The sequence below is a fragment of the Nonomuraea sp. CA-143628 genome, from assembly GCF_050942315.1.
Taxonomy (GTDB): Bacteria; Actinomycetota; Actinomycetes; order Streptosporangiales; family Streptosporangiaceae; genus Nonomuraea.
Window position 1 is genome coordinate 13,124,640 of sequence record NZ_CP192072.1, and the last position, 55,276, is coordinate 13,179,915.

General features: G+C 68.3%; 55 protein-coding genes (1 of these 55 running past the window's edge). 25 read left to right on the forward strand and 30 right to left on the reverse strand.

The window, feature by feature from the left end:
• On the reverse strand, positions 1-31 hold the 5' portion of the coding sequence (locus ACQP2T_RS59850; protein WP_433513531.1) for a GNAT family N-acetyltransferase. 620 nt of this gene lie to the left of the window's left edge; only the first 31 of its 651 coding nucleotides appear in the window; the start codon lies at positions 29-31; the stop codon falls past the left edge of the window.
• Positions 32-118: 87 nt separating this feature from the next.
• Between ACQP2T_RS59850 and ACQP2T_RS59855 the strand changes: the two genes are divergently transcribed.
• Positions 119-535, forward strand: coding sequence for a GNAT family N-acetyltransferase (locus ACQP2T_RS59855; protein WP_433513532.1), 417 nt, complete (start codon positions 119-121; stop codon positions 533-535).
• 149 nt (positions 536-684) lie between these two features.
• Positions 685-1,515 carry a glycerophosphodiester phosphodiesterase family protein gene (locus ACQP2T_RS59860; protein WP_433519990.1) on the forward strand — a complete coding sequence of 277 codons (831 nt, stop codon included), beginning with the start codon at positions 685-687 and terminating at the stop codon, positions 1,513-1,515.
• Between the two features lie 28 nt (positions 1,516-1,543).
• Here the strand turns inward: ACQP2T_RS59860 and corA are convergent, their stop codons facing one another.
• Complete coding sequence (gene corA / locus ACQP2T_RS59865) at positions 1,544-2,653, reverse strand: magnesium/cobalt transporter CorA (protein WP_433513533.1); 1,110 nt, start codon at positions 2,651-2,653, stop codon at positions 1,544-1,546.
• Between the two features lie 394 nt (positions 2,654-3,047).
• Here corA and purD point away from each other — a divergent pair, with 394 nt between their 5' ends.
• The 5 genes from purD to ACQP2T_RS59890 all read left to right on the forward strand — a co-directional run bounded on the left by purD (position 3,048) and on the right by ACQP2T_RS59890 (position 9,118).
• Positions 3,048-4,268 carry a phosphoribosylamine--glycine ligase gene (gene purD / locus ACQP2T_RS59870; protein WP_433513534.1) on the forward strand — a complete coding sequence of 407 codons (1,221 nt, stop codon included), beginning with the start codon at positions 3,048-3,050 and terminating at the stop codon, positions 4,266-4,268.
• A complete protein-coding gene (locus ACQP2T_RS59875; RefSeq protein WP_358550270.1) occupies positions 4,265-5,101 on the forward strand; it encodes a phosphoribosylaminoimidazolesuccinocarboxamide synthase in 837 nt (278 codons plus the stop codon). Before purD ends, ACQP2T_RS59875 begins: the two co-directional genes overlap by 4 nt.
• Positions 5,102-5,179: 78 nt before the next feature.
• A complete protein-coding gene (gene murA / locus ACQP2T_RS59880) occupies positions 5,180-6,445 on the forward strand; it encodes a UDP-N-acetylglucosamine 1-carboxyvinyltransferase (protein ID WP_357957507.1) in 1,266 nt (421 codons plus the stop codon).
• A 201-nt stretch (positions 6,446-6,646) separates the two neighbouring features.
• Positions 6,647-7,936: a GTP cyclohydrolase IIa gene (locus ACQP2T_RS59885; RefSeq protein WP_225300073.1), complete on the forward strand. Its 1,290-nt coding sequence runs from the start codon at positions 6,647-6,649 to the stop codon at positions 7,934-7,936.
• Between the two features lie 246 nt (positions 7,937-8,182).
• Positions 8,183-9,118 carry an EamA family transporter gene (locus ACQP2T_RS59890; RefSeq protein WP_433513535.1) on the forward strand — a complete coding sequence of 312 codons (936 nt, stop codon included), beginning with the start codon at positions 8,183-8,185 and terminating at the stop codon, positions 9,116-9,118.
• Between the two features lie 34 nt (positions 9,119-9,152).
• Here the strand turns inward: ACQP2T_RS59890 and ACQP2T_RS59895 are convergent, their stop codons facing one another.
• Together ACQP2T_RS59895 and hisC are read right to left on the reverse strand one after the other, a co-directional pair.
• Positions 9,153-9,989 (reverse strand): nitroreductase/quinone reductase family protein, encoded by an 837-nt coding sequence (locus ACQP2T_RS59895; RefSeq protein ID WP_433513536.1) that lies wholly within the window; start codon positions 9,987-9,989, stop codon positions 9,153-9,155.
• A gap of 375 nt (positions 9,990-10,364) precedes the next feature.
• Complete coding sequence (hisC, locus tag ACQP2T_RS59900) at positions 10,365-11,426, reverse strand: histidinol-phosphate transaminase (protein ID WP_433513537.1); 1,062 nt, start codon at positions 11,424-11,426, stop codon at positions 10,365-10,367.
• A 201-nt stretch (positions 11,427-11,627) separates the two neighbouring features.
• Here hisC and ACQP2T_RS59905 point away from each other — a divergent pair, with 201 nt between their 5' ends.
• Positions 11,628-12,542: a MerR family transcriptional regulator gene (locus ACQP2T_RS59905; protein ID WP_433513538.1), complete on the forward strand. Its 915-nt coding sequence runs from the start codon at positions 11,628-11,630 to the stop codon at positions 12,540-12,542.
• On the opposite strand, the gene ACQP2T_RS59910 is transcribed toward ACQP2T_RS59905, so the two are convergent.
• Both ACQP2T_RS59910 and ACQP2T_RS59915 read right to left on the reverse strand, forming a co-directional pair.
• Positions 12,543-13,994, reverse strand: a complete 1,452-nt coding sequence (locus tag ACQP2T_RS59910) for an SDR family oxidoreductase (RefSeq protein WP_433513539.1) — start codon at positions 13,992-13,994, stop codon at positions 12,543-12,545. It abuts the gene before it with no gap.
• On the reverse strand, positions 13,991-14,464 hold the full coding sequence (locus ACQP2T_RS59915; RefSeq protein ID WP_433513540.1) for a sigma-70 family RNA polymerase sigma factor: 474 nt from the start codon (positions 14,462-14,464) through the stop codon (positions 13,991-13,993). The genes ACQP2T_RS59910 and ACQP2T_RS59915 overlap by 4 nt, the downstream gene beginning before the upstream one ends.
• Positions 14,465-14,575: 111 nt before the next feature.
• Here ACQP2T_RS59915 and ACQP2T_RS59920 point away from each other — a divergent pair, with 111 nt between their 5' ends.
• Positions 14,576-15,832, forward strand: a complete 1,257-nt coding sequence (locus ACQP2T_RS59920) for a cryptochrome/photolyase family protein (protein WP_433513541.1) — start codon at positions 14,576-14,578, stop codon at positions 15,830-15,832.
• 44 nt (positions 15,833-15,876) lie between these two features.
• On the opposite strand, the gene ACQP2T_RS59925 is transcribed toward ACQP2T_RS59920, so the two are convergent.
• From ACQP2T_RS59925 to ACQP2T_RS59945, 5 genes are all read right to left on the reverse strand, one after another.
• Positions 15,877-16,542: an NUDIX hydrolase gene (locus ACQP2T_RS59925; protein WP_225300058.1), complete on the reverse strand. Its 666-nt coding sequence runs from the start codon at positions 16,540-16,542 to the stop codon at positions 15,877-15,879.
• Positions 16,543-16,595: 53 nt separating this feature from the next.
• Complete coding sequence (locus ACQP2T_RS59930; RefSeq protein ID WP_433513542.1) at positions 16,596-18,386, reverse strand: DUF4434 domain-containing protein; 1,791 nt, start codon at positions 18,384-18,386, stop codon at positions 16,596-16,598.
• 43 nt (positions 18,387-18,429) lie between these two features.
• Positions 18,430-19,518, reverse strand: a complete 1,089-nt coding sequence (locus ACQP2T_RS59935; RefSeq protein ID WP_433513543.1) for a glycosyltransferase — start codon at positions 19,516-19,518, stop codon at positions 18,430-18,432.
• Between the two features lie 19 nt (positions 19,519-19,537).
• Positions 19,538-20,800, reverse strand: coding sequence for a nucleotide sugar dehydrogenase (locus tag ACQP2T_RS59940; protein WP_433513544.1), 1,263 nt, complete (start codon positions 20,798-20,800; stop codon positions 19,538-19,540).
• Between the two features lie 115 nt (positions 20,801-20,915).
• Positions 20,916-22,502: a glycosyltransferase gene (locus ACQP2T_RS59945; protein WP_433513545.1), complete on the reverse strand. Its 1,587-nt coding sequence runs from the start codon at positions 22,500-22,502 to the stop codon at positions 20,916-20,918.
• Between the two features lie 155 nt (positions 22,503-22,657).
• On the opposite strand from ACQP2T_RS59945, the gene wecB reads away from it, so the two are divergent.
• On the forward strand, positions 22,658-23,788 hold the full coding sequence (wecB, locus tag ACQP2T_RS59950) for a non-hydrolyzing UDP-N-acetylglucosamine 2-epimerase (protein ID WP_433513546.1): 1,131 nt from the start codon (positions 22,658-22,660) through the stop codon (positions 23,786-23,788).
• A gap of 69 nt (positions 23,789-23,857) precedes the next feature.
• A complete protein-coding gene (locus tag ACQP2T_RS59955; RefSeq protein WP_433513547.1) occupies positions 23,858-25,894 on the forward strand; it encodes a glycosyltransferase family protein in 2,037 nt (678 codons plus the stop codon).
• A 199-nt stretch (positions 25,895-26,093) separates the two neighbouring features.
• On the opposite strand, the gene ACQP2T_RS59960 is transcribed toward ACQP2T_RS59955, so the two are convergent.
• From ACQP2T_RS59960 to ACQP2T_RS59975, 4 genes are all read right to left on the reverse strand, one after another.
• Entirely contained in the window at positions 26,094-26,783 is a 690-nt protein-coding gene (locus ACQP2T_RS59960; protein ID WP_433513548.1) for a hypothetical protein, read from the reverse strand.
• Between the two features lie 108 nt (positions 26,784-26,891).
• Positions 26,892-28,253, reverse strand: coding sequence for a flotillin family protein (locus ACQP2T_RS59965; protein ID WP_433513549.1), 1,362 nt, complete (start codon positions 28,251-28,253; stop codon positions 26,892-26,894).
• Positions 28,254-28,313: 60 nt separating this feature from the next.
• Positions 28,314-29,786: an SPFH domain-containing protein gene (locus ACQP2T_RS59970; RefSeq protein ID WP_433513550.1), complete on the reverse strand. Its 1,473-nt coding sequence runs from the start codon at positions 29,784-29,786 to the stop codon at positions 28,314-28,316.
• A gap of 11 nt (positions 29,787-29,797) precedes the next feature.
• Positions 29,798-29,998, reverse strand: coding sequence for a hypothetical protein (locus ACQP2T_RS59975; protein ID WP_225300038.1), 201 nt, complete (start codon positions 29,996-29,998; stop codon positions 29,798-29,800).
• A gap of 132 nt (positions 29,999-30,130) precedes the next feature.
• Here ACQP2T_RS59975 and ACQP2T_RS59980 point away from each other — a divergent pair, with 132 nt between their 5' ends.
• Complete coding sequence (locus ACQP2T_RS59980) at positions 30,131-32,086, forward strand: NAD(P)-binding protein (RefSeq protein WP_433513551.1); 1,956 nt, start codon at positions 30,131-30,133, stop codon at positions 32,084-32,086.
• Complete coding sequence (locus ACQP2T_RS59985; RefSeq protein ID WP_433513552.1) at positions 32,083-32,916, forward strand: PrsW family intramembrane metalloprotease; 834 nt, start codon at positions 32,083-32,085, stop codon at positions 32,914-32,916. The genes ACQP2T_RS59980 and ACQP2T_RS59985 overlap by 4 nt, the downstream gene beginning before the upstream one ends.
• A 36-nt stretch (positions 32,917-32,952) precedes the next feature.
• Here ACQP2T_RS59985 and ACQP2T_RS59990 read toward each other — a convergent pair whose 3' ends face one another.
• On the reverse strand, positions 32,953-33,729 hold the full coding sequence (locus tag ACQP2T_RS59990; RefSeq protein ID WP_433513553.1) for an SDR family NAD(P)-dependent oxidoreductase: 777 nt from the start codon (positions 33,727-33,729) through the stop codon (positions 32,953-32,955).
• 330 nt (positions 33,730-34,059) lie between these two features.
• On the opposite strand from ACQP2T_RS59990, the gene ACQP2T_RS59995 reads away from it, so the two are divergent.
• From ACQP2T_RS59995 to ACQP2T_RS60010, 4 genes are read left to right on the forward strand one after another with little or no spacing between them, the layout of a single operon-like run.
• Positions 34,060-35,997, forward strand: a complete 1,938-nt coding sequence (locus ACQP2T_RS59995; RefSeq protein WP_433513554.1) for a sensor histidine kinase — start codon at positions 34,060-34,062, stop codon at positions 35,995-35,997.
• Entirely contained in the window at positions 35,994-36,401 is a 408-nt protein-coding gene (locus tag ACQP2T_RS60000) for a roadblock/LC7 domain-containing protein (protein ID WP_433513555.1), read from the forward strand. Before ACQP2T_RS59995 ends, ACQP2T_RS60000 begins: the two co-directional genes overlap by 4 nt.
• Positions 36,398-36,763, forward strand: a complete 366-nt coding sequence (locus ACQP2T_RS60005) for a DUF742 domain-containing protein (protein ID WP_357653506.1) — start codon at positions 36,398-36,400, stop codon at positions 36,761-36,763. Before ACQP2T_RS60000 ends, ACQP2T_RS60005 begins: the two co-directional genes overlap by 4 nt.
• The gene (locus tag ACQP2T_RS60010; protein ID WP_225300026.1) at positions 36,744-37,316 is read left to right on the forward strand and encodes a GTP-binding protein; all 573 of its coding nucleotides are present in this window, start codon (positions 36,744-36,746) and stop codon (positions 37,314-37,316) included. Before ACQP2T_RS60005 ends, ACQP2T_RS60010 begins: the two co-directional genes overlap by 20 nt.
• A 32-nt stretch (positions 37,317-37,348) precedes the next feature.
• Here ACQP2T_RS60010 and ACQP2T_RS60015 read toward each other — a convergent pair whose 3' ends face one another.
• The 5 genes from ACQP2T_RS60015 to ACQP2T_RS60035 all read right to left on the reverse strand — a co-directional run bounded on the left by ACQP2T_RS60015 (position 37,349) and on the right by ACQP2T_RS60035 (position 41,784).
• Positions 37,349-37,726, reverse strand: coding sequence for a DUF742 domain-containing protein (locus ACQP2T_RS60015; protein WP_433513556.1), 378 nt, complete (start codon positions 37,724-37,726; stop codon positions 37,349-37,351).
• Entirely contained in the window at positions 37,726-39,975 is a 2,250-nt protein-coding gene (locus ACQP2T_RS60020) for a sensor histidine kinase (RefSeq protein ID WP_433513557.1), read from the reverse strand. The genes ACQP2T_RS60015 and ACQP2T_RS60020 overlap by 1 nt, the downstream gene beginning before the upstream one ends.
• Before the next feature lie 57 nt (positions 39,976-40,032).
• Positions 40,033-40,704, reverse strand: coding sequence for a DUF998 domain-containing protein (locus ACQP2T_RS60025; RefSeq protein ID WP_433513558.1), 672 nt, complete (start codon positions 40,702-40,704; stop codon positions 40,033-40,035).
• A gap of 350 nt (positions 40,705-41,054) precedes the next feature.
• On the reverse strand, positions 41,055-41,243 hold the full coding sequence (locus ACQP2T_RS60030; RefSeq protein ID WP_357957558.1) for a hypothetical protein: 189 nt from the start codon (positions 41,241-41,243) through the stop codon (positions 41,055-41,057).
• A 91-nt stretch (positions 41,244-41,334) separates the two neighbouring features.
• Positions 41,335-41,784: a MarR family winged helix-turn-helix transcriptional regulator gene (locus ACQP2T_RS60035; protein ID WP_433513559.1), complete on the reverse strand. Its 450-nt coding sequence runs from the start codon at positions 41,782-41,784 to the stop codon at positions 41,335-41,337.
• 61 nt (positions 41,785-41,845) lie between these two features.
• Between ACQP2T_RS60035 and ACQP2T_RS60040 the strand changes: the two genes are divergently transcribed.
• Entirely contained in the window at positions 41,846-42,355 is a 510-nt protein-coding gene (locus ACQP2T_RS60040) for a VOC family protein (protein WP_433513560.1), read from the forward strand.
• A 169-nt stretch (positions 42,356-42,524) separates the two neighbouring features.
• Positions 42,525-42,764: a hypothetical protein gene (locus ACQP2T_RS60045; RefSeq protein WP_357957564.1), complete on the forward strand. Its 240-nt coding sequence runs from the start codon at positions 42,525-42,527 to the stop codon at positions 42,762-42,764.
• Positions 42,765-42,830: 66 nt separating this feature from the next.
• On the opposite strand, the gene ACQP2T_RS60050 is transcribed toward ACQP2T_RS60045, so the two are convergent.
• Positions 42,831-43,406 carry an NADPH-dependent FMN reductase gene (locus tag ACQP2T_RS60050; protein ID WP_433513561.1) on the reverse strand — a complete coding sequence of 192 codons (576 nt, stop codon included), beginning with the start codon at positions 43,404-43,406 and terminating at the stop codon, positions 42,831-42,833.
• A 97-nt stretch (positions 43,407-43,503) separates the two neighbouring features.
• Between ACQP2T_RS60050 and ACQP2T_RS60055 the strand changes: the two genes are divergently transcribed.
• Entirely contained in the window at positions 43,504-43,836 is a 333-nt protein-coding gene (locus ACQP2T_RS60055) for a winged helix-turn-helix transcriptional regulator (protein ID WP_225300008.1), read from the forward strand.
• A gap of 13 nt (positions 43,837-43,849) precedes the next feature.
• Here ACQP2T_RS60055 and ACQP2T_RS60060 read toward each other — a convergent pair whose 3' ends face one another.
• On the reverse strand, positions 43,850-44,956 hold the full coding sequence (locus ACQP2T_RS60060; protein ID WP_433513562.1) for a hypothetical protein: 1,107 nt from the start codon (positions 44,954-44,956) through the stop codon (positions 43,850-43,852).
• A gap of 279 nt (positions 44,957-45,235) precedes the next feature.
• On the opposite strand from ACQP2T_RS60060, the gene ACQP2T_RS60065 reads away from it, so the two are divergent.
• Positions 45,236-46,171: a hypothetical protein gene (locus tag ACQP2T_RS60065; RefSeq protein ID WP_433513563.1), complete on the forward strand. Its 936-nt coding sequence runs from the start codon at positions 45,236-45,238 to the stop codon at positions 46,169-46,171.
• 7 nt (positions 46,172-46,178) lie between these two features.
• Here ACQP2T_RS60065 and ACQP2T_RS60070 read toward each other — a convergent pair whose 3' ends face one another.
• Positions 46,179-46,496, reverse strand: coding sequence for an SDR family oxidoreductase (locus tag ACQP2T_RS60070; protein WP_433513564.1), 318 nt, complete (start codon positions 46,494-46,496; stop codon positions 46,179-46,181).
• Between the two features lie 26 nt (positions 46,497-46,522).
• On the opposite strand from ACQP2T_RS60070, the gene ACQP2T_RS60075 reads away from it, so the two are divergent.
• Entirely contained in the window at positions 46,523-48,064 is a 1,542-nt protein-coding gene (locus tag ACQP2T_RS60075; RefSeq protein WP_433513565.1) for a recombinase family protein, read from the forward strand.
• A gap of 652 nt (positions 48,065-48,716) precedes the next feature.
• Here the strand turns inward: ACQP2T_RS60075 and ACQP2T_RS60080 are convergent.
• From ACQP2T_RS60080 to ACQP2T_RS60090, 3 genes are read right to left on the reverse strand one after another with little or no spacing between them, the layout of a single operon-like run.
• Positions 48,717-50,963 (reverse strand): cell division protein FtsK, encoded by a 2,247-nt coding sequence (locus ACQP2T_RS60080; RefSeq protein WP_433513566.1) that lies wholly within the window; start codon positions 50,961-50,963, stop codon positions 48,717-48,719.
• On the reverse strand, positions 50,960-51,325 hold the full coding sequence (locus ACQP2T_RS60085; protein WP_433513567.1) for a hypothetical protein: 366 nt from the start codon (positions 51,323-51,325) through the stop codon (positions 50,960-50,962). Before ACQP2T_RS60085 ends, ACQP2T_RS60080 begins: the two co-directional genes overlap by 4 nt.
• A 27-nt stretch (positions 51,326-51,352) precedes the next feature.
• On the reverse strand, positions 51,353-51,541 hold the full coding sequence (locus ACQP2T_RS60090) for a hypothetical protein (RefSeq protein ID WP_433513568.1): 189 nt from the start codon (positions 51,539-51,541) through the stop codon (positions 51,353-51,355).
• Between the two features lie 237 nt (positions 51,542-51,778).
• Here ACQP2T_RS60090 and ACQP2T_RS60095 point away from each other — a divergent pair, with 237 nt between their 5' ends.
• Positions 51,779-51,931, forward strand: coding sequence for a hypothetical protein (locus ACQP2T_RS60095; RefSeq protein ID WP_433513569.1), 153 nt, complete (start codon positions 51,779-51,781; stop codon positions 51,929-51,931).
• 18 nt (positions 51,932-51,949) lie between these two features.
• Here ACQP2T_RS60095 and ACQP2T_RS60100 read toward each other — a convergent pair whose 3' ends face one another.
• Positions 51,950-52,303 carry a hypothetical protein gene (locus ACQP2T_RS60100; protein WP_433513570.1) on the reverse strand — a complete coding sequence of 118 codons (354 nt, stop codon included), beginning with the start codon at positions 52,301-52,303 and terminating at the stop codon, positions 51,950-51,952.
• Between the two features lie 5 nt (positions 52,304-52,308).
• The gene (locus tag ACQP2T_RS60105) at positions 52,309-52,533 is read right to left on the reverse strand and encodes a hypothetical protein (RefSeq protein ID WP_433513571.1); all 225 of its coding nucleotides are present in this window, start codon (positions 52,531-52,533) and stop codon (positions 52,309-52,311) included.
• Positions 52,534-52,700: 167 nt separating this feature from the next.
• Between ACQP2T_RS60105 and ACQP2T_RS60110 the strand changes: the two genes are divergently transcribed.
• Both ACQP2T_RS60110 and ACQP2T_RS60115 read left to right on the forward strand, forming a co-directional pair.
• A complete protein-coding gene (locus ACQP2T_RS60110) occupies positions 52,701-53,009 on the forward strand; it encodes a hypothetical protein (protein ID WP_433513572.1) in 309 nt (102 codons plus the stop codon).
• A gap of 19 nt (positions 53,010-53,028) precedes the next feature.
• The gene (locus ACQP2T_RS60115) at positions 53,029-53,580 is read left to right on the forward strand and encodes a hypothetical protein (RefSeq protein ID WP_433513573.1); all 552 of its coding nucleotides are present in this window, start codon (positions 53,029-53,031) and stop codon (positions 53,578-53,580) included.
• 656 nt (positions 53,581-54,236) lie between these two features.
• Here ACQP2T_RS60115 and ACQP2T_RS60120 read toward each other — a convergent pair.
• The gene (locus tag ACQP2T_RS60120) at positions 54,237-55,010 is read right to left on the reverse strand and encodes a hypothetical protein (protein WP_433513574.1); all 774 of its coding nucleotides are present in this window, start codon (positions 55,008-55,010) and stop codon (positions 54,237-54,239) included.
• Positions 55,011-55,276 lie beyond the last annotated feature (266 nt).

Consider the following 55,276-nt stretch of genomic DNA (forward strand, 5'->3'; position numbering starts at 1 on the left):
CCGGCCGGACCGTTTCGAGCGCCTTCGTCATGACCGCCAGCTTATTGCCACAGAGTCGCATTTATCGACCTAATAAATGCCGTGCGTGGCGCGGCGACCTGCGCTTACTCTCCGGGGCATGGAGATCCGTCGTGCCACTGAGCCCGAGGTCGTCGAGACGGCCGGTCATCTCTTCGACTCCCCTCCCCTGCCGGAGGCCACCGCGAGGTTCCTGGCGGACGAGCGCCACCACCTGCTCATCGCCTATGTGGACGAGGCCCCGGCCGGGATGATCACCGGGGTCGAGACCACCCACCCCGACAAGGGGACCGAGATGTTCCTCTACGAGCTCGGCGTGGACGAGCCCTTCCGTGGCCGGGGCATCGCCAGGGCGCTGGTCGCGGCCCTGGAACGGCTCGCTCGCGAGCGCGGCTGCCACAGCATGTGGGTGGCGACGGACGAGGGCAACGAGGCGGCCCAGGCCACGTACAGCGGCGCGGGCGGGGTGCCTGAGAAGGACCAGGTGGTCTATGTGTGGACGTTCAGCCAGGAATAGTCATACTCACCACAAAAAGGGCGCGGCGTGGCACGTCGTGCTCGTGGCGCGCGGCAGGTAGTGTCCCCGGTGTGCGCGTTGAGATTCACGGTCATCGGGGAGCGAGGGGCCTCTGGCCCGAGAACACTCTTCCGGGGCTGAGCCGCACGATGGAGCTCGGGGTGCACGCGCTCGAGTTCGACGTCGCGCTCACCGCCGATCGTCGCCTCGTGTTGACCCACGACCTCACGGTCTCGGCCGTGACCAGTGCCGACACGCGGCCGATCGCGAAGGACGACCCCCACTTCCCCTATGTCGGCAAGCCGATCAACTCGCTCGGGCTGGCGCAGCTGCGCATGCTCGACGTGGGTGTGCGGCTGCCCCGGCACGCCGATGATCCCTTCGCGCTGACGCAGCGGCCGATGCCGGAGACCCGGATGCCCACGCTGGGCGCGGTGCTCGGGCTGGTCAACGCCTACGAGGCCGAGGACGTACGCCTGCACGTCGAGCTCAAGTCCGACCCGACCAGGCCGGAGCTGACGGCCGATCCCGAGCTGTTCACCGAGATGGTGCTCGAGGAGTTCGACCGGCACGGCAGGCTGGACAACGCGGCGATACTCAGCTTCGACTGGCGGATCATCGGCCACGCCGCCCGGCTGGCGCCGGGCACGCGGCGCTTCGCGCTGATCGAGCTCGACACCCTGCACTGGAACGGCCCGCTGGGCGACGACATCCCGGCCGCCGCCAGTGAGGCGGGGGCCACGACGCTGTCGCCCGAGCACGTGATGGTGAATGAGGACCTGATGGCCCAGGTGGCCGCGGCGGAGCTGGACGTGGCGGTCTGGACCGTCAACGACAAGGCGCTGGCGGCCCGGATGCTGGACCTGGGGGTGGCGGGGATCGTCACCGACTACCCCGACCGGATGCGCGAGCTGTGGCGGGAGCGCGGGCTGGAACTGCCCGCCCCTGTCGGACCGCTCAAGCGGCCCGTCGGAGTCTGACGCCCGCGCGACACCATCTAGAAGCCGTCTAGAGCCAGCCGTTGCGGCGGAAGCCGCGATGCAACAGGACGCAGGCCGTAATCATCACACCGAGGACCGCCGGATAGCCCCACACCTGGTTGGTCTCCGGCATGAAGTCGAAGTTCATGCCGTAGATCCCGGCGATCATCGTGGGCACGGCCAGGATGGCCACCCAGGACGAGATCTTGCGCATGTCCTCGTTGGCCAGCGCGTTCGAGCGGGCCAGCGCCGCCTGGAGGATCGAGCTGCACAGCTCGTTCGACGACTCGACCTGCTCGCACACGCGGGAGAGGTGGTCGCCGACGTCGCGGAAGTATTCGCGCATCTCCGACGGGATCACCCGGCGCTGCGGCAGCGCGGCCAGCGGGGCCTGGAGCGGCGTGACGGCCCGCTTCAGCTCCAGCATCTCCCGCTTGAGCTGGTAGATGCGGTTGATGTCGCGGGAGCTGACGTCGGCGAAGACGGTCGCCTCGACCTCTTCGAGTTCGAGCTGCATGAGGTCGGCGACCTGGAGGTAGCGGTCGACGACGTGGTCGGCTATGGCGTGCAGCACGCCCGCGGGCCCGCGGTTCATCAGCTCGGGCTTGTCCTCGAGCCGCTCGCGCACCTCGGTGAGGGGACAGTGCCGGCCGTGTCGTACGGTCACCACGAAGTCGACGCCGAGGAACACCATGATCTCGCCCGTGGCGATGATCTCGCTGGTGGCGGTCAGCTCATCGTGGTCGAGGTAGGCGATGGACTTGAGCACCATGAACAGGGAGTCGCCGTAGCGCTCGACCTTGGGGCGCTGGTGGGCCTTGACCGCGTCCTCGACGGACAGCGGGTGCAGGCCGAACACGCCGGCCAGCCACTCGACCTCGGGAGCGGCGGGCTCGTGCAGGCCGACCCAGACGAACGCCTTGGCGCCGTCGGAGCGGCTGTTGTGCTCGCGGACCAGCTCGAGCGACTCCTCGATGCCCGGGGCGACGACCTTCTCGCCCTTGATGTAGGCGCCGAACTCGACGAGGGAGTCAACGGGAGGCACGCAGACCTCACGCACCGGCTTGGTGAGCTGGCGCGAGACATGCGGCTGTGCGGGGTGACGGGTGGTGCGACGGAAAAGCGTAGACGTGCGCATGGCAGTCCCTTTCCGCCCGACCTGGCACGCTCCACGCGCGACGAAAAGTCACCTCAATCAACGAAAGTACGTGGAGGCACGATCAGGCTGCCGGATTGGAGTGGTCGGGGGCATACAGGGTGTACGTGGGTGAGCACGTACTGCTGGGATCACCAGGTTTCATCCCGGACCACCTCCAATCACAAGAGATGCCATAAAGCCGCCCTAAGTTACCACAGGCGGATGGACCCGACTGACGATACTCCCCGACGGGTCCTGACAGCAGGTAGAACTCCACAAAGATTCCCGCCTATTCCCTCACTTCGACTGCTTCGTTCCCGCATTTCGAGCGCCCACGCAGGTCAGTCGCGGGTGCGCCGGGTGCCCGGCCGGCCGGCCCTGTCACAATGGGGCGGTGCGCGTTCTAGTCATCGGCTCCGGCGGGCGTGAACACGCCCTGTGCCGCTCACTCATGCTCGATCCCCAGGTCACCGAGCTCCACAGCGCCCCCGGCAACGCGGGCATGGAGGAGATCTCGGCCCCGCATCCGGTCACGGCCACCGATCCCGCCCAGGTGACCGAGCTGGCCCTACGACTCGGCGCTGACCTGGTGGTGGTGGGCCCCGAGGCGCCCTTGGTGGCGGGCGTGGCCGACGCGGTGCGCGCCGCGGGCATCGCCTGCTTCGGCCCGTCGAGCCGGGCGGCGATGATCGAGGGCTCCAAGGCGTTCGCCAAGGAGGTCATGACGGCCGCCGATGTCCCCACGGCCAGGGCGCGGGCCTGCGTCACGCCCGAGGAGGCCGCTCAGGCCCTCGACGAGTTCGGCGCCCCGTACGTGGTCAAGGACGACGGGCTGGCCGCGGGCAAGGGCGTGGTCGTCACCGGCGACCGGGAGCAGGCGCTCGCGCACGCGGCGGCGTGCGAGCGGGTGGTGATCGAGGAGTTCCTCGACGGGCCCGAGGTCTCGCTGTTCGCGCTCTGCGACGGCAAGACGGCCGTGCCGCTGCAGCCCGCCCAGGACTTCAAGCGCGCCTATGACGGCGACGAAGGCCCCAACACCGGCGGCATGGGCTCCTACACACCGCTCACCTGGGCCCCCGAAGGGCTCACCGAGCAGGTCATGCGCGAGGTCGTCCAGCCGACGATCGACGAGCTGGCCCGGCGCGGCAGCCCGTTCCAGGGCGTCCTGTACGTGGGCCTGGCCCTGACCGCGAAGGGGCCGAAGGTGATCGAGTTCAACGCGCGCTTCGGCGACCCGGAGACCCAGGTGGTTCTCGACCGCCTGGAGACGCCGCTGGCCGGGCTGCTGGCGGCCTGCGCCACGGGGCGGCTTAGCGAGCATCCGGCGCCGGCGTTCCGTGCGGGCTCGGCCGTCGCCGTGGTCGTCGCGGCCGAGAACTACCCCGACGCCCCGGTCAAGGGCGACGTCATCGAGGGGCTCGACCCCATCGGCGGCGCCTACGTCCTCCACGCCGGCACGAAGCGGGTCGACGGCCAGGTGCTCTCCGACGGCGGGCGGGTGCTCAACGTGGTCGGCACCGGCCCCGACCAGGAGACGGCCCGCCGCAACGCCTATGAACTGGTCTCGCGCATACGGCTGCGCGGCTCGCACCACAGGACGGACATCGCCCGATGAAGCACCTGCACTCCGGCAAGATCCGCGATCTCTACCAGACCGACGACGGTCAGCTGCTGATGGTCGCCTCCGACCGGATCTCGGCCTTCGACTACGTGCTCGAGTCCGAGATCCCCGACAAGGGGGCCATCCTCACGCAGATGTCGCTGTGGTGGTTCGAGCAGCTGGCCGATCTGGTGCCCCATCACCTCATCGGGCCGGGGCCCGACTCCCGCAGCGTGCTGTGCCGACCGCTGTCGATGGTGCCCGTCGAGTGCGTGGCGCGCGGCTACCTGACCGGCTCTGGCCTGGTCGACTACCGGCGCGAAGGGGCGGTCTCGGGGATTGAGCTGCCGCCGGGCCTCGAAGACGGGTCCCGGCTGCCCGAGCCGATCTTCACGCCCTCGACGAAGGCCCCGGTCGGACAGCACGACGAGCCGATCTCCTTCGAGCGGGTCGTCGGCGACGTGGGTGCGGAGACGGCCGAGGAGCTGCGCCGGATCACGCTGGCCGTCTACACGCGCGGCGCCGAGATCGCCCGCGAGCGGGGCATCATCCTGGCCGACACCAAGATCGAGCTGGGTCGCGACGCCGACGGCGTGCTCACGTTGGGGGACGAGGTACTGACGCCTGACTCGTCACGATTCTGGCCGCTTGACCAGTGGCAGCCAGGACGCTCCCAACCGTCATTTGATAAGCAATATGTAAGGGATTGGTTGTTGTCGCCCGAATCGGGATGGGACAAAAGCTCCGGAACTCCCCCACCTCGCCTTCCCGACAAGGTAGTGGAACAGACCAGACAGCGTTATCTGGAAGCCTACGAGCGCATCACCGGAGCTCCCTTTAGGGGATGATTCGGCAGGGGCAGCAGTGGTTAGCGGCTACTCTTGGCCCGGTCTAGCTCAGACCGAGACCTCCGAGGAGCCGCACGAATGGTCCGTTACCGCGTGCGCGGTGGCAACCCACTGCGTGGAACCGCCTTCATCCAGGGCGCGAAGAACGCCGTGCTGCCCATGATCGGTGCGGCCCTGCTTGCCCCCAAAGGCCGCACTGTCCTGCGCAACGTACCGATCATCGAGGACGTGCGGCGGGCGGTGGAGCTGGCCGAGGCCATCGGCGCGTACGTCGAGCTGCACGAGGCCGAGCGCACCCTGGTGATCGACGCCTCCCGGCTGACCAGCGCGGTGCTGCCCGCGGACATCGCCAGGCGCTTCCGCGGTTCGGTCCTGTTCACGCCCGCCCTGCTGCACCGGCTGGGCGAGGCGATCGTGGAGGGGGTCGGCGGCTGCAATCTCGGCAGTCGCAACCTCGACTTCCACTACCTGGGCTACAAGCGGCTGGGCGCGGTCGTCGACGAGGGCGAGACGGTCATCCACGTCAAGGCGTCCGGCCTGACGGGCGCGACCCTCTACCTCGACACCCCCTCGCACACCGGCACCGAGAACCTCATCATGGCCGCCGCCCTGGCCAAGGGCACCACCGTGATCGAGAACGCGGCGCTGGAGCCCGAGGTGCTCGACGTCATCGACATGCTCACCAAGATGGGCGCGCGGATCAGCGGCGGCGGCACCGGCTTCATCACCGTCGAGGGCGTCGACGAACTGCAGGCCGTGGAGCACACCGTGATGCCGGACCGGCTCGACGCCGGTGTGTTCGCGATGGGCGCGGCGATCACCGGCGGCGACCTCAGCCTCGTGGGCACCGGCCTCGACCTGGGCGTCGTCCGCTACAAGCTGGAGCAGATGGGCGTCGACTTCGCCCGGCCCGGCGCGGTTCTTCACGTACGGTGCGAGCGGCCGCTGCGGCCGATCAACATCATCACCGACACCTACCCGGGCTTCGCCACCGACCTCCAGTCGCCGATGATGACGGTCGCCGCCCTGGCCGACGGCACCAGCTACATCCACGAGCGCATCTTCGACGGCCGCTTCGCGCTGGCCGGCGAGCTGAACAAGATGGGCGCCGACGTGGAGGTCGAGGGCAGCAGGGCCATCGTCAGGGGCGCCACCCCGCTGAAGGGCACCCGGGTGACGGCGCACGACCTGCGTTCCGGAATCGCGCTGGTGCTGGCCGGACTGGCCGCCGAAGGCGAGACCGTCATCGAGTCCGGATACCTCATCGACCGTGGGCACGCGCATCTCGCCGAGCGAATGCGGGCGCTGGGGGCGGACATTACACAAGAGATTTCCGACCGCTAAAAAGCGTTAGGAATACCTCGTTGAGCTGCTGATATACCTTCTCAGGCAGTCAAGCAGAACGACTTTCCGGAAAAGTCGGGCGTGACATTATGGTCCCCGCGAGCGATCGTTCCAAAAGAGAGCACTGCAACAGACAGCAGGATGGGACGAACATTGGTCGAGAGGGCCGAAGAAACTCCCCGAGTGTCACGCCCGGGTGCCATGACACCGGACCTCACCATTGGTGTGGTCGGACCCCACGATCTGGTCGAGCGGGTCATGTTGATGGGTCATGCCGCTGCGCCACTTCCGTGCCGTTTGGTGGCGGCCGCCTACCGCGATGAGCAAGAGGCGCCCGACAAGGTGACGCGGCTCGGTCCCGGCGTGGACGCATGCCTGTTCGCCAGCCCGGTCCCCTACGACCTGGCCAGGCGCTCGGGTGTGCTGACGATGCCCGCCACCTACGTGCAGCTCGGCGGAGCTGCGCTGGTCGCCGCGCTGGCCAAGGCGGCGTTGGATTCGCGCATCGACCCGCAGCGGGTGAGCATCGATGTGGTGGCCAGGGCGGACGTCGAGGAGGCGTACACAGACCTCGGGATTGCCGCAACGGATGTCCACAGCCGCGACGAGCCGGGCGCCACCGGCACGATCGCGGCTTACCACGAGCGCCTGGCCCGCCAGGGATCCACCACGGGCGCGCTCACATGCCTGCCGGCGGTCGCCGAACGCCTCCAGGCGTCCGGTGTCCCGGTCATCAGGATCAGGCCGACCTCCGCGGCCGTGCGCACCGCGCTGCACACCGCAGCGCTGCTCGGTGCGCACCACCGCCTGGAGGAGTCGCAGCTCACCGTGGTGTTGGTCGAGGTACCGACGTTACGCGAGCCGGTACGCCGCGCCGCGCCGCGTTACTGGCGCGACGAGCTCCGGTTGTCGCTGCACCGGCTGCTGGTCCAGGAGGCGAACCGCATCAACGCCACCGTCTGGCCGATCGACGATCACAGCTATCTGGTCACCGCGACCAGGGGCTCGATCGCCGCCGCGACCGACGGGTTCAGGGTGCTGCCGTTCGCCGCCAGGATCCGCGACGAGCTGGGACTGGCGGTCGAGGTCGGCGTGGGCATGGGACGCACAACCCATGACGCGGAGTCGCACGCACGGGCGGCTCTGGCGCGTACCCAGGCCGGTAAACAGGCCCAGGGCTTCGCCGTGGACCGTGAGGGCCGAGCGCTCATCCCGGCCCCCCGGATGCCCCCTCAGGGCTCCACCGCGCTCAAGCCCAAGGGCGTGGAGGTGCTGGCCCGGCTCGCCGCCAAGCTGGAGGGCGGCGACACCGTGGTGGACGCGGAGGGCGCGGGGAAGATGCTCGGAGTGACGCCGCGTACGGCTCGGCGGTTGCTGCGCACGTTGGTCGACGAGGGACTCGCGTGGCCGCTGCCGCCCAACCGTACGCCCCAACCGGGCCGGCCGCGCCAGCTCTACCGCCTCATCGTGGAGAAGCTCGGGCCACGCTGATCGCCCCCAGATACAGGTCCGCCGTCCCCCCTTCCCTTTCCTGGGGCGGCGGGCCCCCTGGCTCTTCGGCCGGGTGTGTTTTTGGTCAAGTGAACTAGTGATTGGCCGCGTCCGAAGAGGGTATGTATTGCGTCGCCCCCGATCGACGGGATTCGGACGGGGGCACCAAAGCCTTTCTTCCCCGCCAAGTTGGTAGTCCGAGGCCCGCCAGCGTTCTGTCGGGAACGCCCGCTATTGTCATGGCCTATGGCATCGGACACCCCTGACCGCCCTCCCCTGCTCGTCTGGAGCGCGCTGGTCATCGTCTATGTGGTCTGGGGTTCGACGTACCTCGGCATCAAGATCGCCGTCGAGACCATCCCGCCGATGCTCAGCGGGGCGCTGCGGTTCGTGACGGCGGCGGTGATCCTCGGCGGATTCCTGGTCGCGCGCAAGGGCTGGGCGCCGTTCCGGATGACCCGGGCCCAGTTCGGCGGGGCCGCGCTGGTGGGGCTGCTCCTGCTGACCAGCGGCAACGGCCTGCTGGCCGTGGCGGAGCGGAGCGTGTCCAGCGGGCTGGCCGCGCTGCTCGTCGCCTGCGTGCCGCTGTGGCTGGTGGTGTTGAGGATCATGGCCAGGGATCGGCCGAAGGTGCTGACGCTGGCCGGCGTGCTGGTCGGGCTCGGCGGTGTGGCGGCACTGTCGCTGAGCGGCGGTGGCGGGTCGGCGAGCACCAGCGGGATCGTGGTGATCCTGGTGGCGTCGCTGTCGTGGTCGGTCGGGTCGTTCCTGTCTGCCCGGATCCCGATGCCGGCCAACCCGTTCGCGGCCAGCACGATCGAGATGCTGGTGGGCGGGGCCGGGCTGGCCGTCACGGGCCTGTCGTTCGGCGAACGGCTGGACGTCGCGGCCGTCTCCGGCCGCTCGTGGGCCGGGCTGGTCTACCTGATCCTGGTCGGGTCGCTGGTCGGTTTCACCGCCTACAGCTGGCTGCTCAGCAACGCGCCGATCTCGCTGGTGTCGACCTACGCGTACGTCAACCCGGCGGTGGCGGTGCTCCTCGGCGCGCTCGTGGTGAGCGAGCAGGTGACCTGGCAGATCATGCTGGGCGGGTTGGTGATCCTCGTGGGCGTCGCCCTCGTGGTGTCCACGGAGCGACGGCCCAGAGCGAAACGGCTCACCCCTGAAGAGGTCGCGGCTTAGGGGTCAACGGCCTTCAGGAGCGGACGAGCTCCCGTTAGGGGTTCATGGCGTTCAGGAGCGGGACTAGCTCCCGTTCCTCGTAATCGAGGTGTGCTTCGAGCTCGGTCACGAGCCGATCCACCTCCGCGAGCACCTTCGGGGCGGGCGCGGCCGGCTCGCCGTCCGCGAGCAGCCCCTGGAGCTCGTCGAGGAGCCGGGAGACGGTCCCGTGCTCCTCGCGCAACCGGTCCACCACAAGGGTGAGCTCGGGATGCCGCCCTTCGACCCAGGGGAACATCCCGGCGTCCTCGAACTTGTGATGCTGATGGAGCCCCTGGCACAGGGTCAGGCAGTTGACTCGCAACTGCACGCCCAGGCCGCCGGTCCCGGACGCGGCGACCTCCTTGCGGATCAGCCGCAGCTCCCGGCGGAACGCGTCGTGCACCCGCACCAGGAAGTCACCCCCTCGCGTGCCGTCCGGACCGCCGCCGCGGGGGGTCAGCGCGACCACGGGGATGACCCGGCTCGTCTTCTCCTGGTAGGCCGCCCAGCCGGGGTCCATCTCGACCGCCCGCGCGAAGGCGCTGTCGCGTTCCTCGCCTTCGAGGACGACCGCGTCCGCCGGGTACGTGAAGATGCCGTCCTCCACCGTCACTCGCGGCGTGGCCAGGAGGTTGTGGTACCAGGCCGGGTGCTTGGGCGCCCCTCCGGCGGAGGCGATGATCAGCATGCGCTCGCCGTCCGGCAGGTAGCCGACCGGAGTGGTGTGCTGGGCGCCGGTCCTGGCGCCGGTGGTCGTCAGAAGGAGCAACCGGGCGCCGTCGAACATGGCGACCTGGCCCTGGTTGGCGCGGAACTCGTCGATGATCGGCTGATTGAAGTCTTGGGGCATGCTCTGCTTGCTCTCCAGATGTGAGAAAGGGTTACGACGGGCGGGATGCGCACGGCACGCCGTACCGGCCTCGGGCGGAGAGCCTCGATGAGCACGCGAGGGGAAAGGGCGGTCAGGCGATCACCGGACCGTCGAGCAGCACAACGGTCAGGCGATGGCCGGACCGCGGGGCAGCGTGAAGGATCGCGTGCGACGGTGGTGCGGGACACCACCGGGCATGGGGACGACGCGCGGGCGCGCGATCAGATCAGGCGCTGCCTGTGAAGTGAGAAGTCACGACATCATCCCCTACAACCGGTGCCTCCATGCCGCCGACGTCCTCCGGCCGGCGACACGCGACAAGAGGCCCATTACACGGCCTAACCCCGCAAACTGTCAACCCGCCTTGAAGGCCGCCGCCGCCGCGAGGAACGTGTCGTTCGCCTCCGGGTCGCCGATCGAGACGCGGGCGCCCTCCCCCGCGAACGGCCGCACCGCCACGCCCACGGCCGCGCACGCCGCCGCGAAGTCGAGCGTGCGCTCGCCGAGCCGCAGCCAGACGAAGTTGGCCTCGGTCAGGGGGATCGTCCAGCCCTGGGCGATGAGCGACTCGCGCACCCGGGTCCGCTCCTTGACCACCGTGTCGACCCGCTCCATCAGCTCGTCCTCGGCGCGCAGGGAGGCGATGGCCGCGATCTGCGCGAGGTGGTTGACGGCGAACGGGATGATCGTCTTCCGGATGGCCGACGCCACCGCCTCGTGCCCCACCAGGTAACCGACGCGCAGCCCCGCCAACCCGTAGGCCTTCGAGAAGGTACGCAGGACGCAGACGTTCGGCCGGTCGCGGTAGAGGGTGAGCCCGTCGGGCACGTCCTCGTCGCGCACGTATTCGCGGTAGGCCTCGTCCAGGACCACCAGCACGTCGTCCGGCACCCGGTCGAGGAAGGCCACCAGCTCGGCCCGGCGGATCGCGGTGCCGGTGGGGTTGTTGGGATTGCAGACGAAGATCATGCGCGTCCGGTCGGTGATCGCCTCGGCCATGGCGTCCAGATCGTGGTCCTCGCCTGCCAGCGGCACCCTGACGGAGACCGCCCCGGCCAGGTCGGCCAGCAGCGGATAGGCCTCGAACGACCGCCACGCGTAGATCACCTCGGCGCCGGGCTCACTGACGGCCTCGAACAGCTGCTGCGCCACGGTGACGGACCCCGCCCCGAGCGCGATGTGCTCGACCGGCACCCCGAACCGCTCCGCGATGGCCTCCGTCAGCTTGATCGCCCCCGGGTCGGGGTAGCGGTGGACCTGCCGCGCCCCCTCGGCGATCGCCTCGACCACGGACGGCAGCGGGTCGTAGGGCGACTCGTTGGAGGAGAGCTTGTACGAGCGGCCGTCGGGAGACGTGACGGCCTTGCCCGGCTTGTACGCCGGCATGGTGTCCAGAATCGTGCGGAAACGAGGCATGGCTTCACCTTAGAAGAAGCCCACCAGCAGGTCAGCATCGCCGTCCGGGTGCAGGCAGCCGAAACCCAACGTCAGTAACATTGTGTGACAGTTGAATCACCCGGCAGGCCGTCGCGACGGCCAGGCCGCGGGCGTTGTCTCCGGAGTGAGGCGGTTCGCCGCAACCGTGGAGGCCGATCGTTCGAAAGAATGGGCGGAGCCATGGCTGAGCATCAGGATTCGCTGGAAACGGGATATGGCATCGGTGCCGTGTCCCGGCGGCTCGGCGTGCCCGCGCCCACGTTGCGCACCTGGAACCTGCGGTACGGCATCGGCCCGAGCGGCCGCAGCCGGGGTGGGCACCGCCGCTACGACGCCACTGATCTGCTCCGCCTGGAGGAGATGAACAGGTTGATCCGGGAGGGTGTCGCACCGGCGGAGGCGGCGCGGGTGTCACTGCGTCTGCGACCGGGGGCGGACCAGCCCGAACCGGCCAAGCCCGCCGTTCCCGGAACTGGGGTGGCCGGGCCGGTGCCCACGACGGCGATGCTGGTCAGGGCCGCGACAAGGCTGGACGGCGGGGCCGTCGGCGCGGGGGTCACGGCCGCGATCTCGCGCCATGGCCCTGCCTGGACGTGGGAGCGGCTCGTCCTGCCCGTCCTCGCCACGATCAGCCGCCGGCAGCGCAGGACGGGGGCGGGCATCGAGGTCGAGCACCTGTTCTCCGACGGCGTCCTGGCGGCGCTGCGTCCGCTGCTCGAACCACCGGCGAGGCCGGTCAACCATCGGCCCGTGTTGCTGGCGTGCGCGGAGGAGGAGCAGCACAGCCTGCCCCTGTACGCGCTCGGGGCCGTGCTGGCCGGGACGATGGGGGTGGCGGTGCGGTTGCTCGGCGCGCGCACGCCGTACGGGGCGCTGGCCGGTGCGATCCGCACGCTGGGGCCGTGCGCGGTCTTCCTCTGGTCGCAGCAGGAGCTGACGGGAGATCCGGCTCCGCTGGCGGCGCTGCCGCCGGTGCGTCCGCCGTACCGGGTGGTGGTAGGCGGTCCTGGCTGGTGGGATGGGCTGCCACGCGGAGTGACAAGAGTGGGTTCGCTTGATGAGGCGGTGACCCGGCTGGTGGCGGCGGCGAGCTGATCAGGAGGCCGCGGTGACCAGGTTCTTTGGCATTCGTCCGAAGATCAGCCGGTGGAAGGGGACCAGGGCCCACCAGTAGAGGTGGCCGAGGAGCCCGTGCGGGTAGAAGATGGCGCGCTGCTCGTAGACGGTTCTGTCACCCGCCTGCCGTACGGAGAGCTCGAGCCAGGCCAGGCCGGGCAGCCGCATCTCGGCGCGCAGCCGCAGCAGGCGGCCGGGCTCGATCTCCTCCACCCGCCAGAAGTCGATGGAGTCACCCACCCTGAGCCTGCGTGGGTCCCGTCGCCCGCGGCGCAGCCCGACGCCGCCGGCGATCCGGTCAAGCACGCCGCGGGCCCGCCAGGCCACGGGAAGGGAGTACCACCCGTTGCCGCCGCCGATGCCCTCGACGACGTCCCACAACACGCCCGGTGGGACGTCGCAGGCCAGGGTGCGGCGGTCGATGTAGAGGCTGCCGCCTGCCCAGTCGGGGTCGGTGGGCAGGGGGTCGCTCGGGGCGCCCGGGGTGGAGGCGGAGGACCAACGGGTCGCGACGTCGGCCTCCTTGATCTTCCGCAGGGCGAGGGCGACGGCGCGGCGGAATCCGATCAGGCCTTCCGGCGGATCGGGAACGTAGGCCGCGATGTCGTGCTCGCGGCAGACCGCCTCGTTTCGCAGCGACTCCACCAGGGGTCGCGCGATGGTGGCGGGAACCGGCGTGACCAGGCCGACCCAGTGGCTGGACAGCCACGGGCTCAGCAGGGGCACCGGGATGATGAGTCGCGGCGGCAACCCGGCGGCGGCCGCGTAGCCGCGCATCATGTCGGCGTAGGTCAGCAGGTCCGGGCCGCCGACATCGAAGGCGCGGTCGACCTCCTCGGGGATGGACGCCCACGCTCGCAGGTAGCGCAGCACGTCACGTACCGCGATGGGTTGTGTACGGCTGCGCACCCAGCGCGGCGTGGTCATCACCGGGAGCCGTTCGGTGAGATGGCGCAGCATCTCGAACGAGGCGGAACCCGAGCCGATGATCACGGCGGCACGCAGTACGACGGCGGGCACCCGGCAGCCCAGGAAGATCTCGGCGACCTCGGCGCGCGAGCGCAGGTGCGGTGACAGGTCCTCATCGCCGGTGAGCCCGCCGAGGTAGACGATCCTGCGTACGCCCGCTGCCTCGGCGGCGGCCGCGAAGGCCCGCGCGGCCCGGCGGTCGGCGTCGGCGAAACCCCTGCCGCCACCCATGGTGTGGATCAGGTAGTAGGCGACGTCGACACCGTCCAGCGCGGCGCGCGTGGCAGCGGCGTCCAGGGCGTCGGCCGCCACGATCTCGGTGCTGCCCGCCCAGGGCAGGTCGCGCAGGCGGGCAGGCGAGCGGACCATGCAGCGCACGCGATGCCCGGCGTCGAGGAGCTCGCGCACGAGTCGCCCGCCGATGTACCCGGTCGCGCCCGTCACCAGCACGGTCCTGGTCATGCCGCCTCCAGCAGAGCGTGCAGGCGGTGCAGGCCGCGGGCCGTCCTGGCCTTGACGGTGCCGAGCGGGACGTCCAGCCGTTCGGCGATCTCGCGCTGGCTGAGGTCCTCCCAGTAGGCGAGCCGGATCGCCTCGCGTTGGGCCTCGGGCAGTTCGGCGAGTGCCCGGCCGATCAGGTCGCGGTTGGCCAGGTCCTCGCCGTCGTCACGGCCATCCCGCCCCGGTGGCTCGGCGACGGACTCCAACGGCACGGTCGCCAACCGCCGCGCCCGCAGGTAGTCGACGGCGCGGCGGTGCGTGATGGTCAGCAGCCAGCTCTCCAGGCTTCTGGCCGGATCGTAGCCGAGCCGGCAGCGCCAGACGTCGGCGAAGACGGCCTGCGTGACATCGTCGACGTCCTGCGCCGGGATCAGGTGTCGCAGGTAGGCGCGCACCATCGGCCGATGGATCGCGAAGCATTCCTCGATCATCGCCCCTCCGAACGATAAGCTATTCAAAATCTATTCAACCTTGCCATCTGGAGGGCCGACAACCAAGAACACGGAGATCGTGCAACCGCTCCGGCGCCCGCCCGCGAAAGCATGGGAGTGGAGACGGTAATCGTGCTGTTCAACCGGGACCTGCGGGTCCACGACCATCCGGCGCTGAGCGCGGCGTGCGAGCGCGCCCGCCGCGTGATCCCGCTGTTCGTACGGGATCCCGCCGTGCCCGCGGGCCGGCGCGGAGAGTTCCTGACCGGGTGCCTGGCCGACCTGCGCGCCTCACTGCGGGCGCGCGGCGGCGACCTGCTCATTCGGCAGGGCGAGACGGTCGCGGAAACCTTGCGTCTGGCGGAGCGGACCGGCGCCGAGGCGGTGTTCGCCAGCGCGGACGTCAGCGAGCTGGCCAGAACCAGGGAACGTCGCCTGGCCGCCGCAGGCGCGCTCAGGCTCTTCCCCGGAGTCACGGTGGTTCCACCCGACCTGCTGCGCCCGGCCGGAGGCGACCACTACCGCGTCTTCACCCCCTACTGGCGCGCATGGCAGCGGGCGCCCCGCCGTACCGTCCTGGCCGCGCCCCAGCGGGTGCCTACGCCGCGGGAGTGGGAACCGGGCCCGCTGCCCGAGGGCGGCCAGGGCGGGGAGACGGCCGCGCGGCGTCGGATGAACGAATGGGCCGCCCGCCACCTGGACCGGTACGGCGAGGGCCATGACGACCTGGCCGGTGACACCACCTCCAGGCTCAGCCCTTACCTGCGGTTCGGCTGCCTGTCGCCGCTGGAGTTGTCGGAGCTGGACAACGAGGACTTCGTCCGGCAGCTGTGCTGGCGTGACTTCCACCACCAGGTCACCTTCGCCTTCCCGCGCATCAACAGGGACGACTACCGCCCGCGCGGCCATCGGTGGCGCGACGACGAGGACGCGCTCCAGGCGTGGAAGGCGGGGCAGACCGGTGTGCCGATCGTGGACGCGGGCATGCGCCAGCTGCTCGCCGAGGGCTGGATGCACAACCGAGCCCGCCTCATCACCGCCTCATACCTGGTCAAACACCTCAGGATCGACTGGCGGGCGGGCGCGGCGCACTTCTTCGAGCTGCTGCTGGACGGCGACGTGGCCGACAACTTCGGCAACTGGCAGTGGGTGGCGGGCACGGGCAACGACACTCGCCCCAACCGCTCGTTCAACCCGATCCGCCAGGCCAGGCGCTTCGACCCCGAAGGCAGGTTTGTCCGCGCCTACGTGCGGGAGCTGGCCAAAGTTCCCGACGCGTACGTGCACGAGCCTAACAAATCCCCCTCTCCGACGAGGGGCTACCCGCCGCCGCTGACCCTCGCCGGGCGCGAAGCCACCCTCTTCTAAGGGCGGCTGAGCGACGCGTGAGGCGCCGTCCCGAGGTTCGGGTGCTATTCCTTCAAAGAACGCAACATCGGGGGGTGGAGGAGCTCGGCGGGGCCGCGGCGGTGGAGTTTGGCCGGGCGGCCGCCGTCGCGGGTCGTGGTGGCGCCCGTCTCGACCAGGAAACCTTCCGCCTTGGTGACCTTGCGGTGGAAGTTGCGCGGGTCCAGGGGACGGCCCCAGACGATCTCGTACACGCGCCGCAGGTCCGCCACCGTGAACTCCGGCGGGCAGAAGGCGGCGCCCAGCGAGGTGTATTCGAGCTTCGCCCGCGCCCGCTCGATGCCGTCCTGCATGATGCGCCGGTGGTCGAAGGCCATCACGGACAGGGTGTCGACGGGCTGCCAGCTCATGTGGGCCTTCTCCGAGGCCGGCAGGTCCGGGGCCAGGCCGAGGTAGGCGACGCTGACCACGCGCTGGCGGGGGTCGCGGTCCGGGTAGCCGTAGGTCTGGAGCTGCTCCAGGTGCACCGGGGCGCCGGGGAGGCCGGCGCGTTCGGCCAGGATGCGCTGGGCCGCCGCAGGGAGGTCCTCGTCGAGCTGGATGAAGCCGCCAGGCAGCGACCAGCGCCGTAGGAACGGCGGGTTGTCCCGGCGCCACACGAGGGCGCACAGGGCCTGGCAGCGCACGGTGAGCACGACCAGGTCGACGCTCACCGGGATGCTCGGGACCATGGCAGGCACGTTACACGCCGACCGGCCCAGGGCGCCTTCAGCGGCGGGCGCGCTCACGCCGCGATGCGGACGTGGAGCGGCTCCGTGGTGGCCTTCCCCGTGGGGAGTTTCACGCCGACCTTGACCCATTCGTCCGGCGGCACCTGGGTCCAGTCGAACGGCACCCACGCCGTCTGCATGCCCTCCGGCAGGTCCTCCAGCGGGTCCTCGTCGAGCCAGCCCACGGCGGAGACCACCAGTTCCTTCAGCTCGTCCCCGTACTGGAGGGTGATCGTGCCGTTCTTGAGGTTGTATCCGCGCACCTCCACCCCGTCCTGGATGTCGCGGGAGCGCCGGATGGCGTCCACCGCGATCGGGCGCTGCCAGTCCTGGCTGATCTGCGTCTCCAGCGAAGGGGAGCCGCAGGTCAGGAAGTCGCTCCACATGTAGGAGACTATTTTCTGAACGTACCTGCCGGCCATGGTGACGGCCTGGTCGAGGCGTTTCTTGTCGGTCTGGCCGCGGGTGCCCTGCGGGGCGCATGGGCGATCGCCGGAGGGCTCGAACGCCTCGACGTTCGCCCAGAGCTCCACGTTGAAGCCCGCCTGGAGCATCTGGTCGCGGGCCGCGGACATCTCGCGGTAGTAGTCGCGCGTCGAGCCGTGGTAGGCGGTGCCGTACGTGGTCTCGCCCACGACGGAGCGCAGCCGCTCGTCGACCTCGGTGTCGCGCTGGTCGGGCCAGAACAGGCCCACCTTGCCGGTGCCGCGGCTGTCCTGCGGCGCGATGATACCCACCCCAGTCTTGGCCAGCGCCACGAACGCCGCGGCCACCTGCTTGGGCGTCTGCCCGAACGGGACCCGCTTGCGGGCGTCGAGGTAGGGGCTGATGAGGATGGGCTTGCCCGGCAGCTCCTGCTCCACGATCTGGTGCTGCTCGGCGTACACCGTGAGGGTGGGGTTGTCGGCGAGTGTGTCGCCCATCTGCACCTCGAACGGCTGGTAGACGCCGCCGAGTGAGGCGCGGTCGGCGAAGCGCACGCCGTAGTCCTGCAGAATGCGGCGGGTCAGCGTCCGAAGTGTGTCGATGTGCTTGTCGTTGGCCCTGGTCGGGGTCTCGGGGTCACGCGGCGCGAGCGGCAGCGCCGGGAAGACCCGCACACCGAACTGGTCGCCGAGGTCGAGGAGTTGCGTCAGGCTGTCGGTGTCCGAGCCGGCGATGAGGATCAGGTCGTACGGCTTGGCCTTGGTGAAGTCGCAGGTGGCGTCGTCGGAGCCGCCGTCCATCGGGGTGAGCACGCGGAAGTACACGCGCTTGCCCACGGCGATCTTGCGTTCCATCTGGGAGCAGCGGAACAGGCCGGGCCCGAAGGACTCGTCGGTGCGGTAGGCGTACGTACGGGCGATCCGGTTCTTCGGGTTCGCCGCCTTCAGGTCGCGCTCAGCCGCGTCGCGGCAGCTCCGGCCGTCTTCCTCGCAGTCCTTGTAGAGAGGGTCGAGCTGCCCGTCCTTGGTCAGCACGCGGCCCTCGTCGTCGGTGGAACGGAACTGCAGGCCGTAGCCGATCCTGATGACCGTGTCGCCGCCGAGGTTGTGGATGTCCTCCAGCTGGTGGCGCCAGGTGCAGCGGTTGGACTTGGGGGTGATCCAGTAGCCCGTGACGGCGTAGGGGGCCTTCTCCTTGGTCTCGAACGATCCACACTGGTCGGTGAACTCGCTCACCTTCGGCGTGGGCTCGACGCGGGTCGGCGTCGCCTTGACCTGCTGGGCCGCCTTCTTGGGAGGATCGCTCTTGGGCAGCACGACGATCACGGCCGCGACCGCGGCCAGGATCGCGGCGCCGAGGAGCACGAGAAGCCAGCGCACGTTGGGGAACCTACCGCCCTAATGGTCTGCCGAGGATAAACCGCTAGTTCTTGACGCCGGCCCACGATTCGAGCTGGGCCACGAACCTCTTGGCCGAGTTGGGCCAGTGGTGGTTCGCGCGGGCCGCCGCGTAGCCGCGCGCGCCCTGCGCCCGCCGCTCCCGTACGTCGTCCCTCAGCGTCAGTACGGCCTGGGCCACGGCCTTCGGATCCTCCCATGGGACGACCACGCCGCTGTCATACCGCTCGACCAGCTCGACCGCGCGGGGGGACGGCGTCGTGATGACCGGGATGCCGTGGGCCATGTACTCGACGATCTTCGTGGGCATCGAGTGACGGTAGTTCGGCTCGTCGTGCAGCAGCGAGAGCCCGGCCAGCGCGCCGTCGAGCCGCTTCAGCGCCTCGTCGTTGGGCATGAAGTCGCGCCACTCCAGCAGGCCCTCCGTGACGGCCTGGTTGAGCATCGGCCGGCTGTACGGGTCGGCGTAGCCGATCAGCTCCACCGCCACCCGGTACGGCTGGAGCAACCGGGCCACCTCGACGGCCTCCATCACGCCCCGGGCCCTGGACAGCCAGCCCAGGTACACCACCCGGTCGTCGCCGGGCGGCGTGACCGAGTCGGGGACCCAGGTCTCGTTCGGCACGATCAGGTGGGCGTGCTTGAACCGGCCCGCGTAGGCCGTCTCGGCCAGCAGCAGGTGCAGGTGACGCTCGGCCGTGCCCTCCAGCATGCGGGCGAGGAAGCGTACCGGGGGCCGCAGCAGCGACGGCAGCCACGGCTTGAGGGAGAGCGTCGCCGGGGTGTCCTCGTGGACGTCCCAGACCACGGGCGGGCGGTTGCGCACGCCCCAGATCGCGAACAGCAACTCCGGATCGTGGATCAGCACGATGTCGACCTTGCGCCGCATGCGCTTGAACAGCTTGCGGGCGGCCCAGACCCCGGCCACGCGCTTACGCTGCGCGGCCCTGGGCAGGTCGACGCCGTTGACCCAAGGACGAGGCACGACCCCGTGGGCGGTGAACGAGGCGGCATACGTGACCTCATGACCTGCATCCACGAGGGCACGGATCTGCCTATGCAGGATCCTCGCGTCCTCGGGGTTATGCACCACCGTCATGACGAGCACGTGCACTGCGCGCAGCCCTCCGTCGCTACAGCCGCTCGACGCGTTCACCCTCGGTGAGAACACCGCGGGTGTCGAGCACGAGCCTGGCCTTAGCCTCGACCATGTCGAGGTCGAACGCGGCGTGCTGCTGCAGCAGCAGCGTCACGTCGGCGCCGACCACGGCCTCGGCCAGGTCCTCTTCACGGGGCACCGGGGTGCCGTCGACCGACCACTCCTTGACATGCGGGTCCGCGAACGTGAGCTCGGCCCCCAGTTCCAGCAGCGCACGCGCCACCGGCAGGGCCGGGGTCTCCCGTTCATCGGCGATGTCCGGCTTGTAGGTCACGCCGAGCATAACCACCTTGGCGCCATTTACGGCCTTTTTATGCCTGTTGAGCAGACGCTGTACCCGTGCCACCACATAGGACGGCATCCGCTCGTTGATCTCCTGAGCCAGCTCGACGAACCTGAACGGGTAGCCGAGCTTGCGCACCGTGTACGACAGGTACGACGGGTCGACGGGGATGCAGTGCCCCCCGACGCCGGGACCGGGCAGAAACTTCTGGAAGCCGAACGGCTTGGTGGCCGCGGCCTCGATCGACTCCCACAGGTCGATCCCCAGCTCGTCGCAGAAGATCGCCATCTCGTTGACGAGGGCGATGTTGACGTGCCGGTAGGTGTTCTCCAGCAGCTTGGCCATCTCGGCCTCGCGCGTGCCGCTGACCGGCACGACCTGCTCGATGAACTGACCGTAGAACGCCGTCGCGCGGTCGCGGCAGGTGCTCGTGTAGCCCCCGACCACCTTGGGCGTGTTGCGCAGCCCGAACTTGGGGTTGCCCGGGTCGATCCGCTCCGGCGAGAAGGCCAGGAAGAAGTCTTCCCCCGCGACCAGGCCCGAGGTCTCGAGAATCGGGCGGGCCACCTCGTCGGTGGTGCCCGGCCACGTCGTGGACTCGAGCACGACCAGCGTGCCCTTGCTCAGATTGCGCGCGACCGACCCCGTGGCGCCCTCGACGGCGGACAGGTCCGGTCGGTGGTCCTCGTCCAGCGGAGTGGGCACGCAGATGACGATCGTGTTGCTCTTGGCCAGCACGGACTCGTCGAGCGTGGCGCTGAACCCGTTGGTCAGCATGTGCTCGAGATCGGCGTCGGTCAGGTCATCGATGTAGGACTGACCGGCGTTGAGCGCGTCGACCTTGCGGGGGTCGACGTCCACGCCGACGACCCGCAGACCGGCCGCGACCGCCTCCTTGGCGAGCGGCATGCCGACGTAGCCCAGGCCGATGACCGCCAAGTCGATTTCTGTCACAGCAGTGCCTTAGAGAGCCGGAAACAACACTTCATGGTCGCAAAGGCTATCTCAAGTCCACCTAGCTCACGCCTAATGCGACCGAACCCGTCACAACAGACAGCCAATCTGAAGGTCATCGTTCGGTAATGGAGCGGTAGAGAGACCGGTAAGTTTCGGCGACTCGGCCCCAAGTTCGCTTGGCGGCCACCTCTGCCCGGCCCGCCTCACCCATCGCCGCGCGCCTGGCAGGATCCTCCCTGAGCGCGGCGAGCGCCTTGGCCAGCGCCTCCGGATCGCCCGGCGGCACCAGCAGCCCGGCGCCGTCGGATCCGACCAGCTCCGACAGCGCGGGCAGGTCGCTGAGCACGACCGGCTTGCCGAGCGCCATCGCCTCGACGGGCTTCAGCGGCGTGACGAGCCGGGTCACCCGCAGGTCCTCGCGGGGGCAGGAGAAGATGTCGATGGCCGCCTGGGCCTGTAGCGCCTCGTCCGGGCCCACACGACCCGGCAGGAGCGCGCTCATCAGCCCCAGCTCGCCGACCAGCTCCAGCAGGTTCTCGCGCTCGGTGCCGTCGCCCACGATGAGCACCCGCACCGGCGTGCCCTCGTCGCGCAGCAGCGCCGCGGCCCGCAGCAGCGTCGCGAACCCCTCGTAGCCCACGATGCTGGACACCGACCCGACGACGATCTCGTCCTTCGCGATGCCCATGCTCGCCCTGAACGCCTCGCCGTCGTAGGAGGCCGTGAGCAGCGAGTCGTCGACCGCGTTGGGCGCCAAGAAGATCCGCTCCCTGGGCACGCCCCGCTCGACGATCTCCGTGGCCATCGTCTCGGCCAGCGTGACGACCGCGTCGGCCTCGCGCATCAGGAACGCCTCGCGCTCGCGCTGGAGCACATGGCGCTCGCTGCCGATCCGGCCGGGGTCGCGGGAGGCCCAGGTCTCCTCCAGGAAGCCGCGGACCTCGTAGACGAACGGCGTGCCGGTCCGCTCGCGTACGGCGTGCGCGATGGAGCCGTTGCGGTGGTCGGTGGCGGCGTGCAGCACCTGGGGCCGCAGCTCCGCGACGAGCTTGGTGACGCCCTCGGCGCCCTTGATGATCCGCCCGCGGGTCTCGAACGGCATCTCGCCGTGCCCGTCGGGCAGCAGCCGGTAGTAGGGGATCCCGTCGAGCTCCTCGAACGGCGGCGCGTCGGCGTGCCCCTGCAGCATCGGCCAGCCCCAGCTGGTCACCACGTGCGGATCCAGGCCCTTGGCCTGCTGCGCCATGACGATGCGGTGCGTACGGACCGTGTAGCCGGCCTGTGTGTACGGCAGGGCGTTGGTCACGCAGTGCAGGACCCGCCCGGCCACCCGGTCCACGACGGCCACCTTGGGCTGCGGCGGGATCGGGTCGGGGCTGATCGCGGCCAGCTCACCCCGGTAGTAGGCGGCCCTGCGCTTGACGAAGGGGTATTTGGTGTGTTCTTCGAGCACGGCCGCGGCCTGGCTGACCCGGCCCTGGTCCCAGTGCTCCTTGGCCTCGTTCCACGGCCCCTTGAGCACCCGCATGCTGAACTTGCGGACCGCGCGCCTGGCCCGGCGGGCGGCCGGCCAGGCGACCTTGCCCACGACGGGACGGAGGGCCGGCGGGAGCGCCTCGGCCGCCGCCTGGGCCACGCGCACCGGATCGGACTTCACCTTCGTCACGACGACGCGGGAGACGATGATCGGGTGCTGCACGAAGCCCCTGATAAGGCCGCCGACACCGGCACGAGCGGACTTGGCGGAAACCTTGCCGTTTGGTCTTGGGGAGTCTTCACGACTGGCGTCGGATGCCACGCGGTGACCGTACCATAGGCAGCGTTTTTTCCCTTCCGCTATGAAAGGCGAGGTCAATGAGGGAGAACCCCCTGGTCCTGCACGTTCTGGGCGCCCGTCCCAACTTCGTGAAAGCGGCCCCGGTGGTGCGGGCACTCGGTGAACTCGGCGTGCGGCAGGGCATCATCCACACCGGTCAGCACTATGACGCGCTGATGTCCGACGTGTTCTTCGCCGACCTCGGTCTGCCGGAGCCGGTGGCCAATCTGGGCGTCGGTTCGGGCAGTCACGCGAAGCAGACCGCGGCGCTGCTCGTCGGCCTGGAGGAGGTCGTCCTGGAGCACGACCCCGACCTGGTGGTGGTCTACGGCGACGTGAACTCGACGCTGGCCGCGATCCTGGTCTGCGCCAAGCTGGGCGTACGCACCGCGCACGTCGAGGCGGGCCTGCGATCGTTCGACCGGGGCATGCCGGAGGAGGTCAACAGGATCGTCACCGACTCCCTGTCGGACCTGCTCTTCGCCACCTCGCCCGACGCGCTCTCGCACCTGGCGGCCGAGGGCGTGCCCGCCGCCAAGGTGCACCTGGTGGGCAACCCCATGATCGACAGCCTCTTCTCCGCGCTGCCCGCGCAGGACCCGGCGCCCGTGGTGGCCCGGCTGGACATACCGGCTCGTTATGCCGTGGCGACCCTGCACCGCCCGGCGAACGTCGACACCCCCGAGGCGGCCAAGGAGCTGGTCTCGGCCGTGCTGGACGTCGCCCGCCAGATCCCGATCGTGGTGCCGATCCACCCCAGGGGGCGTACCCGGCTGGCCGAGGCGGGCCTGGTCGACGGTCCCTCGGTGAAAGTGATCGAGCCGCTGGGCTATGTGGACTTCCTCTCACTTGTCCGGGGCGCCGCGCTGGTGGTCACCGACTCGGGCGGCGTGCAGGAGGAGACGACGATGCTGGGCGTGCCGTGCCTGACGGTCCGGCCCAACACCGAGCGGCCGATCACGATCACGCATGGGACCAACCGCCTGGTCACCCCGGCCCTGCTGCCGGCCGCGGCGGAGAAGGCGCTGGCCGACGGGGCCACGACGCCGTCGGGTGAGCTGCCGCCCCTGTGGGACGGCGCCGCCGGGCCGCGGATCGCCCGGGTCATCTCGGCCTGGCTCAAGGGGGACAACCTCTCGCCCGCCGCACAGGGTGCGCGTTCCGAATAACCCCCTCATTCCGTACGGTCCCCGCCGTACCATGACATTCCTCCGCTAAGCGATAAGGCGTGCATCCCCATGGCCGAAACCCCTGAAGAGCCCACGTACCAGCGACTCGGCCCCGTGAACTGGCTGCCCGAGGAGCGCAAGCTCGTCGAGCGCTATGAAGCGGACATCAGGGAGCTGCGCCGACGGCTGGAGATAGCCGAGGCCAAGGCCGCCTACGCCACGTGGAAGCTGGAGGCCACCCAGGCCAAGCGGACGTTCAAGCTGGGCGAGGCGCTGGGGTCGAAGAGCCCGGGCAAGGTGCTGGAGGCGGTCAGGTCCAAGGACCGGGCACCCAAGGCCCCGATCCCGGTCACCTTGGCCGTCGCGGCGGCCAACCACCGGCCACCGCAGGTCGAGGTACCGACCGTGAAGTGGCCGGCCGGGCCGGTGAACCGGCCGGACCTCAAGGTCGCCGTCATCCTGGACGACTTCTCGCGGCTGGCGTTCAAGTACGAGTGGGACCAGATCGAGTTCGGGCTCAAGGACTGGCCGGCGATCTTCGCCGAGAAGCGGCCTGACCTGCTGTTCTGCGAGTCGGCCTGGCACGGGAACCAGGGCCGCTGGCGCTACCAGATGACCGGGACCAACGCCCCCAAGGACCCGCTGCGCGACCTCGTGGCGTGGTGCCGCGCCGAGGGGATCCCGACGGTCTTCTGGAACAAGGAGGACCCGCCGAACTTCGAGTTCTTCATCGACACGGCCAAGCTGTTCGACTACGTGTTCACCTGCGACGGTGACATGGTGCCGAAATATCGTGAAACTTTGGGCCACGATCGGGTGGACGTGCTCCAGTTCGCCGCCCAGCCCCGCGTGCACAACCCGATCCAGCAGCGGCAGGGCCGCCTGCACGACGTCGTCTTCGCCGGCATGTACTTCCGCGACAAGCATCCCGAGCGCCGCGAGCAGATGGAGACGGTCATCGACCCGATCCGCGAGCTGGGCCTGCACATCTTCGCCCGCAACGGCGAGGTCGACGAGAAGTACGCCTGGCCGGAGAAGTATCGCCCGCACATCGTGGGCGAGCTCCCCTACGACCAGATGCTCGCGGCCTACCGGATGTACAAGGTCTTCCTCAACGTCAACTCGGTGCTCGACTCGCCCACGATGTGCGCGCGCCGCGTGTTCGAGCTGTCGGCCTGCTCCACGCCGGTCGTCTCCGGGTGGTCCAGGGCTATCGAGGAGACGTTCGGCGAGCTGCTGCCGATCGCCCGCGAGCCGGTCGAGTCGTACAACCAGGTGCTGCACCTGATCAACAGCCCGGAACTGCGGGCCCGCATGGGGCACCTGGCGATGCGCGAGGTGTTCGACAAGCACCTGTTCACCCACCGGGTGGACCAGATTCTCCAGTTCCTCGGACGGCCCGTCTCCACCATGGCCCGGTCGATCTCCGTGGTGCTGCCGACCAACCGGGCCGCGCAGATCGAGCACGCGATCTCCTCGGTGGCCAAGCAGATCCACCGGCCGTTGCAGCTCGTCATGGTCCTGCACGGCCTGGACATCGACCCCGTGGTGGTGGCCGACAAGGCCCGCATGGCGGGCATCTCCGACGTCGTCGTCCTGCCCGCCTCGGCCGAGCTGTCGCTGGGCGCCTGCATGAACCTGGGCATCGAGGCCGCCGAAGGCGACCTGATCGCCAAGATGGACGACGACAACCTGTACGGCGAGCACTACCTGTCGGACCTGGTCAGGGCCTTCGACTACACCGACGCGGAGCTGGTCGGCAAGGGCGCCCACTACTCCTACTTCGAGGGCCTCAACACCACGATGCTGCGGCTGCCGGGGCTGGAGCACCGGTACTCGTTCCTCGTGCAGGGCGGGACGTTCCTCGGCAAGGCGGACATGTTCCGGTCGTACGGCTTCGCGGACATCACCCGGGGCGAGGACACGCACCTGGTCCGCAGGCTGAAGGAGGACAAAGTCAAGATCTACTCCGCGGACCGATTCAACTTCGTCTATTGGCGCAGCGCCGACGCCTCCATGCACACCTGGCAGGCCGACCACATCAAGCTGACCCGGAACGCCCAATTCTCCTTTGTGGGCCGGCCGGACGATCACGTGCTTGTTTGATTTTCTTTTACGGCCGGCCCGGTGAGCCCCAAACGCCATACGGGGCTGGGGTCTGTCCAGGGGCACGCTCCTCCGGTGGAGGTGGCTGGGCGCCATGACGTGCGTCTTGTTGGCCAGTGGAGTTGTCGCCGCTCTCCCGCCGCAACGCAGGGGACTGTCCGTGAGACGCCTCACGACCGCCTGGTGACCGGCGGTGGGATTATCTGGTGATGCGGGCCAGATTCTGGTCGGCCAGGCCGGCGAGCTCGAACAGGTCGGCGGGCGCCACCTTCCGGCCGACGACGAGCATGCTCATGATGACCTTGCCGCGCCGGATGACCACCGAGCCGACCTGCGCGTCGCGGTGGCCGCCCGACGCGGTGGTCAGGTAGGCCCGGGACTCCTCGCCCCGCGTGGGCATGCCCAGGTCGCGCGTACGGTACGTCACCCGCGTGCCGTGCACGTCGGCCCCGTAGGCGGCGCACTGCGCGGGCAGCGGCGCGGGGAAGGCGGAGGCGGGCATCGACACCAGCGCCTGGGTGATCGAGTCGCTGCCGGAGGAGAACGCGACCACGGCGGCGGGCGCCTCCGCGACCTCGGGCTTGCTCAGGTCCAGCTGACCGGCCCCGCCGCACTCAGGCCGGTCCAGCTTGGCCTGGCGCACGGCGGCGAGTCCCTGCCTGGTGGACTTGAGCGAGCCGAACGCCCCGGCCTCCGGCCCGTAGGCCAAGCTCATGCCTTTGGGGGTGGGCAGCAGGCCGGCCCGGAGCCTGGCCGCTCCGGGCGCGGACCGGGACGGGATGGCGGACGGGTCGGCGGGCGTGGTGCCGGACGGGTCGGCGGCCGGGGGCACGTCCGGCAGGGGCGCGCCCACGACCTCGTCGGCAGCACATCCCGATATGGCCATCATGCTCAGACAAATGAGAGAAAGAGCCTTAAGCATGAATTCTCCACTCCCCTAAAGCGACTTACAATAAAACGCTAGAGGAAGCGCGGAGTAACAAGCCGAGCAACGGCGCTATTCGCGCAATTCAGGTGATTCGCGAACGACTTCGGAGTTTGCTCCATTGGGCGTGGGGGCGGGGGCGACGGGCGTCTCCGCTGCGGGCCGGCTGAGCAGCGTCCTGGCCAGGCCCAGGCCGGCGCCGCCGAGCGTGAGCGCCTTGGCCAGCATCTCCTCCACACCCTGGGCGCCGTTGAGCACCACCATGTGCTCGACGTTGCCGAACGCCTTGGCGCCCGCCTCGACCACCTCGGGCCAGCGCTCGGCCAACTGCTGGGCGACGACCGCCTCCTGGTTGGAGGCCAGCGCGTCGGCGCGGGCCTTGATGGCGTCGGCCTGCGCCAGGCCCTTGGCCCGCGCCGCGTCCGCCTCGGCCATGCCGCGCAGCCTGGTCGCCTCGGCCTCGGCCTCCCCGAGCAGCCGGATGCCCTCCGCCTCGGCCTGAGCCCGCGCCACGGCGGCCCGCCGGTCCGCCTCGGCTATGGTGACCTGCTCGTAGGCCCGCGCGTCGGCCGGCCTGCGTACCTCTCCCTCCAGCCGCTTCTCCGCCAGCACGGCCTCCAGCTCGGCGGCCGTCGTCTGCTGGACCACGACCTCCTGGCGCGCGGTTGCCTCGGCCAGCGGCCCGGCCTGCTTCGCCTTGGCCGCGGCCCGGTCCATCTCCGCCTGGTAGCCGGCCTGCTGGATGCGGGCCTCGCGGATCGCGGCGGCCTTCTTGATCTGGGCCTCCTGCTCGGCGGTGTTGGCCTCCTGGTCGCGCTGCGCCTCGGCGGTCCTGGCCAGCGCCGACACGGCGGCGGCGTGGGGGCGGCCGAGGTTGACGATGTAGCCGGTGGCGTCCTCGATCTCCTGGATCTGCAGCGAGTCGACGATCAGGCCGAGCTTGCTCATCTCGTCGGAGGAGGAGGTGCGGATCTCGTTGGTGAGCGCGTCACGGTTGATGATCAGGTCCTCGACCGTGAGGTTGCCGATGATCGAGCGCAGGTGCCCGGAGAAGAGCTGGTGCGTCTTGTCGTCCACGGTCTTCTGCTGGTCGAGGAAGCGCCGCGCCGCGTTGGCGACGGAGGCGAAGTCGTCGCCCACCTTGTAGATGACCACCCCGCGTACGTGTACGGGGATGCCCTGCTTGGTCACGCAGTTGACTTCGAGCGGCGAGACCCGGCTGTCGAGCGAGATGCGGCGCGCGGTCTGGAACCCCGGCACGACCAGCGCGCCCTTCCCCGTGACGATCTTGAACCCGAGCGTCTCCCTGCCGCGCGCGCCCAAGCCGGAGATGATGATCGCCTCGTTGGGCTCGGCGACGCGCCAGATCAGCTTGAAGGCGACGATCGCGACAAGTGCCAGAGCCACGATGACGCCGGTGAGAACTAAGTCCATTGCTTCCCCCTGGATGACGTAGGGACTTCCCGGCTCAGCTGTTCGTGACGGCGGGCCGGTCTATTGCGCTTTGCCGGAGGACTCCGGTTCGGAGCCGTTCGGTGCCGCGCCGTTGAGCAGCGCCCTGGCCAGGCCGAGGCCGGTGCCGCCGAGGGTGAGCGCCTTGGCCAGCATCTCCTCCACGCCTTGGGCGCCGTTGAGCACCACCATGTGGTCGACGTTGCCGAACGCCTTGGCGCCCGCCTCGACGACCTCGGGCCAGCGCTCGGCCAGCTGCTGGGCGATGACCGCCTCCTGGTTGTCCTTCAGCGCCTGCGCCCGCGCGCTGATCGCCTGCGCCTCGGCCAGGCCCTTGGCCTGGGCGGCCGCCGCTTCGGCGAGCCCGAGCGCCTTGGCCGCCTCGGCGTGGGCCAGCCCGCGTGCCTTGGCGGCCTGGGCCTCGGCCTCTCCCGCGACCTTGGTGGCCGCGCCCGCGGCCTCACCGCGCAGCCGTACGGACTCGGCTTCGGCCGCGGCGGCCTGCTTGACCTGGGAGGCCTGCGCGACGGCGCGCAGCTCGGTCTCCCGCGCCTCCGCCTCGGCCTGGGCGATGCGGGCGTCCCGCTCGGCCTGGGAGAGCGTGACGGTCTCGTACGCCTTGGCGTCGGCGGGCTTGCGGACCTGCGACTGCAGCCGCTGCTCCGACAGCTGCGCCTCCAGCTCGGCGGCCCTGGTCTCCTGGACGACGACCTCCTGCCTGGCCGTCGCCTCCGACAGCGGCCCCGCCTGCCTGGCCCTGGCCGCCGCCTGGTCCATCTCCGCCTGGTAACCGGCCTGCTTGATCTTGGATTCGCGTACGGCGGCCGCCTTGCGCGCGGCTGCGGCCTGCTCGGCCTCGGTGGCCTCCTGGTCGCGCTGGGCCTCGGCGATACGGGCGACGGAGGCGACCTTGGCGGCGTGCGGCTTGCCGAGGTTGACGATGTAGCCGGTCTCGTCGTCGATCTCCTGGATCTGCAGCGAGTCGACGATCAGGCCCAGCTTGCTCATCTCGTCGGCGGCCGACGCCCTCGTCTCGCTGGTCAGCCGCTCACGGTTGAGGATCAGGTCCTCGACCGTGAGGTTGCCGATGATCGAGCGCAGGTGACCGGTGAACAGCTCGTGGATCGCGCCGGTCATGAAGTCCTGCTGGTCGAGGAAGCGCCGGGCCGCGTTGGCGATCGAGGACAGGTCGTCGCCCACCTTGTAGATCACCACACCGCGGATGTGCACGGGGATGCCCTGCTGGGTGACGCAGGAGACCTGGAGGTTGGCGGCCCTGGTGTCCAGGCGCAGCCTCCTGGCCGTCTGGAAGCCGGGCAGCACCGCCGTACCCTTGCCGGTGATTATCTTGAAGCCGAGGCTGTCCGGGCCCTCGCCGCGTCGGCGCGCGCCGAGACCCGAGATGATCAGGGCCTCGTTGGGCTCGGCGACCCGCCACACGGCTTTGAAGAGCAGGGTCAGCACGATGACGGCGACGAGGATGCCGCCGCCGAGAAGAAGGAGCTCGGGGGACATCGGGGGCCTCCCTAGACGAGTGCTCGGGCCACATAGACCGTTCGCGGTGGGAAGTAGTCCACCACGATCACGATCGTTCCGACGGAGAACTCCTCGTCAGGCACGGTCGGATGAGCGTAGAAAGCCTCCACGCCTCCTCTGACCGGGACCATGACCTCGCCGACGAGGCCAGGGCCGATCTTGCCTGTGACCCTGCCCTGCTTGCCGACCACCCGGACTCCCCCCGTCGTGATATTTCGGACGCTACTCCAAACAGGCATTCGCGGTAATAGGTCACGCAAAATGTTTCTCGAAGCACTGCGCGGCAGGACGCGGCTTTTACCCGGAGTCCTGAGGATCGGCGCATGAGCGACATGAACGCGCGCTCGGCGCGCGACCTCGGGATGGACCGGCCCATTTCGCGCCGCGACTTCTTGGACGGCGTCGCCATGGCGGTGGGCACGCTGGCTCTGGGAGTGTCGGCGGGCTGTACGTCGCGGCCGGGCCCGCCGGGGTCGGGCGAGACCTATCCGCCGGGCGTTCCCCGGGCCGAGGTCTCTCCGCCGGGCCTGACCGGACTGCGGGGCGGCACCCCGGAGTCGCTCAGCGTCGCCCACGCGCTCCGCGACGGCCGCTTCTGGCAGTACGCGGGCACGCCCGTGCCCACCGGCGAGCATTACGACCTGGTGGTGGTCGGCGGGGGCATCAGCGGGGTGAGCGCGGCCTTCGAGTGGCACCGCCAGAACCCCGGGGCCCGCATCCTCATCCTGGACAACCACGACGAGATCGGCGGGCACGCGCGGCGCAACGAGTTCCACCCGGCCGGCCGCAGCGGTGTGCTGGTCGGCTGCGGCGGCTCGCGGTCGCTCCGGACGCCCTCGGTGTGGACGCCCGAAGGCAAGAAACTGCTCGACCGGCTCGGCATCGAGCTGAAGAGGTTCGACCGGTACTTCGACCAACGCCTCTACGGCGGGCTCGGGATGCATCGCAGCGTGATGTGCGACCGGGAGACGTTCAGGAAGGACGCTCTCGTCCGCATCACCCCGCAGACGCGGACCGAGGAGTGGGTCAGGGGGCTGCCGATCGCCGAGCAGGCCAAGAAGGACCTCGTCATGCTGTACGACAAGCCGCGTGACTGGTTCCCCGGCCTGCCGCGGGAGCGGAAGGAGGAGCGGCTGGCGGCGCTGACCTACTCGGACTTCCTGCTGAAGGTCTGCCAGGTGCACCCCGACGTCGAGCTGTTCTGCCGGACCATGCCGAGCGTCATGTGGGGGTACGGCACGCAGACGTTCGGCGCGATCGACGCCTGGGGCAGCGACTACCCCGGCTTCGGCGGCCTGGGGCTGGACGGCGGCAAGCCCTCGCGGTTCAGCTCGCCCAGCATGAAGAAGGAGTGGAAGGCGGCCGACCCGAACATCTACCACTTCCCCGAGGGCAACCAGGCGCTGGTCCGCATGATGGTCGGCCGGATGATCCCCGGCTTCGCCGATTCCACCTCCATGGACGGCATCACCACCGCCTCCTTCGACTACGGCCGCCTCGACCTGCCCGCGAACCGGGTCCGCTTCCGGCTGTCGAGCACGGCCGTCAGCGCGCGCAACGACGGCCCGCCCGACTCGGCGGGCACGGCGACCGTCGGCTACTTCGACGGCCACCGGGTGCGTACGGTCCGCGCCGGAGCGGTCGTCATGGCCTGCTGGAACATGGTCATCCCCTACCTCGTCCCCGACCTGCCCGAGGACCAGAAGCAGGCGCTGCGCGACGCGGTCAAGATGCCGGTGGTGGACGCCATGGTGCAACTGCGCGACTGGGAGGCGTGGCAGCGTCTCGGCATCGACCGCACCCGCTGGACGGGCGCCTACTGGTGCCTGTCGGAGCTCGACCACCCGGTCACCATGCCCGGCTACGACTGCCCGACGAAGCCCGGCAACCCGATCAACGTGCGCATGCTGGCCGCCACGTGCCGCTCGGAGCTGGGCCCGGCCGCGGGCGCCGCCACGGGCCGGAACGAGCTGCTCAACACGCCCTACAGCCGCCTGGAGTACACCATCCGCGACCAGCTCACCCGGCTGCTCGGTCCCGGCGGCTTCGACCCGGCCACGGACATAGAGGCGATCACGGTCAACCGCTGGGGCCACGGGTACGCCCCGGAGTACTGCCGCCCGTGGAACTCCTTCTACCCGGACGGCCCGTTCCCCGCCGACCTCGCGCGCCGGCGGTTCGGCAGGATCGCGATCGCCAACTGCGACTCGGTGCCGGCCTCCCGGGCCGACGCGGCCATCACCGCCGCCCATCGGGCCATCAGCGAACTGCCGACGTGAGGCCGTGGCTACGCGTCTTCCTGATCGGCCTCGTGCTCTGGGTGGCGAGTGTGATCGTCACCGCGTGGACCGCCAACTCCAACCTCGTGCCGATGGTGGTGTTGTTCGGCAGCTTCCTGGTCCCGGTCACGTTCGTGACCTGGGCCTACGGGCGCGCGCAGTCGCCCGAGGTGACGGTCGAGACGATGTTCAGCGCGTTCGTGACCGGCGGCGCGCTGGGCGTGCTCGGCGCGTCCCTGCTGGAGAGCTGGCTGCTCCGGCCGGCGCTCTTGGTGTACCTGACGGTGGGCCTGATCGAGGAGGGCGTCAAGCTGGCGGCCCTGATGTTCGTCTCACGGCATCTGATCCGCCGGACGACCAAGGACGGCCTGGTGCTCGGCGCGACCGTGGGCTTCGGGTTCGCCGCGCTGGAGAGCGCCGGGTACGCCTTCAACTCGCTCTTCACCTCGACGGGGTTGTCGCTGTCGCAGCTCGTCGAGACCGAGGTGGTGCGCGGAGTCCTGTCGCCCGTCGGCCACGGCCTGTGGACGGCCATCGTGGGCGGGGTGCTCTTCTCCGCCGGGGGCCGGCTCAAGGGGCGGGTGGTGCTCGCCTATCTCGGGGTCTCGCTGCTCCATGCGTTGTGGGACTCGATGGACGCCATCGCCATCGCGATCACGCTGGTACTGACCGGGCAGGTGTGGCAGTTCCAGCTGCTGCGCATCGGCAAGGTGCCCGGCGTCACCGAGGCGCAGGTGCACATCTACACGATCTTGGTGTGGACCGGGATCCTGGTGATCTCGCTGGTCGGGCTGCTCTGGCTGCGCTCCGTCAGCCGCTCGAAACGCTGAGACCGGTTCAGGGCGCTGAGACCGGCCTGCCGAGTGTCAGCTCTTCAGGGCGGTGAGACTGGCCTGCCAGAGGCGTTCGGCCAGGGCGGGGTCGGACATCGCGGACGGGACCGGCTCCGGGGTCCGCTTCGCGAAGTAGGCTCCGGCGCGCCGCTCGCCGTCGGCGTGCGTGGCCAGGTGAACCAGCGTGCGCGCGCCGTACTCGGGCGGCTTGGCGTAGCCGGGCACGGCCAGGAACATCCGCATGATCCACGTCTGCGCCGCGAACCCGGTGCGGATCACGCCGGGATGGAAACAGGTGGCCGCCACCCCCCGGGCCGCCAACCCGACCGTGAACAGGGCGTTCGCCTGTTTCGTGTCGCCGTACTGGAGCCAGCCGTTCCATCGTCGCCGCTCACGCGACAGGTCGTCCGGGTCGAGCCGGCCGCTTCTGCCCGCCCGTGAAGAAGTGGTGACTACCCTGTCGACCCGATCCGTTAGAGAATCGGTCAACAGAAAGGGGGCGAGATGGTTGACCTGAACCATCAGCTCGTGACCGTCCACAGTAATCTGGCGCCCCGGACTCATGACGCCCGCGTTGTTGGCCAGTACGGCAATTCGGTCATAACGCTCACGCAACACCGCCGCGAGCCTACGGACGTCGTCAAGCGATGTGTAGTCGCAGGTCAAAACATCGGCTTCCGGCCCGCTCAATCCGTCGGCCACGGCTTTGAGCCGAGCCTCGTCCCGACCGACGAGCACCACCCGGTGCCCCCGTCGTGACAGCTCGGCCGCCGCCGCGGCGCCGATGCCGGCACTCGCCCCAGTAATCACGCTAATCAACGCGTTCCTCCCACTGCGCCGGAAGCATAATCGGTGCTAGTCTCCTGTGCGATCTTCCGGAGGTGTGTTTACACAGAGTGTGCAAATACCCCTCGACTCCGAGGTTGGGACATGGGCTCGCATAACCGGTCAATTCGGTTCAAGATCTTCTTATTGCTGTTGCTACCCCTCCTGTCTCTGAGTGCGCTCTGGGGCTTTGCCCTCAATCTCACCGTGGGTGACGGCCAGGCCCTTCTAAGAGCCAACACGCTTTATCAGACGATCGGCATCACCTCCACCGACCTGGGCTTACAGCTCCAAGCCGAGCGGGCCCAATCGGCCGTGGCGGTCACCACCCGTCAACTCACCCAGGAGCTCGGGGCACAGCGCGCCCGCACCGACAAGTCCGTGGCCGACTTCCAGAAGTCCGCCGTGACAGCGGGTGACGCGATCAAGGACAACCTGCGCGACTCGCTCAACACACTCACCGCGGAGCTGAACCGGCTCGGCTCCATCCGCGCCGACATCGACGGCGGCATCAGCTCCCGGCTGACCAGCCTCAACGAGTACAACCGGGTCCTCGACGCCATCTTCCGGCTCTACGACCAGCTCGTCTCGGTGCCCGACCTGCCGCTGTTCCAGCAGGCGTCGTCGCTGCAGGCCATGGGCAACGCCCGGGAGATCATCGCCCGCGAGCACGCGCTGCTCAGCGGCGCGCTCATCGACCGCCGGCTCACCGAGCCGGAGCTCACGGCCTTCACCGAGTACGTCGCGGCCCGCAGTTTCCTCAGCGCCCGTGGCCAGGCCGGGCTCGACACGGCGCTCCGCAGGCCGTACGAGCAGATCTTCGCCGGTGAGCCGTTCAGGGACTTCACCGCCATGGAGGCGCGCATCATCGCGAGCGGCGCCCCACCCGCCGACGGCGCGATGTGGAACTCGACCGTGGACCGGCTCACGGCGCAGCTCGACAAGCTCGGCGCGTCGTCCGGCGAGGTGCTGAGCGAGCGCGCGCTCGACGCCGCCACCAGCACCATGGTGAAGATCGGCACCGCGGGCGGCCTCGGGCTGATCGCCGTGCTCGCCTCGATCATCATCTCCGTACGCTTCGGCCGCCGCCTCGCCGGTGAGCTGGCCGCGCTCAGGTCCGCGGCCGTGGAGCTGTCCGACAACCGGCTGCCCGGCCTGGTCGACCGGCTGAGCCGGGGCGAAGAGGTCAACGTCAAGAAGGAGGCCAAGCCGCTCAAGGTCAGCGGCGCGGCCGAGATCGTCGACGTGGCCAAGGCGTTCGGCTCCGTGCAGCGCACCGCCGTGACCGCCGCCGTGAGCCAGGCCGCGATGCGCCGCGGCATCGGCCAGGTGTTCCTCAACCTCGCCCGGCGCAAGCAGGGCCTGCTGCACCGCCAGCTCGCGCTGCTCGACGGCATGCAGCGCCGTACCCACGACCCTGACCGGCTGGAAGAGCTCTTCCGCCTCGACCACCTGACGACCCGCATGCGGCGTCACGCGGAGAGCCTGATCATCCTGTCCGGCTCCGCACCCGGCCGGGCCTGGCGCAAGCCGGTGCCCGCGGTCGACATCGTCCGGGCGGCCATCGCCGAGGTCGAGGACTACACCAGGGTCACCGTCGAGGCCATGCCCGGCAGCGCGCTCGACGGAGCCGCCGCCGCCGACCTCACCCACCTGGTCGCCGAACTGGTCGAGAACGCCACCATCTACTCTCCACCCACCACCACCGTGGTCGTCCGCGGCGATCTGGTGAGCAACGGCTACGCGATCGAGGTGGAGGACAGAGGGCTGGGGCTGTCTCCGGGCGAGTACGCGGCGTTCAACGCGCTGCTGACCAACCCGCCGGAGTTCGACCTGGCCGACAGTGACCGGCTCGGCCTGTTCGTGGTGGCCAGGCTGGCCGAACGGCACGGCATCCAGGTGCTGATGCGCCGTTCGCCGTTCGGCGGCACCACCGCGATCGTGCTGGTGCCGCGCGGGCTGGTCCACGACCAGGCCGCACTCGAGGCGGGCGGCGGCGGGGAAGCGCCCGCGCTGCCCAGCCGTACCAAGAAGAAGACGCTCGCGGTGGTGAACGGCACGCATGCCGGGCTGCCACGGCGAGTGAAACAGGCAAATCTGGCACCCCAGCTCAAGACGGACGAATCATCTGAGCCGGAACCGGAAGAGAAGAAGACAGAGCGCTCTCCCGATGAGGTACGGGACCTGTTCTCCGCCTACCAGCGGGGAACCCAACGCGCCCGAGAAGAAGCGAATGAGGAGGGGGAGGCATGAGTGTGCCGACGACCAACACCGGTGAGCTGAACTGGCTCCTCGACGACCTGACGACCAGGGTCGGAGCAGTACGCCAGGCCGTCATCCTGTCGACCGACGGCCTGGCGGTCGGCTACTCCAAGGGGTTGACCCGCGAGGACGCCGAGCACATGTCGGCCGTCGCCGCCGGGTTCCAGAGCCTGGCCCGCGGCACTGGACGGCACTTCGGCGGCGGGGACGTACGCCAGACCATCGTCGAGATGGAGTCGGCGTTCCTCTTCGTGACGGCGGCGGGGAAGGGCACCTGCCTGGCCGTGCTGGCCGACGCCAACGTGGACGTCGGGCACATCGCCTACGAGATGGCGATGCTCGTCAAGCGGGTGGGGCAGCACATATCCACCAACCCCAGGGCGACATCGTCATGAACGAGCCCCCGCGGTGGCTTGACGAGGACGCGGGGCCGGTAGTCCGGCCCTACGCCCTCATTCGCGGGCGCACCAGAACCTCCGGGGAGGCGTTCGACCTTATGGCGATTGTCTCCGTCGTCGGCGACCCGGAGTCGTATGATCTCGAACCCGAGCAATTGCTCATCCTGCGGGCAGCGCGTAACCCGATCACGGTGGCCGACGTGGCCGTCGAGCTCGATCTGCCCGTAGGCGTCGTCCGGGTGCTGCTCGGCGACCTGCGTGACCACGGCCTCATCTCGGTGACGTCCCCCTCGGAAAAGGGGCCGCGTCCGAATGAGCGCATTCTCAAGGAAGTGATCAATGGACTCCGTGCTCTCTGAGGACCCCGTCGCGCTGAAGATCCTGATCGCCGGGGGGTTCGGCGTGGGCAAGACCACGCTGGTCGGCGCGATCAGCGAGATCAGGCCGTTACGCACGGAGGAGGTGCTCTCCGATCGCGGCGTCGGCGTCGACGATCTCGACGGTGTGGAGGCCAAGACCACCACCACCGTCGCGATGGACTTCGGCCGTATCACGATCCGCGAAGGGCTGGTCGTCTACCTGTTCGGCACCCCGGGGCAGGAACGGTTCTGGTTCATGTGGGACGAGCTGTCCTACGGCGCGCTCGGGGCCGTCGTGATCGCCGACACCCGGCGGCTGACCGACTGCTTCCCGTCCGTCGACTACTTCGAGCAGCGCGGCACGCCGTTCGTGGTGGCCGTCAACTGCTTCGACGGCGCCGACCGGCACAGCGTGGACGACGTGCGGATCGCGCTCGACCTGGACGACGACGTGCCCGTGCTGCTCTGTGACGTGCGGCGGCGCACCTCGGCCAAGGAGGTCATGGTCACGCTGGTCGAGCACTCCTTGAGGACGATGACCTCAGCCAACTGAAGGGCCTGCGGACGGTTGATGACCTCAGCTGACTAAAGGGCCCGCAGACCGTTGATGACCTCTCTGAGCAGGCTCTCCGTAGGGGTCGTCGCTTTGGCGAGCGGCGGCCGGGCCGACACCAGGCCGTAGTCGAGCAGATCTCCGAGCAGTACCCTGGCCACCCCCACCGGCAGGCTCAGCTCGGCGGCGATCTCGACGACCGGCCTGGTCTGAGCCATGACGCAGTCCATCATCCTGCGGTGCTGGCCGCTCAGCTCCGCCTTGGCGGGCACCGGCAGGCCGGTCGACGACACGGTCGCCAGCAGGTCGAGTTCGGGCGCCGAGGACTTGGTGCGCCCCCTGGCCACCGCGTACGGCCGCACAACCGGGCCGGCCTCCTCGTCAACCCACTCGTCTGGCCCATGGGTCACTATTGGGATCCCCCATCCTGATCGCTGTCCTGCCGCCCGCGCTGCCAGCCCGACTGGAGCGAGGAGAGCAGAGCCCTCGCCTCCTCCGGTGAGCGGCTCTCGGACGAGCGTGCCTCAGTCTGCTCGGGGGGTGGCGACTGCTTGAGCTGCTCCGGCAGGTTGGCCTGCCGCACCCGGCGGGGCAGCGCCGACTCCTGGGTCCGCTCAGGGCCGTGCTTGGCCGTGCGCTGGCGGCGGGGCAGCTGGCCGGGGGCCGTCGTGTCGTGAGCCGTCCGGACGTCCTGAGACGTCCTGCCGTCCCGAGGCGTCCTGCTTTCCTGAGGCGTCCTGACCACCGAGACGGACACAGACTCCAGCTCGGGCATCCGCACCGGCGTCGGGAGGGCCTGGATCAGCGCTGTGGGCACCAGCACGATCGCGGTGGTGCCGCCATAGGGGGAGGGCTTGAGCGTGACCGTGATGCCGTGTCTGGCGGCCAGCATGCCGACCACCGAGAAGCCGAGCCGCTCGGTCTGCGACGCCTCGAACTCGGGTGGGCTCTCCAGCTTCTCATTGACGGCCTGCCGGGCCTCGGGGGTCATGCCCAGCCCGCGGTCCTCGACCTCGACGGCGAAGCCCCTGCCGACCAGCTCGCCGCGGACCGAGACCTCGTTGCCCGGCGAGGAGAAGGCGGCGGCGTTCTCGATCAGCTCCGCGAACAGGTGCATGAGGTCGGCCACGGCCGCGCCGGAGACCCCGCACTCCGGCATCGGGTAGACGCGGACCCGGGTGTACTCCTCGACCTGCGCGGCGGCGCCGCTCAGCACGTCCTCGACCGGGATGACGCCGCGCCACCTGCGCCCGGCGGAGCCGCCGGACAGCAGCACCAGGCCCTCGGCGTGGCGGCGCATGCGGGTCGTCAGGTGGTCGATCCTGAACAGCCGGGACAGCGCCTCCGGGTCCTCGGTCTCGCGCTGCATCTCGTCCAGCAGCTTGAGCTGGCGTTGCAGCAGCGACTGGCTGCGCCTGGCCAGGTTGCGCAGCGCCTCGGAGACGCCTTGGCGCAGTTTGGCCTGCTCGACGGCCGCGTCCACGGCGGTGTACTGGACGCTGTCGAACGCCTTCGCCAGGTCGTCGATCTCGCTGGTCGCGCCGTCGCACATCTTGATGGGCGGCACCTCGGCCGGGATGTCGACGTTCTTGCCCTGCCGCAGCTTCGTCACGACGCCGGGCAGCCGGATCTCGGCCAGGTCGAGCGCGTTGCGGCGGAGCGCCGCCAGCTCACGGCTGACGCGCCGGCCCACCCGGATGGAGATGAAGATGGACAGGGCGACCGCGATGAGGCCGAGGACGCCCGCCACGCCGGCCCGTACGAGGATGGCGATGCCGGCCGGCGTCATCCGGGCCAGCAGCCGGTCACCGTTGTCCCAGATGACCTGGGTGTAGTCCTTCAGCTCGGGGTCGGCCATGCCGCGCCAGACCGCCGGGTCGAGCATCCGGCCCGAGACGTAGCCGTCCAGCGCGCGCTCCATCGCGGCCCAGCGCGCGGACTCGGTGACCTGCTCGAACGGGGTCCGCAGTTCGGCGTCGAGGTTGGCCATGGCCTTGGGGAACATGTACGTCCGCGTGCCGTCGATCCTCGCGAGCATGTGCATGTCGCTCATGGACGGCTTGCCGTTGGACGCGATGATCAGCGCGTGCTCGCGGCTCAGCAGCTCGCGGACCTCGCTGGCCGCGATCAGACCCTGCGCCTGCTGGGCCAGCTCGACGTCCGTGCCGAGCGTCAGAGACGGGTACAGGTGATGGACCGCGTCGCTGACCTCCGAGTATTCGGTGATCAGCGCGCCGGGGGTCAGCTTGCGGCTGTCGACCTTCTTCCTGATCTCAGGCAGGCGGTCGATGGCCGTGAAGACCTCTTTCAGCCGCCCCTGCATCTCAGGGGTGAGGGCGGCCTGCGTCGTCTCCGACAGGCCCCCGTCGGAGAGCCGCTTCTTGACCTCGTCGACCTTGCCGCGCGTGGCGGCCAGCTGGGCGGGGTCGGCGACGCCGCCGGAGATCACCTCGGCGGAGGCGAGACGCTCCTGCTCGAGTGTGTAGACCAGGAAGTCGGCGTGGCTGATGACTCCGGACCAGATCGTGTCGACCTTCAGCAGGCCCATGGCCTCACCGGAGGTCGTGCTGGCAGCGAAGCCCCAGAGTCCGACCAGAGAAACCAGTGGGAGAACCAGCAGCGTCGAGATCTTGAATCTGATGGATCTGCCAGATGCCATGACGCCCGCTCCCGGATAGAAGATCGCGGGAGAGAATAGCACCAAATGCGGCGGTTCTTAAGATCGACTCGCGACAAATCTATGATATGTCCGGAAATCCGCAGGTCGCTGGATGGCCCGGCCCCATGCCAGCCGTACCAACCACGCGGCGAGCACCGCCAGCAACGCCACCTCCGCGCCCAGCAGCAACCGCTCCACCAACCCGATCATCACCCGCTCACCGGGCAGCGCCACATAGGTGACCGCCAGCACCCCGAGCCCGCCCGCCAGGGCCAGCCACTCGACGGTCCGCGCGACCGGCTGCCACGCCTCGTCGGCCGTGAGCCGGGGCACCAGCAGAGCCGCCGCCGCGGGCAGGCTGACGAACGCCGCCACCGACACGTAACGGTGGATCTCCGCCGTCAGGGTCAGGTCGGCGCCGATGGGCGAGGTCGGGATGACCGCGGCGACGATCAGCGCCCCCGACCACACCCACAGCAACCGCTCCGGCAGCCCCCGCACCGGTGCGTTCGCCGCTTTCAGCGCCCTCAGCAGGACGATCGAACCGAGGCCCAGCACCATCATCGCCGCTTCCGTGACGCCCCCGCGGTCGGACACGGCGTATTCGCTGACGGTCACGTTGAGTGGGTTCAGGCCGGGGTCGAGCACCAGCTGCCCGACCACGATCCCGACCACCGCGAACACGATCGACCCGCAGGCGATGATGGGATAAAGCCTCTTTGCGGTCATGGCCCTACTTTCCCGCCGCCCGGCCCACCCTCACATCAGGCGCCGCCCCTGACCCGACCCTGATGTGATCTCGGGGTTTTTTTAAGGGTCTTTCTTTTACGGCAGGCACGGGAGGGCCCATCCGCCGACCGGGGTCGGCGGCCTTCCAGGGGCACGGTCCTCCGCCTCACCGGCTGGGCGCCGTGACGTGCGTCTTCTTGGCCGGGCACGGTCCATCGCTGCTCGCCGCTCGGGTGTAGAGGGCCCTGCGCTCTGCCGGGCTCCGTCGGGTCCTTTCGGTCCTGTCGGGCTCCGTCGGGGCCCACAGGAAAGCCGAGCCCGCTCCCAGGCTGTGTCGAGGTCCGTCGGGGCTACAAGCCCGAGGGGTCTCTGCCGACGCTGATCTCCTCGGCGATCCGGCGGAGTTCGGCCATGTCCAGGCCGGGGGCCTTGGGCAATTGGCGTAGCAAGGCGTCCATCACCACGGGCACCGGCTGCCCGGCCAAGCGGCCGGCGATCCCGTGAACTGCCCTGAACAGCGCCTCATCCGTGTCGTGCATCCGCTCTCCTCGTTCGACTTCCGGGAGAACCGTACGGCGTCGCGGGGACAGTTTCGCGCTACGGCGCCAGCGTGTTCGACACCGGTTCGCGCTACGGCTCCAGCGTGTCGCGCACCGCCGCGCAGATCTCGGCGAGCTGTCCCAGCTGCTCGGGGGTGAGGACGTCGAACAGGCTCCGCCGTACCTCCTCCACGTGGCCGGGCGCGGCGGCGGCCAGCGCGGCGAAGCCCTCATCGGTGAGCGCGGCGAAGCTGCCCCGGCGGTCGGAGTCGCAGGGCCGGCGCCGCACCCAGCCGCGCTCCTCCAGCCGCGCGACCGCATGGGAGAGCCGGCTCTGCGAGCTCTGCGCCCTGTTGGCCAGCTCGCTCATCCGCATCGACCGCTCCGGCGCCTCCGAGAGGGCCACCAAGATCATGTAGTACGTGTGCGGCATGCCCGCCTCGCGCTGGAGCTGGCGGTCGAGCGCTTCGTTCACCAACTGGGTCGCGGCCAGGAAGTCGCGCCAGGTGCGCTGCTCGTCATCGTCCAGCCATCGGGTCATGCGCCCATTTTAGTTGAACTCTCATATACTCAGAGGTAGCTTCCGCCGAAAGGGGTTCACCATGCCGGTCCAGCGGCTCAACCACGCGGTCCTGTACGTACGCGACGTGGAGCGCAGCGTCGCCTTCTACCGGGAGGCCCTCGGCTTCGAGGTGGTCATGGGCATGCCCGGCGCCGCCTTCCTGCAGGCGTCCGGCTCGACCAACGACCACGACCTCGGTCTGTTCCAGATCGGCGAGCAGGCGGGACAGTCCGCCGCCGGCCGGTCCACCGTGGGCCTCTACCACCTGGCCTGGGAGGTGGACACGCTCGACGAGCTGGAGCGCATCGCGGCCAAGCTGAGCGAGCTGGGCGCGCTGGCCGGGGCCTCAGACCACTCCACCACGAAGGCCCTGTACGCGCACGACCCGGACGGCCTGGAGTTCGAGGTCTCGTGGCTGGTGCCCGCCTCGCTCCTCACCGAAGAGGTGCTGACCGCGCGCAGCGGCATCCGGCCGCTCAACCTCGCGGCCGACAAGGAGAGGTACGGCGGCCAGACGCGCGGCGGTGTGGGCGTCTCCATCCCCGTCTGACGTCCTGACGCCTCCATCTCCGTCCGACGTCCCGTCGCTGTGACGTCTCCATCCCCGTCGGATGTCCCGACGCCCCGACGTCTCCGATCCCCCGCCTGACGTCCTGGCGTCACATTTCGCACTGGATGTACCGTGGCCTTATCCCACTCCCGCGCTTTGGAGGAGGGCCATGCCGAGCGATCCCGACCATGTCCTCGACGCCATCGACGGTGTCGTCGACGAATGGGAGACGTTGAGCGCCGACGCGATGCGCTGGGCGCCTCCCGAGAGCAAGTCCGAAGACCTGATCCACGAGGTGACGGAGATCTTCGGTCCGCTCGCGAACGCGCTCAGCCAGGCGTTCCGCCCACTGGGTGACGCCGTGACCCGCGTGCTCGACAATCTGATCGACAACGACGACGAGTCCTGAAATAGCCTGAATAGCCCGCCATAAGCCGCCTGCCGCATGGCCCGGCAGGCAGGCGGGTCAGGCGGGTCAGGCGGCCGAGAGGCGCATGGGGCGTAGGGCGCCTGTGAGCTTGGCGAGTTCGGCCAGCATGGCGTCGGCGGCGGCGGTCATCACGTCGTTGGGCTTGACCGTGCCGTCCTCGACGAACTGCGGGACGAACGGCAGGTTGACGGCCTCGACCACCGGGATCATCTTCAGAGTGCTGACCACCTGGCGCAGGCTGTTGACCGCGCGGGTGCCGCCGGACAGACCGCCGTAGCTCACGAACCCGGCCGCCTTGTGCTGCCACTCATGGTGCAGGAAGTCGAGGGCGTTCTTGAGCACGGCGTTGAAGCTGTGGTTGTACTCGGGCGTCACGAAGACGTAGGCGTCGCCGCGCTCGACGATGGCGCTCCACTCCTTGGTGTGCGCGTGCTCGTACTGCTTGAGCCTGGGGTGGTTCGGCTCGTCCAGGAAGGGGAGGCCGACCTCGGCCAGGTCGATCAGCTCGACGTCGAAGTCGCCGCCGGCCACGGCCCGCTCGTAGAACCACTCCCCGATCACCCTGCCCACGCGGCCGGGGCGGGTGCTGGCGATGACCACCTGCAGTACGGGCTTGGACATGTGGCGCTCCTCAGTCTCAGACATCTAGTCGCTCAACATTATTGAGTAACTACATATTTCTTAGCAAATGGAGCGGCAGTTGGGTAAGATCTGCGGCGTGAGCATTGATTCGGTGTGCGTCAGGTTCCACACCGCCCTCGAACTGATCGGCGCCCGGTGGTCGGGCGCCGTGCTGCAAGTGATCTTCAAAGGCGCGCACCGCTACGCCGCGCTCAAGGCGGCCATCCCCGGGGTCAACGACACGATGCTCGCCCGGCGCCTGCGGGAGCTGGAGGCGGCCGGGCTCATCGAGCGGCGAGTGCTCGACACCTCGCCGGTCAGGGTCGAGTACCACCTGACGGAGATGGGCGAGGAGCTGCGCCCGGTCATAGACGAGCTGGTCATCTGGGCGCACAAGTGGATCCCGCTCCCGGAAGAGAAGGCCTCCTGACCTTCGGGAACCATCAGGCGGCTCCCACGTGTTCGGCGATGGCCTCGGTGACCGGTATGACCGTGGGCAGCGGCCGGGCGGTGAAATGTGCTGGCTTGTGGGTGCGCAGCAGCAGTTCGCCGCTGCGTTCCCAGTCGAAGCCGCGCTTGTTCAGGAGTCTCGCGAAGACCGCGCCGGCCTTCTCGGGATCGCGTTCGGCCAGCCGCCGGATCGGCACCGGCGAGACGGCGTCGCCCCTGAGGTAGGAGCTGACCAGCTCGCGATAGGGCCGCCTGGCGACCAAACCGGGGTTCAGGAAGACCTCCTCCAGCTTGGCGAAGTCGGCGTAGTAACCGAGTCCCGCCACCTCGTCGAAGATCAGGGCCACGGTCTCGGCCCCGTCCATCTGTACGGGCAGTTCCTGCGTGGTCGGCGCCGGGCCGCCCAGGCGACCCGACTGGTAGGCCAGATAGCCGCGGATACGGTCGGCCAGCTCGGCGGGCCGCAGCACGACCAGGTCGGCCCCGAAGTGACTGATGAAGCACCGGCGCTGCTCGCCCTGCAGTTCCCTGGCTTGCGTCAGCAGCACCGGATTGCGGAACACCCAGTCGGGATGCTCCAGCGCTATGTGCGCGGCCACCGACAGGAGCGTGTCGCGCGCGGCGGCGGCGTGCACCGCCGGCGTGCCGCTGATCAGCCAGTCGAGGCCGAGCGGCAGCAGCCTGCCCACCACGTACATGCCTGGGCGCAGCTCTCCGAACGCCGCCTCGCCCAGGTTGGAGAATGCCCGGTAGACCAGCTCGTCCACGAGGTTGAACAGCCGCACGGCCGCCCCGTCGACCACCCGCACCTCGAACACCCCCTCGACCACCTCCTTCCAGCTCGACAGCAGCTCGACCTCGGCCCTGGCCAGGTCGGGCCGCTCGCGCAGGAACCGGTCGATGACCGTGTCGCCGCCGGTCAGCGGGTGCTGGTGGGCGAAGTAGTCGATGGGCAGGAAGGCCGCGGCCTCGTCGGTGGGCGGGTCGTCGGCGTAGAAGCGGTCGAGCACCCCGCTCAGCTCGCGCTCGAACCTGCCGGAGGTGGCAAAGTGGATCAGCTCGGCCTTGAGCTCAACGGCCCGCGCCAGCATGGTCATCATCACTCCTCGTGTCCGGAGTGACACTAACCGTCCCTGGTGCTGTCGGGACGGCTCTTCCGCCAGTTGGGGTCACCACCTGGCGGAAGTCCGGGCCGGTTCGGGTCACCACCTGCCGCCCGTCCGGGTCAGTTGGGGGCGACCACCTGCCGCCCGTCCGGGTCAGTTGGGGGCGACCACCTGCCGTTCGTCGCCCGCCTCGCCGATAGCCTCGTACCGATGAGGTGCCGGGCGAACCGCTGCCGTGGTGGCCCGGTCGCGCGCTCAAGAGGTGGTAGGCGAATGACGCTCTTGGATTACCTACGCGACTGGCAGCCCAAGCCCGTGACCAGCGAAGACGTCATCTCGCCCCAGCCCGCGGCGGCCCTGGCGGCGGTTCTCGACGCGCCGCCGACCGCCGGTGAGGCGCTGCCGTTGCCGTGGCAGTGGCTGTACTTCCTTGAGTGGCCGCCGCAGGCCGCCCTCGGCCTCGACGGCCATCCGGCCGAGGGGCGCTTCCTGCCGCCCATCCCGCATCGGCGGCGGATGATCGCCGGCGGGCGGATGCGGGCGCGGCGGGGGCTGGAGATGGGGCGGCCCGCCGTACGGACCGCTGAGCTGACGGCCGTCACGCCGAAGGAGGGGCGGACGGGAGAGCTGTTGTTCGTGACGGTGCGGTACGAGTACCGGCAGGGTGGGGAGTTGCGGCTGGTCGACGAGCAGGACCTGGTCTACCGCTCGGACCCGCCGACCGAGGGGGCGGCTCCCGGCGAGACGCTTCCGCCGACCGAGGGAGCGACTCCCGGCGAGACACTTCCGCAACCGGGAGAGCCGGCTCCGGCCGCTGCCCCCGCCCCCGCCTCGGCTGACGCTGACGCCGGCGCTGGTCCCGCCGGTGCTGATGCCGCGTGGCGGCTTGCGGTCACCGCCACGCCCCCGCTGCTGTTCCGTTTCAGCGCGCTCACCGCCAACGCCCACCGCATCCACTACGACCAGCGCTACTGCACGGAAGTCGAGCGCTACCCCGGCCTCGTCGTGCACGGCCCGCTGCTCGCCGTTCTCATGGCCGAGCTGCCCCGACGGCACACCCTGGGGCGGCGGATCACCAGTCTGACCTACCGCCTGCGCCGTCCTGTCTTCGAGGGCGAGCCGTTCGTCGTCACCGGCTCGCCGGAGTCGGGGCAGCTGAGCGTCCAGGACGCCGCCGGCAGGCTGCGAGCCGAGGCGCACTTCACCTGACCCCGGCTCACACCGTCTTGAGCATCCCGCCGTCGACGAAGTACGTGGAGCCCACCGAATAGCCGGCTCGCTCCGAACACAGGAAGACCATGAAATCCGCCACCTCTTCCGGGGTGGCGAACCGCTTGATCGGCGCGTGCTCCCGCGCGATCTCGTCGAGGTGCGCCTGCCAGTCCCCGCCGCTGTCCGCGGTCAGCTGCTTGGCGGTCTTCACCCAGTCAGGGGTGAGGACCAGGCCGGGGTTGACGCAGTTCACCCGGATGTTGTGGTCGATGACCTCAGTCGACAGCGTCTTGGAGAACATCATCAGCGCGGCCTTAGCCACGCTTCTTTTAGTGCATACTCCGAGACATGACCACCTCACCGCGCCGAGTCGAGGGGCGCACACTCATCGATCGGGACCCTGACCAGCTCGTTTGGATCTTGTCTGCGAGAGAATCCGCCGACAGAAAAGATCAGCTAGCCAATCAGCTCACGGATCTCCGTGCCCTCGTTCGGAGCATCGGGGGGCGGATCGATCGGGAAGTACCCGAAAACGCCGTTTCATCTTACAAGAAGACCAGAATTTCGCTGCCTGATGGCACATATGGGTATCGAGTCGTTCGCCCCGACTGGGAAGACATCCTTACCGGCCTACGCCGCCGCGAATGCAACGCTCTGGCTGTAGCCGATCTCGATCGTGCAACACGCGATCCAAGAATCTTGGAAGACCTCATTGAGGTTGTCGAGCACTACGGCGCGTACGTGGTCAGCCTGACAGGCAATATCGACCTTACGACGGACGCCGGTATTTCGGCAGCGCGCGGGCTGGTCAATCAGCGAAACCAGGAATCCCGGAACACCTCTCGCCGAGTCGCTACCGGAAAGCGGCATGCCGCACTAAAGGGAAAGAACAACGGTGGCCCTCTTCGGCCCTTCGGATGGCGGAAAGACAGAAAGGCTGTCAACAAAAGAGAGCAAGCACACATCCTGCGAGAGCTCCCAAGAATCAGAGGAGGAGTAAGTGCAGTAACTATTGCGCGAGAATGGAAAGAACGCGGAATACCCACGGTCTCCGGTGCAGAGTGGCGCTCGACAACCGTCAATGGCATTTTCACGAATCCGCGCATTTGCGGCATCCGCACCTATGACGGGGAGATCCTTAGGGATGAATCCGGCAACCCCGTGCGAGGCGAATGGAACCCCATCCTGACGGTAGAACAATGGGAAGAGGTGTGCCAGAAATGGAAGCCTTCCAAGCCCCAAGCCCCATCACGTCTCGGAGCCACGGGAACCGGCTCACGCACGAAGTACCTCCTCTCACCGTTCCTGCGCTGCGGAAAGTGCAATGCCAGAATGTCAGGCACGCTTGGGGTACGCGACGGCAAGAGGGTGGAGCTCTACATATGTCCCGGCAAAGGACTGGGAGGATGCGGCGGCACCTCCCGTATCGCCAAACCCATCAACGACTACATCACAGCTCTCGTCATCGCCGACCACAGAAGGATTCAATTCCAGAAGGAAGAAGAGGAAGGCGAAGAGCAGCCACCATGGCCCAAAGCAAAGGAATTGGCGGATCTGCAAGAACGCATCAACGACTCCACCCAGCGTTATGAAGCAGGCGAATACTCCGCCGAGCGCTACTTCCCCAGCTTGGCGAGGATGGAAGCGCGTGAGGCTCAACTAAAGCGCGAAAAGCGCACATACGAGAACAAGCAGCAATCCCGACGACGCGTGATCGTAGACCTGGAAAAGAGATGGAACGAGCCGGACTTTACCCTAGAGCAGAAACATGAAGCCATCGCAAAGAGCCTGTCAGCAGTTATCATCCGCCCAGCGGGTCGAGGCGTTCGCTTTCACCCCGATCAAATTGAGCCGGTCTTCAATGAAGAACATGAGAGCATGGTGCCATAAGCGCCAATATCCCAGAGCACGAATAGCCCCCGCTTGCGGTCGAGCAAGCGGGGGCTATTTTGGTTATTGGTCAGCCGCTATTTCTAGGCAGTAGATTTGCGCTACCTCACGAGCCCAGCGAGTTGACCTAGTCGGCGCGTTTTCTAGTTGGCGTTCGGCCCACTCTTCAGGAGTGGGGATTATCACCCTCTCTCTTTTCTTTTGTTTACGACTGTTTGGGTTGCTCGTTCGACATCACCTCCTTTCAGCGTCCGAAGCGTTACGGGTGCCGTCGCGGTGGAGTCGGCGGGCGTGGTTCCACAGGCGTCGACCGATCCGTAGGCGTAGACCGGTGCCGCCGCAGCGGGGGCAGAAACGCCACCCACGGCCGACGAGGTGGGCGATTCGTCCGGTGCCCTTGCATCGGCGATGCTCGCGGAACGGTCGGGCGTAACAGGCGTAGGCGTAGCTCAGCGTGAGCAGTACGGGAACGGCGATTGCTGCGGCGGCAGCGAGTGTGTTGGGGGTCAACAAACCACCTCCTGAGCTGAATACGGGTTGTCAGTCGGTCAGCCTGCTATCTGCTACCTGACTGGTCAGACTGCGTTTTGGGGTGCTAGCGGGGGTGCTTCCGGAAGCAGGGTGAGCTACTTCCGGAAGCACCGCCCGAGGCTCAGTCCGCACGGCCCGTTTGGTCACGATCCGCCATGGCTTGCGCGAGGGTTGCACGGTAGATGCCGCGCCGCGTGTGCTTCTTGCCGTCGATGCGTCGGCCGATGTCGCCGACCTTGACGCCGAGCGGCTTCAGGGTCGCCGTCAGTTGCTCGGACTTCCATCCGCCGTACACCTCTGGCCGCAGGGCGGCCAGACGCGTGCATAGCTCGGCGTTCCACGCAGCGTCTTCAGCGTCCGGCCACACGTGCGCCAGATCGGCGAGAAGGTCGTAGGTGGGTGGGTCCGGTCGGGTGGCGTGCGGGTCGGGCATGGTGCCCGCCTTGACGCGTAGGGCGATCGCTCGGGCGACGACCTGTTTGGCCTGGTCGGCGTTGACCTCGAATCCCCTGCGGGCACCGGGCTTGCCCAGACCGACCAGGATGCCCCACCCCGCCTCTACTACCGGCTCGAACACCGTGGCGCGGTGGCCCGCCTTGTACATCCCGGTACCCAGGATCATGTCGTTTGCGACCTGGTCGCTTACCGACAGGCATACGCGGGTGTTGACGTTGCGGGTGATCCCGGTTGGCAGGGAATCCTTGTCCGGGATCTGGGTGTCTATCAGCAGGATCACGCCCAGAGCTCGGCCGAGCTTGATCACCTTTTCGCACAGCTCCCCGGCTTCCGCACCATGGGTTCTGTCTTGGAAAAGTTCTTGCGCCTCGTTCAAGATCACCACTAGCGGGTGAAGCCCCGACCCTTTGCGGGACGCGAGTTCGGGCGTGACCTTGTTCTCTGGAGCCATCCCGAGCGCGTGGTAGTGGCTGATCTTGGCCGCGCGTTGCTGGCACTCGCTGTGATACAGCCACTTGATCAGTGCGGCGGCACGGCCGATGGTCTGGTCATCTTGGCCATTGCCGTACTCAGCGCACACGGGTTCGATGACCTTGAAGTCGCCCACGCCCTTGAACTCATACGCTCTGATCTCGGCACGTGGGTCGAGGCTCGCGGCCAGCCCCAACAGCCGCAGCAGGAACGTTTTGCCCGATCCGGGTTGTCCACCGATCAGCCAGTTCCGGAAGATCAGCATGGCTGTGATGATCTCCATGCGTGGCGTGGTGAAGATCGGGAACGGCTTGAACACGTCCACCGTGCCGCCCTTCAGAAGCGGCCAGAGCGGTTGTTCCATCGTGCTCGCCGGTTGGTAGCCGACCCACAGCGCGAGCCGTCCAGGATGGCCGCTAGCCACCTCTGGCCATACCTGATCGAGCGGTAGCCGCATGGCTGACGCGAGCCGTCCCCGCCGCGCCACCACGTCGGCCGCTTCAACCCCGAACGGCAGATCGACGATCGCCAGGTGTCCAGGTCCGTCGCGGTGGATGTCCTGCGGGAAGCTGATCGCGTGCTGATCTTTGGCTACGGCCGCATTGATCGCGCCTATGCCGATGCTGAGTAGCGAGCGGCGTACCAGCTCGGCCGTGAGCTTGCGGTAGCGGGCCCCTTGGCTGACGCGATCAGTGATCGGCTTGTCCGCTGGCCGTCCAGCACGGGCAAGGATCGGCACTAGCACGGCGAGCAGCGCCCACCGTGCCCACTCGGGCACGGTGACCTGTAGCGCCAGGACGAGGGGCACGGCGGTGGCACTGACCAGGATGGCCAGGATCAGCACCGACCAGCGCCACCGCGATTGCCGCTCGCGTTGCTTGTCGAGTTTGAGCCAGGTCATCGGATCGTTGCGGTCAGCAGCCGCTTGCCGAAGCGCCCAGTTGCCCTCTTCGGCACTGGCCCACCTCAACAGTCGGCCGATGCCGGAGACCGATCCGATCGGCGCGTAGATCGCCACCTTGGCCGCGTACTTCGGCAGACGTACGGCGTGGTAGCCGAGCACGTAGGCGGCATCCTTGCTCCACCACACCAGCATGGCGCGGGTGCCGATCCAGGTCCGTGCCCACGGCGGCAGGATGGGGGCACGCCCCCGACCGGTCGCTGACCGGTCGGGGGGTACGCCGTCGTCGTCGGGCCGATCTACCGGCGGCCCGTCCGCCGGTAGATCGTCGGGTACCGATTCCCGGTCGAAGAACTGATCTTCCCCGTCCGGGCCAAGATCATTTACCTCGCCCGCGGAGGGTTCAAGATCATTTTCTGGCCCTTCGCCGGCGGATTTGGGCACCTCTCTGACCTGCGAAAACTCCGGATTCTGGTCCGTCCAGGCGAACCCATCGAGCGGGAGCGCGGACGACTCGTCAGGGTCGGGCGGGCGCGTCATGAGGCGCCATCCCGTCCCCCGCGCCTGCCTCGCGGGTGCCGTGCGCGTGCGCGCTGCGCCGACAGTTCGTCGCGCAGGTAGTACAGGGGATCGTGTTCGCCGTCCGCGTGCGCGTGCAGGGTGGCGCGTGCGGCGGCCATGAGGTCCGCTCGGTCGAGGCGGAGCCGGGTGATCTCGCTGCGGAGCCGGGTGATCTCCACGACCAGGGCGGGCGTGTCGGCTAGAGCGGCTGTGACGTGCTGCCACAGGTCCGCGAGCGTCGTGGTCGAGCGGGCGAACGTGCCGATGAGTTGACGTGCGAGCCGGTTGCGGGTGATGACCTCCTGTAGGTCAGGGTCGGGGTATGGATGGCCGTTGGTCACTAGGCATCACTTCCTTCGGGTCGGTGGTCAGGAGCCGGTCAGCCAGGACACGACTGCGCCCAGCGCGCGGCGGACGTCGGGAGCCACGGCCGTTGCAGCCAGCAGGAAACCGAACGCGACGCATAGCAGCACACTCCAAAGCCGCAGCTTCAGGAAGCGCACGGCCAGCACCACGAGAATGCCGAGGAGCACAACCACGGGGATCGTGACGTTCATCGGGGTATCACCTCCTTCCCCACGTGAGCGAGACATGAGCGGACGGCTAGATGCCGTCGTGGCGGGCCTTGTGACGTCGCCACGCCGACCGGGCGCGGCACTTGCGGCAGCGCTTGCTTCCGGGGTCCGGACATGCGCCGCACAGGCACACAGGGGTCAGAGGGAATGTGCGCAAAGGGATCACCTCCCCCCCTGACGCGAGCGGGGGGCGGAGTCGTCGGGACGGGGGCGGCGCGCGTGCATGAGCACACGCCGCGCCGCACGCTCCGCACCGCTATGGGGGCGGTCCAGGAGGTTCCGGTGGCGGTCGTCGGCACGAATGCCGCAGACCAGCGCCACGAACAGCACGAGAGCGCCCATGGCGGCGAGAGCCGCGAGGCTGAGCACTAGTAGGGGGATGTCCACCGTTCACGCTCCAGGGGGAAGGTCTGGAGAGACGCAGTCCTGGTAAGACATGAGTGCGTTGGTCCTGGCACGACGCGCTTCTGTAGCGGTCATTGCGCCGTACAGCAGAGGGCCGAAGCGCACCTCCGCCGAGTGGTAGCCAAGATCCGCATCGGCAGGGTTGAGGGGCATACCGATCAACCGCCCGATGCGCTCTACCTCTGCTTTTCTTTCCTCTTCGCTGCCGTGCAGGACGCATACCGTGGCATGCACCATGTCGGGTACGGGCAACTCTGGCCGATCTTCCAGGAAGTCGGCGAGGGCTCGTAGGCCCTCAATGAGTCGCGTCCGGTGATCGGTCCGGTTACGAGCGCTCATGTTGATCACTTCCTTCCGAGTCGTGAGGTCAGCGAGCCATAGAGGGCCAGCGAGTCAGGGCAGTTCTCCAAGAGATCCGCAACCGCGTGAAGCGCGACGATCACCACTAGGAGCACCGTCGCTACCAGCTGGCTCAAAGCCAGGGCATCCGTGCCGTTGTCAAGGACATCCGCCAGGGTGCGAGCGCCCGTGATCACGCGGGAGTGGTGGACACTCTCAAAGTTCGCCATCAAGATCACTCCCATCCGCAACTTGACTCCGGCGACTGCTTGCCCCCCTCGATGACCGTGCAGGGGGTACTACACGCTGGACCGTACAGCCCCCCCTGCACGAACGTCAAGGGCCCCCTGTACGAAGGGTCTAGCCCCCCCTTGACGAAGCGCGTACTCTGGCGCTCATGACGAATGAAGGCGCGATCGGAGCAGTGCAGGCCGCGCTTGCTGACCTCGAAAACGCTTTTGGTGCGGCAATTCAGGCGATCCATGCCGAACCGGACCATAACCGCGCTTACAGCGACGCGACGGAACTGGTCGAAACGTTAAGGCGCCTCTTTGAAGCGTCGGCAGATCAGCGCGCGCTTTCGGCAGCCCGCATTTTCAGAGAAGAGGAAATGTCGCTAGCTGAATTGGGCGGACGCATCGGAGTATCGAAAGCGCGTGCTGCCCAACTCATCAAAAGCGCAAGAGACATCAACAGCCCAGCGTGAAACGTGACAAGGAACTTCGATGACCAAGCTGACAGAGGTAATCATTGAAGTCTGGCCCGTATCGGCTGACGAAGTCGGCCTATGGCTAATCAGCGGACGCGATGCATGGCGTTCCCAGGCCATACGGCAAGACAGCGACCCCCACACGGCCGTTACAAATCTCTTGCAGGAAAATGATGCGTCGGATGGCGTGAAGCTCCTGCACTCGACAAGTTGGCGCGCCGAAGGTCCCGCCGTGATCCTTACCTATGTCGCCGTCATCGGCTGTGGCGCGTTCGTGCGCGATAAATGGCAAACCGCAGCGCCAATCAGCCCGGTTCTACCGGGTGCAGTAGGAAAGCCGATAGCAGTTGAGGCAACAGAAGCCCCAATCCCCCGATACATCGACGTGCTTATGCATGGTTTGCGGCATTTGCAGTTTCTACTGCAAACAGATTCGGCTGCACGTACGGCTCTCTGCGGAAAATGGCCCGACCATCTCGCGGTCTTTCGTCCGGCACTAGCCGGCATGTACGACCACGAGCACGGGGAAGAACCGATCACTCTCCCCGAAGGGCATGAAGCACGGTAATTCGCTCGGACAACTAAGGAGCATGAAGTGTCGGAAGGTTCGCTAGAACAACTTCACGTACAGCAGCAGACCGTGAGTGTGCTCGAACAGCTTCTAGCACGCGTCGCGAATGAGGAGTTGCCAATAATTACATGGACTATCGCCAGTGACGCGTCTCCGGTCGCACTTACCGGCCAATGTGATGCAGAGAATCCCGACCAGCGGCGCCGTGATTTCGAGAGGTGGACAGAGGCCCTAACTGCCAAAGCTCTACCCAACGAAACGATGGGTTCCGGTAGCACCAGATTGCAGGCTACCCTGACAGACAATTACGCGAACCTAACTATTGCCATCATCGCAGAGCTATAGAGCAAATTCGCCATACGCAGTGCGGGGCGTGTGACGACAAACGAAAAAGGCATCCTGGCCCATAGGCCAGGATGCCTTTTCTTGTACCACCTATCTCCACGGAGACATCTCCGCGTACGCCCTATACCCAGGTTAACGTTGAAGCGGGGGCCAGGTGAGCGACAAGCCGCATGCTTTGCATGTCCTGGTGAACGTCGCTGGGTCAACCTCAAAGGGCCCTATGCAACCGTTCGCGCATGGGTCCGCCCCTGACCGTTCGCGCATGAGGTACGAAACAGGAGGGTTAATTATGTAAATCATTCTGGCGGCTAGTCTCCCGTATTCGCCTCTACCGGCGAATTGCTGACACCGCTGCGTTGTGCTGCCTCGTATCTCAACCATTGAACCTCTCGTATTCTTAGCCTGACGAGCTGGGTAGAAATATCAACCGTTTTACTGATGGCCTCAAAGGTCTCCCCCGCTTCAAAGCGATCGGTCATTTCCTCTGCGGTCACCTGTTCTCCACTTTCTTCGCTAAACGCCACCTTCTTTCGATAGGTCCGGGATCGTGGATCGTTTGGATGGCGGCGCTTAATCCCTGCCTCTACCATGCGTCTGCGGACTGTTGTAGTAGAGACGCCGAGCGAATGAGCGATGTGCACTATGAGCTCTCCAGCCTCGTAGCGCCGCCTCAATTCGGTCGCATCAATTCCGATATCCATCCTCGGACGAGTCCGCCTATGCCGTAGGGCTTCGCGGCGACTTCGGCGCGGGATTTGTGCTTCGTCTAAGCGTCTTTCGATTGTCCGAGCCGCCACGCCAAGCGACTTGGCGATTCTATTTACACTTTGTCCAGCCTCGTAGCGCCGCCTCAATTCAGCAGTATCAATACCAATATCAATCCTTGGACGAGGCGGGTTAATCCGCAAGGCTTCGCGGGAAGTTCGGCGCGGGATTTGTGCGGCTTCTAAGCGTCTTGCGATCGTTGTAGCCGACACGCCAAGCGACTTGGCGATTCTATTTAGACTTTGTCCAGCCTCGTAGTAGCGCCGCCTCAATTCAGCGGTATCAATACCAATATCTATAATGTTCTTCGCAGACATAGCTTGACCGTCCTTTAGTCTGAAGCTCTTTTACGCGCGGTAGCCACGAGCTGGGCAGCACGCTGTTTCGATATGCCCAACTTTTCCCCCAAGCCTGTAAGCGACAAGTCGTTATCCGTAAGGATGCGCTCTGCAATCTTGGCGCGTTTTAGGGCCGCATTATCCGCGATCCGACGTAGACAAATTGCCAGCTGCGTAGCCTGCTCAAAAGCTTCGGGAAGGTCAGAAGCGGTTTCTAGTTCCGCGCTAACCCGTTCGTACAGTTC

Excerpts from the sequence above, each read along its gene's own strand:
- ACQP2T_RS59855 (WP_433513532.1), top strand. The coding sequence starts at position 119 with ATGGAGATCCGTCGTGCCACTGAGCCCGAGGTCGTCGAGACGGCCGGT.
- ACQP2T_RS59860 (WP_433519990.1), top strand. The coding sequence starts at position 685 with ATGGAGCTCGGGGTGCACGCGCTCGAGTTCGACGTCGCGCTCACCGCC.
- corA (WP_433513533.1), bottom strand. The coding sequence starts at position 2,653 with ATGCGCACGTCTACGCTTTTCCGTCGCACCACCCGTCACCCCGCACAG.
- ACQP2T_RS59875 (WP_358550270.1), top strand. The coding sequence starts at position 4,265 with ATGAAGCACCTGCACTCCGGCAAGATCCGCGATCTCTACCAGACCGAC.
- murA (WP_357957507.1), top strand. The coding sequence starts at position 5,180 with ATGGTCCGTTACCGCGTGCGCGGTGGCAACCCACTGCGTGGAACCGCC.
- ACQP2T_RS59885 (WP_225300073.1), top strand. The coding sequence starts at position 6,647 with ATGACACCGGACCTCACCATTGGTGTGGTCGGACCCCACGATCTGGTC.
- ACQP2T_RS59890 (WP_433513535.1), top strand. The coding sequence starts at position 8,183 with ATGGCATCGGACACCCCTGACCGCCCTCCCCTGCTCGTCTGGAGCGCG.
- ACQP2T_RS59895 (WP_433513536.1), bottom strand. The coding sequence starts at position 9,989 with ATGCCCCAAGACTTCAATCAGCCGATCATCGACGAGTTCCGCGCCAAC.
- hisC (WP_433513537.1), bottom strand. The coding sequence starts at position 11,426 with ATGCCTCGTTTCCGCACGATTCTGGACACCATGCCGGCGTACAAGCCG.
- ACQP2T_RS59905 (WP_433513538.1), top strand. The coding sequence starts at position 11,628 with ATGGCTGAGCATCAGGATTCGCTGGAAACGGGATATGGCATCGGTGCC.
- ACQP2T_RS59910 (WP_433513539.1), bottom strand. The coding sequence starts at position 13,994 with ATGACCAGGACCGTGCTGGTGACGGGCGCGACCGGGTACATCGGCGGG.
- ACQP2T_RS59915 (WP_433513540.1), bottom strand. The coding sequence starts at position 14,464 with ATGATCGAGGAATGCTTCGCGATCCATCGGCCGATGGTGCGCGCCTAC.
- ACQP2T_RS59920 (WP_433513541.1), top strand. The coding sequence starts at position 14,576 with ATGGGAGTGGAGACGGTAATCGTGCTGTTCAACCGGGACCTGCGGGTC.
- ACQP2T_RS59925 (WP_225300058.1), bottom strand. The coding sequence starts at position 16,542 with ATGGTCCCGAGCATCCCGGTGAGCGTCGACCTGGTCGTGCTCACCGTG.
- wecB (WP_433513546.1), top strand. The coding sequence starts at position 22,658 with ATGAGGGAGAACCCCCTGGTCCTGCACGTTCTGGGCGCCCGTCCCAAC.
- ACQP2T_RS59955 (WP_433513547.1), top strand. The coding sequence starts at position 23,858 with ATGGCCGAAACCCCTGAAGAGCCCACGTACCAGCGACTCGGCCCCGTG.
- ACQP2T_RS59960 (WP_433513548.1), bottom strand. The coding sequence starts at position 26,783 with ATGATGGCCATATCGGGATGTGCTGCCGACGAGGTCGTGGGCGCGCCC.
- ACQP2T_RS59965 (WP_433513549.1), bottom strand. The coding sequence starts at position 28,253 with ATGGACTTAGTTCTCACCGGCGTCATCGTGGCTCTGGCACTTGTCGCG.
- ACQP2T_RS59970 (WP_433513550.1), bottom strand. The coding sequence starts at position 29,786 with ATGTCCCCCGAGCTCCTTCTTCTCGGCGGCGGCATCCTCGTCGCCGTC.
- ACQP2T_RS59980 (WP_433513551.1), top strand. The coding sequence starts at position 30,131 with ATGAGCGACATGAACGCGCGCTCGGCGCGCGACCTCGGGATGGACCGG.
- ACQP2T_RS60000 (WP_433513555.1), top strand. The coding sequence starts at position 35,994 with ATGAGTGTGCCGACGACCAACACCGGTGAGCTGAACTGGCTCCTCGAC.
- ACQP2T_RS60005 (WP_357653506.1), top strand. The coding sequence starts at position 36,398 with ATGAACGAGCCCCCGCGGTGGCTTGACGAGGACGCGGGGCCGGTAGTC.
- ACQP2T_RS60010 (WP_225300026.1), top strand. The coding sequence starts at position 36,744 with ATGGACTCCGTGCTCTCTGAGGACCCCGTCGCGCTGAAGATCCTGATC.
- ACQP2T_RS60020 (WP_433513557.1), bottom strand. The coding sequence starts at position 39,975 with ATGGCATCTGGCAGATCCATCAGATTCAAGATCTCGACGCTGCTGGTT.
- ACQP2T_RS60025 (WP_433513558.1), bottom strand. The coding sequence starts at position 40,704 with ATGACCGCAAAGAGGCTTTATCCCATCATCGCCTGCGGGTCGATCGTG.
- ACQP2T_RS60030 (WP_357957558.1), bottom strand. The coding sequence starts at position 41,243 with ATGCACGACACGGATGAGGCGCTGTTCAGGGCAGTTCACGGGATCGCC.
- ACQP2T_RS60035 (WP_433513559.1), bottom strand. The coding sequence starts at position 41,784 with ATGACCCGATGGCTGGACGATGACGAGCAGCGCACCTGGCGCGACTTC.
- ACQP2T_RS60040 (WP_433513560.1), top strand. The coding sequence starts at position 41,846 with ATGCCGGTCCAGCGGCTCAACCACGCGGTCCTGTACGTACGCGACGTG.
- ACQP2T_RS60045 (WP_357957564.1), top strand. The coding sequence starts at position 42,525 with ATGCCGAGCGATCCCGACCATGTCCTCGACGCCATCGACGGTGTCGTC.
- ACQP2T_RS60050 (WP_433513561.1), bottom strand. The coding sequence starts at position 43,406 with ATGTCCAAGCCCGTACTGCAGGTGGTCATCGCCAGCACCCGCCCCGGC.
- ACQP2T_RS60060 (WP_433513562.1), bottom strand. The coding sequence starts at position 44,956 with ATGATGACCATGCTGGCGCGGGCCGTTGAGCTCAAGGCCGAGCTGATC.
- ACQP2T_RS60065 (WP_433513563.1), top strand. The coding sequence starts at position 45,236 with ATGACGCTCTTGGATTACCTACGCGACTGGCAGCCCAAGCCCGTGACC.
- ACQP2T_RS60075 (WP_433513565.1), top strand. The coding sequence starts at position 46,523 with ATGACCACCTCACCGCGCCGAGTCGAGGGGCGCACACTCATCGATCGG.
- ACQP2T_RS60080 (WP_433513566.1), bottom strand. The coding sequence starts at position 50,963 with ATGACGCGCCCGCCCGACCCTGACGAGTCGTCCGCGCTCCCGCTCGAT.
- ACQP2T_RS60090 (WP_433513568.1), bottom strand. The coding sequence starts at position 51,541 with ATGAACGTCACGATCCCCGTGGTTGTGCTCCTCGGCATTCTCGTGGTG.
- ACQP2T_RS60100 (WP_433513570.1), bottom strand. The coding sequence starts at position 52,303 with ATGAGCGCTCGTAACCGGACCGATCACCGGACGCGACTCATTGAGGGC.
- ACQP2T_RS60105 (WP_433513571.1), bottom strand. The coding sequence starts at position 52,533 with ATGGCGAACTTTGAGAGTGTCCACCACTCCCGCGTGATCACGGGCGCT.
- ACQP2T_RS60110 (WP_433513572.1), top strand. The coding sequence starts at position 52,701 with ATGACGAATGAAGGCGCGATCGGAGCAGTGCAGGCCGCGCTTGCTGAC.
- ACQP2T_RS60115 (WP_433513573.1), top strand. The coding sequence starts at position 53,029 with ATGACCAAGCTGACAGAGGTAATCATTGAAGTCTGGCCCGTATCGGCT.
- ACQP2T_RS60120 (WP_433513574.1), bottom strand. The coding sequence starts at position 55,010 with ATGTCTGCGAAGAACATTATAGATATTGGTATTGATACCGCTGAATTG.